Origin of the sequence: Bacteroides faecis MAJ27, from assembly GCF_900106755.1 — a bacterium.
In the GTDB taxonomy this organism is placed as follows: Bacteria; Bacteroidota; Bacteroidia; order Bacteroidales; family Bacteroidaceae; genus Bacteroides; species Bacteroides faecis.
Window position 1 is genome coordinate 57,672 of sequence record NZ_FNNN01000011.1, and the last position, 57,671, is coordinate 115,342.

General features: G+C 41.7%; 48 protein-coding genes and 4 tRNA genes (2 of these 52 cut by a window edge). 41 read left to right on the forward strand and 11 right to left on the reverse strand.

What is annotated here, in order from left to right:
• Positions 1-126, reverse strand: partial view of an HlyD family secretion protein gene (locus BLW31_RS11045; RefSeq protein WP_022300956.1) — the beginning only. The gene continues 864 nt to the left of window position 1, outside the view; only the first 126 of its 990 coding nucleotides appear in the window; it begins with the start codon at positions 124-126; its stop codon lies beyond the left edge, outside the window.
• A 6-nt stretch (positions 127-132) separates the two neighbouring features.
• Positions 133-1,545, reverse strand: a complete 1,413-nt coding sequence (locus tag BLW31_RS11050) for a TolC family protein (protein ID WP_010537975.1) — start codon at positions 1,543-1,545, stop codon at positions 133-135.
• Between the two features lie 751 nt (positions 1,546-2,296).
• Between BLW31_RS11050 and BLW31_RS11060 the strand changes: the two genes are divergently transcribed.
• The 13 genes from BLW31_RS11060 (at position 2,297) to BLW31_RS11115 (ending at position 14,039) form a co-directional block, all read left to right on the forward strand.
• Positions 2,297-2,372: transfer RNA gene (locus tag BLW31_RS11060), tRNA-Gly, on the forward strand.
• 230 nt (positions 2,373-2,602) lie between these two features.
• A complete protein-coding gene (locus BLW31_RS11065) occupies positions 2,603-4,324 on the forward strand; it encodes a helix-turn-helix domain-containing protein (RefSeq protein ID WP_010537976.1) in 1,722 nt (573 codons plus the stop codon).
• A gap of 245 nt (positions 4,325-4,569) precedes the next feature.
• Positions 4,570-4,881: a hypothetical protein gene (locus BLW31_RS11075; RefSeq protein ID WP_010537977.1), complete on the forward strand. Its 312-nt coding sequence runs from the start codon at positions 4,570-4,572 to the stop codon at positions 4,879-4,881.
• Between the two features lie 22 nt (positions 4,882-4,903).
• The gene (locus BLW31_RS11080; RefSeq protein WP_010537978.1) at positions 4,904-5,581 is read left to right on the forward strand and encodes a DUF3575 domain-containing protein; all 678 of its coding nucleotides are present in this window, start codon (positions 4,904-4,906) and stop codon (positions 5,579-5,581) included.
• A gap of 12 nt (positions 5,582-5,593) precedes the next feature.
• Positions 5,594-6,499 (forward strand): FimB/Mfa2 family fimbrial subunit, encoded by a 906-nt coding sequence (locus BLW31_RS11085; protein ID WP_010537979.1) that lies wholly within the window; start codon positions 5,594-5,596, stop codon positions 6,497-6,499.
• A gap of 40 nt (positions 6,500-6,539) precedes the next feature.
• Positions 6,540-7,295 (forward strand): fimbrillin family protein, encoded by a 756-nt coding sequence (locus BLW31_RS11090; protein WP_010537980.1) that lies wholly within the window; start codon positions 6,540-6,542, stop codon positions 7,293-7,295.
• Positions 7,292-7,477: a fimbrillin family protein gene (locus BLW31_RS24765; protein WP_010537981.1), complete on the forward strand. Its 186-nt coding sequence runs from the start codon at positions 7,292-7,294 to the stop codon at positions 7,475-7,477. The genes BLW31_RS11090 and BLW31_RS24765 overlap by 4 nt, the downstream gene beginning before the upstream one ends.
• Positions 7,478-7,516: 39 nt before the next feature.
• Entirely contained in the window at positions 7,517-7,975 is a 459-nt protein-coding gene (locus tag BLW31_RS24770) for a fimbrillin family protein (protein ID WP_010537982.1), read from the forward strand.
• Positions 7,976-8,006: 31 nt separating this feature from the next.
• On the forward strand, positions 8,007-8,408 hold the full coding sequence (locus BLW31_RS24775) for a fimbrillin family protein (RefSeq protein WP_233424547.1): 402 nt from the start codon (positions 8,007-8,009) through the stop codon (positions 8,406-8,408).
• 36 nt (positions 8,409-8,444) lie between these two features.
• Positions 8,445-10,082, forward strand: coding sequence for a fimbrillin family protein (locus BLW31_RS11100; RefSeq protein WP_010537984.1), 1,638 nt, complete (start codon positions 8,445-8,447; stop codon positions 10,080-10,082).
• Between the two features lie 342 nt (positions 10,083-10,424).
• Entirely contained in the window at positions 10,425-11,918 is a 1,494-nt protein-coding gene (proS, locus tag BLW31_RS11105) for a proline--tRNA ligase (protein ID WP_010537985.1), read from the forward strand.
• Positions 11,919-12,059: 141 nt separating this feature from the next.
• Positions 12,060-12,737: a response regulator transcription factor gene (locus tag BLW31_RS11110; RefSeq protein ID WP_010537986.1), complete on the forward strand. Its 678-nt coding sequence runs from the start codon at positions 12,060-12,062 to the stop codon at positions 12,735-12,737.
• A 24-nt stretch (positions 12,738-12,761) separates the two neighbouring features.
• The gene (locus tag BLW31_RS11115; protein ID WP_010537987.1) at positions 12,762-14,039 is read left to right on the forward strand and encodes a sensor histidine kinase; all 1,278 of its coding nucleotides are present in this window, start codon (positions 12,762-12,764) and stop codon (positions 14,037-14,039) included.
• 177 nt (positions 14,040-14,216) lie between these two features.
• Here BLW31_RS11115 and BLW31_RS11120 read toward each other — a convergent pair whose 3' ends face one another.
• From BLW31_RS11120 to BLW31_RS11130, 3 genes are read right to left on the reverse strand one after another with little or no spacing between them, the layout of a single operon-like run.
• Positions 14,217-15,173 carry an ABC transporter permease gene (locus BLW31_RS11120; protein WP_010537988.1) on the reverse strand — a complete coding sequence of 319 codons (957 nt, stop codon included), beginning with the start codon at positions 15,171-15,173 and terminating at the stop codon, positions 14,217-14,219.
• Complete coding sequence (locus BLW31_RS11125; RefSeq protein WP_010537989.1) at positions 15,166-15,909, reverse strand: ABC transporter ATP-binding protein; 744 nt, start codon at positions 15,907-15,909, stop codon at positions 15,166-15,168. Before BLW31_RS11125 ends, BLW31_RS11120 begins: the two co-directional genes overlap by 8 nt.
• Before the next feature lie 3 nt (positions 15,910-15,912).
• A complete protein-coding gene (locus BLW31_RS11130; protein ID WP_010537990.1) occupies positions 15,913-17,064 on the reverse strand; it encodes a COG1470 family protein in 1,152 nt (383 codons plus the stop codon).
• A 230-nt stretch (positions 17,065-17,294) separates the two neighbouring features.
• On the opposite strand from BLW31_RS11130, the gene BLW31_RS11135 reads away from it, so the two are divergent.
• Both BLW31_RS11135 and BLW31_RS11140 read left to right on the forward strand, forming a co-directional pair.
• Entirely contained in the window at positions 17,295-17,732 is a 438-nt protein-coding gene (locus BLW31_RS11135) for a PepSY-like domain-containing protein (RefSeq protein WP_010537991.1), read from the forward strand.
• A 23-nt stretch (positions 17,733-17,755) separates the two neighbouring features.
• Positions 17,756-18,634, forward strand: a complete 879-nt coding sequence (locus BLW31_RS11140; protein ID WP_010537992.1) for a PepSY-like domain-containing protein — start codon at positions 17,756-17,758, stop codon at positions 18,632-18,634.
• 63 nt (positions 18,635-18,697) lie between these two features.
• On the opposite strand, the gene BLW31_RS11145 is transcribed toward BLW31_RS11140, so the two are convergent.
• Positions 18,698-23,152: a translocation/assembly module TamB domain-containing protein gene (locus tag BLW31_RS11145; protein WP_010537993.1), complete on the reverse strand. Its 4,455-nt coding sequence runs from the start codon at positions 23,150-23,152 to the stop codon at positions 18,698-18,700.
• 200 nt (positions 23,153-23,352) lie between these two features.
• On the opposite strand from BLW31_RS11145, the gene tsaD reads away from it, so the two are divergent.
• The 19 genes from tsaD (at position 23,353) to BLW31_RS11240 (ending at position 41,312) form a co-directional block, all read left to right on the forward strand.
• Positions 23,353-24,372 carry a tRNA (adenosine(37)-N6)-threonylcarbamoyltransferase complex transferase subunit TsaD gene (gene tsaD / locus BLW31_RS11150; protein WP_010537994.1) on the forward strand — a complete coding sequence of 340 codons (1,020 nt, stop codon included), beginning with the start codon at positions 23,353-23,355 and terminating at the stop codon, positions 24,370-24,372.
• 426 nt (positions 24,373-24,798) lie between these two features.
• Positions 24,799-26,031, forward strand: a complete 1,233-nt coding sequence (locus BLW31_RS11155; protein WP_010537995.1) for a competence/damage-inducible protein A — start codon at positions 24,799-24,801, stop codon at positions 26,029-26,031.
• Between the two features lie 122 nt (positions 26,032-26,153).
• A complete protein-coding gene (rpmB, locus tag BLW31_RS11160) occupies positions 26,154-26,414 on the forward strand; it encodes a 50S ribosomal protein L28 (RefSeq protein ID WP_008765736.1) in 261 nt (86 codons plus the stop codon).
• A gap of 21 nt (positions 26,415-26,435) precedes the next feature.
• Positions 26,436-26,624, forward strand: a complete 189-nt coding sequence (rpmG, locus tag BLW31_RS11165) for a 50S ribosomal protein L33 (protein ID WP_008761579.1) — start codon at positions 26,436-26,438, stop codon at positions 26,622-26,624.
• A 14-nt stretch (positions 26,625-26,638) separates the two neighbouring features.
• Positions 26,639-26,797 carry a DUF4295 domain-containing protein gene (locus BLW31_RS11170; protein ID WP_010537996.1) on the forward strand — a complete coding sequence of 53 codons (159 nt, stop codon included), beginning with the start codon at positions 26,639-26,641 and terminating at the stop codon, positions 26,795-26,797.
• Positions 26,798-26,937: 140 nt separating this feature from the next.
• A complete protein-coding gene (gene ftsY, locus BLW31_RS11175; RefSeq protein ID WP_010537997.1) occupies positions 26,938-27,897 on the forward strand; it encodes a signal recognition particle-docking protein FtsY in 960 nt (319 codons plus the stop codon).
• On the forward strand, positions 27,894-29,204 hold the full coding sequence (gene rimO / locus BLW31_RS11180; protein ID WP_010537998.1) for a 30S ribosomal protein S12 methylthiotransferase RimO: 1,311 nt from the start codon (positions 27,894-27,896) through the stop codon (positions 29,202-29,204). Before ftsY ends, rimO begins: the two co-directional genes overlap by 4 nt.
• Positions 29,197-29,469, forward strand: a complete 273-nt coding sequence (locus BLW31_RS11185; protein WP_010537999.1) for an HU family DNA-binding protein — start codon at positions 29,197-29,199, stop codon at positions 29,467-29,469. Before rimO ends, BLW31_RS11185 begins: the two co-directional genes overlap by 8 nt.
• 17 nt (positions 29,470-29,486) lie before the next feature.
• On the forward strand, positions 29,487-30,926 hold the full coding sequence (locus BLW31_RS11190; RefSeq protein WP_010538000.1) for an HU family DNA-binding protein: 1,440 nt from the start codon (positions 29,487-29,489) through the stop codon (positions 30,924-30,926).
• 238 nt (positions 30,927-31,164) lie between these two features.
• The gene (locus BLW31_RS11195; RefSeq protein WP_008761573.1) at positions 31,165-32,160 is read left to right on the forward strand and encodes an AAA family ATPase; all 996 of its coding nucleotides are present in this window, start codon (positions 31,165-31,167) and stop codon (positions 32,158-32,160) included.
• Positions 32,161-32,185: 25 nt separating this feature from the next.
• The gene (locus BLW31_RS11200) at positions 32,186-33,055 is read left to right on the forward strand and encodes a DUF58 domain-containing protein (protein WP_008761572.1); all 870 of its coding nucleotides are present in this window, start codon (positions 32,186-32,188) and stop codon (positions 33,053-33,055) included.
• Complete coding sequence (locus BLW31_RS11205) at positions 33,055-34,143, forward strand: BatD family protein (protein ID WP_010538001.1); 1,089 nt, start codon at positions 33,055-33,057, stop codon at positions 34,141-34,143. Before BLW31_RS11200 ends, BLW31_RS11205 begins: the two co-directional genes overlap by 1 nt.
• Before the next feature lie 44 nt (positions 34,144-34,187).
• The gene (locus tag BLW31_RS11210; protein WP_010538002.1) at positions 34,188-35,171 is read left to right on the forward strand and encodes a vWA domain-containing protein; all 984 of its coding nucleotides are present in this window, start codon (positions 34,188-34,190) and stop codon (positions 35,169-35,171) included.
• 46 nt (positions 35,172-35,217) lie between these two features.
• Positions 35,218-36,246 (forward strand): VWA domain-containing protein, encoded by a 1,029-nt coding sequence (locus BLW31_RS11215; RefSeq protein WP_010538003.1) that lies wholly within the window; start codon positions 35,218-35,220, stop codon positions 36,244-36,246.
• A 9-nt stretch (positions 36,247-36,255) separates the two neighbouring features.
• Entirely contained in the window at positions 36,256-36,978 is a 723-nt protein-coding gene (locus BLW31_RS11220) for a tetratricopeptide repeat protein (protein ID WP_029425547.1), read from the forward strand.
• Between the two features lie 33 nt (positions 36,979-37,011).
• Positions 37,012-38,841 (forward strand): BatD family protein, encoded by a 1,830-nt coding sequence (locus BLW31_RS11225; RefSeq protein WP_029425548.1) that lies wholly within the window; start codon positions 37,012-37,014, stop codon positions 38,839-38,841.
• An 18-nt stretch (positions 38,842-38,859) separates the two neighbouring features.
• Positions 38,860-39,693, forward strand: a complete 834-nt coding sequence (locus BLW31_RS11230; protein ID WP_022301484.1) for a tetratricopeptide repeat protein — start codon at positions 38,860-38,862, stop codon at positions 39,691-39,693.
• A gap of 133 nt (positions 39,694-39,826) precedes the next feature.
• The gene (locus BLW31_RS11235) at positions 39,827-40,117 is read left to right on the forward strand and encodes a hypothetical protein (protein ID WP_029425549.1); all 291 of its coding nucleotides are present in this window, start codon (positions 39,827-39,829) and stop codon (positions 40,115-40,117) included.
• Positions 40,118-40,190: 73 nt separating this feature from the next.
• Positions 40,191-41,312 carry a universal stress protein gene (locus BLW31_RS11240; protein ID WP_010538008.1) on the forward strand — a complete coding sequence of 374 codons (1,122 nt, stop codon included), beginning with the start codon at positions 40,191-40,193 and terminating at the stop codon, positions 41,310-41,312.
• A gap of 245 nt (positions 41,313-41,557) precedes the next feature.
• On the opposite strand, the gene BLW31_RS11245 is transcribed toward BLW31_RS11240, so the two are convergent.
• Both BLW31_RS11245 and gyrA read right to left on the reverse strand, forming a co-directional pair.
• Entirely contained in the window at positions 41,558-42,775 is a 1,218-nt protein-coding gene (locus tag BLW31_RS11245; RefSeq protein ID WP_022302163.1) for a tetratricopeptide repeat protein, read from the reverse strand.
• Positions 42,776-42,807: 32 nt separating this feature from the next.
• Positions 42,808-45,387: a DNA gyrase subunit A gene (gyrA, locus tag BLW31_RS11250; RefSeq protein ID WP_010538010.1), complete on the reverse strand. Its 2,580-nt coding sequence runs from the start codon at positions 45,385-45,387 to the stop codon at positions 42,808-42,810.
• Between the two features lie 405 nt (positions 45,388-45,792).
• Here gyrA and BLW31_RS11255 point away from each other — a divergent pair, with 405 nt between their 5' ends.
• From BLW31_RS11255 to BLW31_RS11280, 6 genes are all read left to right on the forward strand, one after another.
• Positions 45,793-48,318: an ATP-dependent Clp protease ATP-binding subunit gene (locus tag BLW31_RS11255; protein WP_010538011.1), complete on the forward strand. Its 2,526-nt coding sequence runs from the start codon at positions 45,793-45,795 to the stop codon at positions 48,316-48,318.
• 139 nt (positions 48,319-48,457) lie between these two features.
• Entirely contained in the window at positions 48,458-50,503 is a 2,046-nt protein-coding gene (gene htpG, locus BLW31_RS11260; RefSeq protein WP_010538012.1) for a molecular chaperone HtpG, read from the forward strand.
• Positions 50,504-50,672: 169 nt separating this feature from the next.
• Entirely contained in the window at positions 50,673-52,973 is a 2,301-nt protein-coding gene (locus BLW31_RS11265) for a patatin-like phospholipase family protein (protein WP_029425550.1), read from the forward strand.
• Positions 52,974-53,051: 78 nt separating this feature from the next.
• A tRNA-Arg gene (locus BLW31_RS11270) sits at positions 53,052-53,125 on the forward strand.
• A 19-nt stretch (positions 53,126-53,144) separates the two neighbouring features.
• A tRNA-Arg gene (locus BLW31_RS11275) sits at positions 53,145-53,218 on the forward strand.
• Between the two features lie 19 nt (positions 53,219-53,237).
• Positions 53,238-53,314, forward strand: a tRNA-Arg gene (locus BLW31_RS11280).
• 302 nt (positions 53,315-53,616) lie between these two features.
• On the opposite strand, the gene dapA is transcribed toward BLW31_RS11280, so the two are convergent.
• Together dapA and ligA are read right to left on the reverse strand one after the other, a co-directional pair.
• Positions 53,617-54,510 (reverse strand): 4-hydroxy-tetrahydrodipicolinate synthase, encoded by an 894-nt coding sequence (gene dapA / locus BLW31_RS11285; RefSeq protein ID WP_010538014.1) that lies wholly within the window; start codon positions 54,508-54,510, stop codon positions 53,617-53,619.
• 59 nt (positions 54,511-54,569) lie between these two features.
• Positions 54,570-56,570, reverse strand: coding sequence for an NAD-dependent DNA ligase LigA (ligA, locus tag BLW31_RS11290; RefSeq protein WP_010538015.1), 2,001 nt, complete (start codon positions 56,568-56,570; stop codon positions 54,570-54,572).
• A gap of 76 nt (positions 56,571-56,646) precedes the next feature.
• Here ligA and trmD point away from each other — a divergent pair, with 76 nt between their 5' ends.
• Positions 56,647-57,324 (forward strand): tRNA (guanosine(37)-N1)-methyltransferase TrmD, encoded by a 678-nt coding sequence (gene trmD, locus BLW31_RS11295; protein ID WP_010538016.1) that lies wholly within the window; start codon positions 56,647-56,649, stop codon positions 57,322-57,324.
• A gap of 218 nt (positions 57,325-57,542) precedes the next feature.
• On the opposite strand, the gene BLW31_RS11300 is transcribed toward trmD, so the two are convergent.
• Positions 57,543-57,671, reverse strand: the 3' end of a protein-coding gene (locus BLW31_RS11300) for a dihydroorotate dehydrogenase (protein ID WP_010538017.1). The gene runs 783 nt beyond the window's last position; 129 of the gene's 912 nt are visible here — the last part of the coding sequence; the start codon falls outside the window, past its right edge; the stop codon is at positions 57,543-57,545.

Here is a 57,671-nt window from a genome sequence, read left to right on the forward strand (position 1 = left end):
TTCTGTCTGCCCTTGCAGGACGAGCGGTTGTTTGTGCATCAATATTACTCCTGCAGCAGTAAAAATACCGACTGCCAGCATAATAATGACAAATGCCCAAGAGAGGGTTCTACTAGTTGGTTTCATTGTTCGTTACGGTTTAGGTTGATAGTTTACAAATTGTTCCGGTGTGCCACAGAGTGAAAGAAGATTCATCAATGCCACATCATATTCATAATAGGCTGCCAGACGAGCTACCTTCACAGTGGCAAGCATCGTTTCAGCATCAATAACTTCAGTGGAGGTCGCCATTCCTTCTGTAAAAGATTTCTTTCGGATACGTACCAGTTCTTCACTCAGTTCGATGGTCGCATTCAGCGCTTTCACATTATCCTGAGCTTTCTCCAATTGTGTATAGAGCTTATCCACTCCGACAGCCAGATCATCACGCGCTTTCATTTTTCCCAAAGTCAGCGTTTGTTGAGTTAGCTTTGATTGCCGGATTTTCTTCTCCCGGTCCAATCCGTCAAAAAGATTCCATGTAAAACCGATTCCTACCATCGTACGCGGTAGCAAATTGCTTTGGATACCATGCGAATAGAGGGTTTGTTTTCCAAAAAGGGCTATATTCGGCAAGTATCCACTTTGGGCAATTCGCACTTCCTGTTTGGCAATATGCTCTTGCAACTGTAACTGATTGAGCATATAGTTTCCACTGTTCACCGACATATCAAAAAGCATTTTTGGTGGCAACGAATCATTCATGAAAAGGGGAGAGGTAGGAACGATGTTCTCATCCGTATCTTTTTTATTTAACAAGGCCTTAAGGGCACTCTGCACCACTGTTTCTTCTTTTCGTGCAGCTTCCAATGACCGTTTTGCTTCATCCATATTTACTTGGGCAAACAACCGTCCTGCCTTGTCTATCATTCCGGCAGCTTCCAGTTTCAGTGCGTTTTCATAATGTTTTTGCAAACCTCTATAGGTTTCCTCACGTACAGCTACTACCTGTTGCGCCAATCGCAGACCATAATAGCTTTCTGCCAACAAGTTTTGCTGATTGGCAGCAGTCTGTGCACGATTCTCCCGTGCCAAGTCTACCATTGTCCGACCAATATTTGTTGCCCGAAATCTTTTTCCTCCGGAAAAGAGTACCCATTCTGCTGACAAATCAACAGTTGTCAAGTTTCTCGGAGTTAATGGAAAAACAAGCGTATTAGCTCCTATTTTATCCAGGATAGCCGAAATCATCTGATCATCCGGAATAATAGAATGAACGAAGTCCTTCGCCGGATCAGTAAACTGAGACAAAGGCTGCTTCACTTCAATCTTCTCGGACATGTGTACAAATGCACCTGTAGATTGCAAAGTGGGATACCAGAAAGCATTAAGTTTGTCACGTTCTGCTTTGGCAATCTCTATGCCTTTATCAGCTATCTTCAAACTCTGATTTCCCTGATTAAGCAGATGCAACGATTCTTCGAAACTTAATGGTGTCTGTGCATTTGTCTGAATGACGGAGAAACACAAAGCCCATAATACAAAAAGTATCTTATTTTTTTTCATGCTGGTTAGGTTAAATCTAAAATTGAGACTTTCTAACAGATGAGAGGATGGGTTTGTTCACTCCGGCAAATAGAGAACATATCTTGGGGCATGTTCTATTTTTAATATTTATTCAAAAACAGATTCGTACATATTTCATCAAACAACAGGAATAATGCATAAAATAATGCAATAATATGCAGAAATTCAATATACTTTTGTATATATACTATCTGGCTATACAGAAAAAGGACGTAATTTAAGCTATTTCGTTTTAAAGGAGCACTTCCTTGGTTTTAAACCAACAAGATGTTGGTCGGTGAGGAACGTCTTATTCCCTTAAAAGAAACTTGAAAACGGGAGGTGAAACAGCCGATTTGTTCTAGATGCCACTAATATCTACAAACTTCCATCCTTTCAATTTGAATTGACCAATTAATATCTAGCCATCTTATTGACAACATAAACAGACAAGAACTATATATATTAACAGAAAATAGTCCCAATATACCTAATTTCGCAATATACCTAACCGGAAATCCTGCTGATTTTATCGAATCATCTTGGTTCCGTCTGTATATTCTAAATTGTATGACAACCGAATATACGATTTCTCATATTCGTTCATTTTTCGCCTCTAACAGAAATTCATGAATGATTTTAATATAGTTTTTCTTCTACTAAAATTTGAGGAATTTTATTTGAGATATAAAAATTATGTTTACCTTTGCATCATCATTCCATAAGGCATTTTGTGAAAGATATATGTAATGCGGTAGTAGCTCAGTTGGTAGAGCATTAGCTTCCCAAGCTAAGGGTCACGAGTTCGAGTCTCGCTTACCGCTCCACTGAAATTCAAGCAGTTACAAATAGTGTAGCTGCTTTTTTTATGTACTTTTTCTTTTTTAAACCCCGTTTTTGAGTATTTTCAGTGGATATTTATCATATTTCCAGTCACAAAATTACATAATCATTTGTATATGCACGAATAATTAGAGGAATATCTGTATAGTCCAATACTATTTTTTTGTACTTTTGAGCACTATAGGCCAAGAATTTACGTAAACACACAACAACAATGAAGTATAAATCTTATCTGATAGCGATTTTATGGGGAATCCAATTCTGTTTTACCCTGCCTGTTTCAGCCCAAAACACCATCCAACAGCAAAAAGACTCTTTGCGCCGGGCTATCGAACAATCCGACGGAACTGACAAACTGAGGTCGTACAACAGACTATACTATTTATATATGTCTGAAATAGCCGATGACCGGAAAATGGATACACTGCTGACCCTGTTCGGGCAGACGGAAGCCGAGGCCATCAGACAGGGAAACGTAAAAATGCAAGGGATGGTGTATGGAAACACCATCATCTCTCATATAAATAGGAATGAATACGACAAGATCATTCAAAAAGCACCCGGTTATCTTGATTTCTATATCCTGCATGAACAATGGAAACTCTATTACCAGATACACATGCAACTTATCACTGCCTATAACTTGAAAGGAGATTATAAAAAAGCGGCGGAAGAAGCAAAACTAATGTTCGACCGTGCCAAAGCACGGAAGGATAAGGCGGGAATGGCAACAGCACTTTATGCCACTGCTATCACCTATAATGTTCAGGATAGATGGAAAGAGGAAGAAGATTGTTTCAGAGAATGCATCCGCTTATTATGGGAAGTTTCGGGATACGACAATATCCTGACACAAGCTTACGCATTCCTGTGTAGCTCACTTCGGGCACAAGGGCAATATGACAAACTATTACAACTCGTGCCCGAATATGAAAAAGCCATCGCCCGGTTTGAGAAAGCAGCCGGAAGAACCCAGCCTGAAGCGTGGGGAAATCTTTATGTGGCATTGATGAATACCTATATAGATACCAAAGACTATGACAAAGCTGGAGAATACCTCGCCAAGTTGGAAGGTATTGTCAATAACAATATCTCAAGATATGAATTGGCACGGGCAAAGGCGCTGATTTTACAGTCACGCGGAGATTACCGCAAGGCACTTGCCGCTATAGACAGCGCAGCGGTCGAAGTGCAGGAATCAGAATTTGACCTCAATGCCGTACGGAAGATAAAGATGGAGATACTTACCCGGATGGGGCGTTTCGACGAGGCATTCACGCTGTTCGATACAATCATTGCCGCCAATGATACTATAAAAGATGTAGAGATAAACGCCCGGTTCGATGAACTGCGCACCCAATATGAAGTGGAGAAACATATCGCCGAGAAAGAACGCAATCTCCATTACTTCCTTTTTACCCTTGGCATTTGCCTGGTACTGGCACTGCTCCTCACGGCTACTTTCTATTACAATCGGATTATTGCTCTCAAAAACCATAAATTATACGAACGAATAAAAGAACAGGACCGGCTGGCGAACGCAGTTGAAACTGCCAAAGCTACGGATACGCTTTCCCCTAGCAGCGAACAAAAGAGTCTGGTTATGCGGTTGCAGGAGTATCTACTTTCGGGTGAAAACTTGTCTAATGCCGATATGAACCGGGACGATATAATATCCGCCCTCGGCACTAACAGAAATACGCTGACCGAAGCGGTCAAAGCCGTCACAGGAAAGTCACCGATGGAATATACGCGCTTCCTGAAAATAGAAGAAGCACGCAGGATGCTCGACAGCCATCCCGAATTTACGATTGAAGCGGTAGCTTTCAGTTGCGGGTTCAATATACCGAGCACTTTCTACCGCTTGTTCCGAAAACAATACGGTATCAGTCCGGCAGAATACCGGAAAATGGCTAATTCATCCCCCAAAAAATAAGAAATAGCATACCGGAACCGGAAAGATTGTCCGATAAGCCCTAAAAAATGAAGTTACCCCCTGCTACAGATGATTGTAACAGGGGGTAACTGGTTAAAAGGAAGTCTGTCAGGCAGTCTTCTTTTCTATGTCCGAAAGCCCGTAAAACAGCAGAAAATGACAAAACGCCACAAAGTAGGGACAAAATGCAATACTTTTTCGACCGCATTTAACCTAATTTGCAACAAGAAAAAAAGCAGAGCCCCATGAATGATTACATCAACTTTATCTCTCTAGGAATTGCCTTTTGCTCGCTGGTAATTGTGACATCCGTCTTCCTGCATTGCCGGAAGATAGAAAAGAAATGCAATTATTATATGGCGAAAAGTATCCGTGAGCAAGATAGTCTGGTAAAGGAACTGGAACGGATACGTGTAGAAAAAGAAATGATGGAAAAGGTGCTCAAAGCGGAATTGTCGGAAGCCGTGAGAGCTACCATCGAGAACAAAGAGACCGGTGAACGCATGACTGACCCCATGACACACACGCTGCGAATTGATATAACTTATTTTATTTAACACACAACTAATATATGAACCTATGAAACATTTACAAAAAATTCTGTTGGCTCTCCTTGTCTGGGGTATTGCCGCAACCGGAAATTCTTTCGCGCAACTCCCCCGGGGAGTGCCGGATGCGATTGTCTCCTCACCGACAAACGCAGTTACCCCTGATGGAATACTGCCTTCAAAACCTTACTACTTCGCTGTGCGGACGAACATGTTGTATGATGCCATACTGCTGCCTACACTCGGTGTGGAGTGGCGGGTGAACCGCGACATGGGTATCAAGTTAGACGGTAGCTTTGGCTGGTGGGGAAGCAACAGCGATAAGATACAGAAGGTCTGGTTCCTGAACCCGGAAGTGCGTTGGTATCTGCTACGTGATAAACGATTTTATGTGGGCGCATCGGGCAGCTACGGGGAATACAATATATATAAGTATCCCGTGGGAAGCCTCTTCTCGAAGGACACCGGCTATCAGGGCAAACTGTGGGGTGGGGGTGCTACAGTCGGTTATCAACTTCACCTTTCCCATCATTTCTCGATCGATTTCAATATTGGTCTGGGATATACACATTCGGAATATGATAGTTATGGAATGATCGACAGAGTGCGTGTTTTTCAAGATAAAAATAAGGCCAAAAACTTTTGGGGACCCACTCAGATCGGAATTAGCTTTTTGTGGACAATAGTAGGAACCAAACAGAACAAATAAAAAACGATCGATATGAGAACAAAAGCAATTATCCCATTCTTTGGGTGCGCGCTACTGCTGGCAGTAAGTTGCGACGTGAAAGACCCGATCTACAACACACCGCATCCCGACCACGGCACGGTAACCCTTACCGCCGACTGGTCGCGGCGGGGCACGGGCATCGACATCCCCGCGTCCTACACGGTGCAGGCGGGCGACTACTCGACCACGCTCGGCAACACGACAAACCGGATAGACCACCTGTTCGAGCCGGGAACATACTGTACCTATATCTATAACACACCGGAACAGGTCTCGATAAGCGGCACAACCGCTACCGTTGCCGCAGCTTTCGGTAATTGGGACGGTGTGGGCGCGTTCGTGGCTGCCTCTCCCGGTTGGCTGTTCACGTGCGCTATGGATGTAGTAATCGAAAAGGACACCGAGTACGAACTGACCGCCACCATGCAGCAGCAAGTACGCCAACTGACGCTCATCATCGAACCTACGGGCAGCACCACGGACAGGATAAAACGCATCGAGGGCTACCTGTCGGGCGTAGCAGGGACGTTGGACTTCTCTGCCGGCATCCACGCCACACCCGCTAACGTGGAATTGCAGTTCGCGAAGATAGCCTCCGGCGCCAATGCCGGGAAATACGCGGCAACCGTGCGCCTGCTTGGCGTGGCGGGTGAGCAGCAGAAGCTGAACGCCATCATCCACTTCACGGGTGGCAACCCTAAGGCAATGAGCCTCGGCAGTGACCTCACCACGGAGCTTGCCGCGTTCAATGCCGACAAGACAAAGCCCCTTACCCTGGGCGGAAAAGTAGTGGAGACGCCTACGGGAGCCGACTTCTCCGCCACCATTACAGACTGGACACCGGGCAACGGCGAAGACGGCGAGGACGGCTCCGCCGGAATGGAAACGAACCATTAAATTAATTATCAATATCAATAACACCAAAAAGAGTAAGATTATGAAACTTAGAAATTTATCAATCATTACCGCAGCAGCCTTTGCGCTGGCAGCCTGCAATAACGACAACGAAGTAGCCACTGACAACTGGAATGGTGAAATCCGCCTCACCAGCGGCATCATCACCTCCCAGACCCGTTCCTACGGCCTCGACACGCAACTCGCCCCAGGCCTGCAAGTATCTGCCTGGGTAGATGATAGCCAAGCCGGCCCCCTCTACCAGAACAACATCCTCACCGCCGACGGCACCGGAGGCTTCGCTTACGCCAGCGAAATGTACTACATCTCGCCCGACCCCGTGAACATCTATGCCATCCATGCCAACCCTGCCCTGACAAAAGAAGCTTTCCCCGCGTCAGTGTCCCACGAAGTGAAGGCCGACCAGACCACGAAAGATGCCTACACCGCCTCCGACCTGCTCTATTCCACCAAGCGGAGCGTAGCCCCCACCGCCTCCAGTGTGCCCCTTACCTTCTACCACCTGCTGGCTAAAGTAGAAGTAGTGCTGAAGCGCGGCAACGGTGCCCCCGACCTCACCGGTGCCACCGTGACCCTGGAGAACACCGCCCTGAAAGCCACCTTCACCCCCAAGAAAGCCGCCGACATGAGTTCACAGTCTGAACGCCAAGCGATGATAGCCCTCGCTACTGATGCCAACCCCGCCGCCCCGATTGCCATCCCCACGGTAGTGACGACAGACTTTGACACCAACACCCAGTACGCCGAAGCCATCGTGGTACCGCCTTTATCCGCGTGAAGCTGGCAGACGGCACGGCCTTCGCCTACAAAATCCCCGCCGGAGACGACTTGAAGCTCGATAGCGGCAAGCGATACATTTATAAGATAACTGTAGATTATAACGGACTGACGCTGGACACCACCATCAAGGACTGGGAAACCGTAGGCACACCCGTATATGGCTCTGCATTCCAGGAGTAACCCGTAAACAGCCTTAATAAGTATAAATACAAAGAATAAATGAAAAAGACTAATATACCTATATATATAATGTACCTATGGGCAGCCTTAGCTTTGGCTGCCTGCACGGGCGATGACGACGCGGCATGGCCCGAAGGCGGCGTGCCGCTGGAGCTCAATGCCGTCGTAGAGGGATATGAGGCAAACGGTACCCGTACACGGGCGGCTACCACCGAAAACAGGTGGGAAGGGGGAGAAAAGGTAACGCTATGTGTTCGAAGTCCAAGCCTCGGAGAGCAACAGGAGGGACTCTCTATGGATTCCGATGGAAAGCTGGTTGCAACTAAAGCGGTGAACTGGATGAGCCCGGATGAGGAAAAGACCATTTATGCGCATTATCCGATGTCAATAAATGCACTTTCATTCCCTGTACAGGATAACCAAACAGATGAAGGATACCAGCAGAGCGACTACATGCTTGCTCCCTACATCCGTATCACCCGTAACATCCCCCGATAAAACCCTAACCTTCCGCCATCTCACAGCCAAGGTGGTGGTACACCTCGAAGCAGGCTACGGAGTGACCAGCGATGAACTTCAAAACGCCACCGTAACCTTTGAAAACCTCAATCGTACGGGATACGGAATTGATTGGAATGAAGGAACTGCATCACAAGTGTCTCCTGCCACCGACCGCATCATCCCCAACGAAGTGACCCCTGCCGCCAACAGATACGTACGCACCGTGCGTGCCCTGTTCATCCCGCAGGATATGTCGGGACGGAAGTTCGTGAAAATAGTCACCACAGCCGGAAAGACCTTCTACTACATCCCCGCTTCGGGCACGGCAAACTTCTTCAGCGGCAAGATGTACGAGTACCGCCTCACCGTAACCTCGGAAGGCATCAAAGATACCGGTGTGGAGGGAGGCACGTGGCTGCCAGCCGAGTAGTAGTAAACAATTAATCAATTTATAAAAAGAAACCGTATGAAACAACATCATTCCATATTCCTCCTATCGGCTGCATCCCTCGCCTGCACCCTCATCCTGATGCTGGCGGCATGTACGCCCGATGCACTGGACGAACTGCCCTCTGCCGGCACGGACTCCGACGCCCACCCCCTCACCATCAGCGTGAGCGACGGCGGCATGTACGCCACCGGACAAACCCGCGCCCAGGAACACGGCTACCAAACCGTCTTCACCGAAGGCGACCGCATCGGCCTCTACGTGGTGAACAACGGGACCCTCGATGTGGAGAACCTCTGCCTCACCCTCCGCTCGGGCAAGTGGACGCTGCCGGACGGCGTTTCACAGCTCTTCTACTCGACCCATAAAAGTTATCATGCCTATTACCCCTATCGGGACGATGGCTATATGTACGACAAGGTATCGCCCGGCAACCAAGACTTCTTTGAGTCTGCAGTCGATGCCTGGAAAGTTAATACAGACCAGAGCACCTATGCCCAATACACCGCCTCCGACCTGATGACGGCCCGTGGCGAGTATTATGGCATCAAGTATACGCTCAGCTTCGAGATGAAGCACCGCATGTCTCTGTTCATCCTTCAGGTGCCTGCTACGAAATATAACTATACCGAAATGATAGACGGCCAAGAGATTTCCAAGAGCTATTACCGTTACACGAAGAGAGGTGACAATAACGCTTTTTGGCAGGAGAACCCCTACACGGCCCGCCTGCTGGTGAACACTAAAACTGACAAGCAATCCATGCCGACGGATTATGAGTATTTTGTCTCCGAAACTAAGAAGACTTACTCCTTTACCTATTCCGACCTGAATCTTCAGCCCGGAAGATACACCGTCATCACGGTAAACGGCGGAGCGGTAACAGAAAAGACGCGAGCCCTTATGGAAGGCGACTTTTACATGAAGGACGGTGGCATACTGCCCCAGGAAGACGTTCCAAACAAGATGTCCGGTGAAGAGAGTAAGAACTGCCTCGGCGTCGTCTTCTGGGTGGGCGAAATCGAGAGGATACACTGGACGCAGACCAGCTACCTATATGGCGACCACCTGCTGATGCGCGACCATCCGGAGTGTGTGCACGGCATGGTCGTTGCGATGCACGATGCCCCCAAGGGGGTGTATGCCACCGGAAAGGGGGCGACTGAAGATGCTTTTAATTGGGCCAAGTCATTCAGCGAATTCACACCCGGAGAGCGGGATGATTGGGAAAAAATAGAGGACTCCGATGCAACTTTCGGTTATAGAAACTCCCGTTTAATGGCACTGTACGGCTCTCGGCACAGCGAAACCACCTTTCCTGCCCGCGATGCGATAGCCACTTATGCTGCCGCACACCCTGCGCCCGCAGGTAGCAGCGGGTGGTTCTTACCGAGCAGATATGAGCTTGCCACACTATGTTTCGGTGCGCCTACTAATTTTGCTGAATCGGAATCCCCCTACTTTTACAAGCATCTGAAGATGCTCAAAGAAATCAATCCCCAGATTGTTATGGCAGCCGGTAATAAGCTTACCGGGGAGTATTGGAGTAGCAGCGAATTGGGTACTTCTGCCTGGCAGGTAGATCTTGACACCCCCAACTATAACGCAAAGCCCAAAAACAATACCTATAAAGTCCGTGCCGTGCTGGCCTTCTGAGGCCGGGCAGGCGGGCGACACACAGCCGGGGTGTGCGGGCTTTATCTGCCCGCGCCTCCCCGGCTCCGCCGCCGGATGCCACCGGGACGCTTTTCTCCCTATAACACGAATTAAAAAGATAAAATTATGAATGATTATGCACTTCTTCTTATCGTTTCAGCGATTGCCTGCTGTTCGCTGATAGCCATACTCCTTATTTGCTTGCATTTTTCAGATGACACTCTTACCAAGAACTGAATACTCCATATAAAATTAATGCAGGAAGAATAAGCACAGTTCGTTCCTTTTTCGTATTTTTGCACCTTGTTTTAACAATCAAGAAAACTTAAATAGAAAAATATAATGGCAAAAGAACTGAAAGACCTTACCAAACGTAGCGAAAACTACTCGCAGTGGTACAATGATTTGGTGGTAAAAGCTGATTTGGCAGAGCAATCTGCCGTACGCGGATGTATGGTGATTAAGCCTTACGGATACGCAATCTGGGAAAAGATGCAACGTCAACTGGACGATATGTTCAAGGGAACAGGACACGTGAATGCTTACTTCCCGTTATTAATTCCGAAATCATTCCTGAGCCGCGAAGCTGAACACGTAGAAGGCTTTGCTAAAGAATGTGCCGTAGTGACACATTACCGTTTGAAAAACGCAGAAGATGGTTCCGGCGTGGTAGTAGACCCTGCTGCAAAACTGGAAGAGGAACTGATCATTCGTCCAACATCAGAAACAATCATCTGGAATACCTATAAAAACTGGATTCAGTCTTATCGTGACCTGCCTATTCTCTGTAATCAGTGGGCGAACGTATTTCGTTGGGAAATGCGTACCCGTCTTTTCCTGCGTACTGCCGAATTCCTTTGGCAGGAAGGGCATACTGCTCATGCCACTCGCGAAGAAGCAGAGGAAGAAGCTATCAGAATGCTGAACGTTTACGGTGAATTTGCTGAAAAATACATGGCCGTTCCGGTAGTGAAAGGTGTGAAATCGGCTAACGAACGTTTTGCCGGCGCACTTGACACTTATACTATCGAAGCTATGATGCAAGATGGAAAAGCATTGCAAAGTGGTACATCCCACTTCCTTGGACAGAATTTTGCCAAGGCATTTGATGTTCAGTTTGTGAATAAGGAGAATAAGATGGAATATGTATGGGCTACTTCATGGGGTGTTTCTACCCGTCTGATGGGTGCTCTGATTATGACTCACTCTGATGACAACGGTTTGGTATTACCTCCACATCTGGCTCCGATTCAGGTAGTAATCGTTCCTATCTACAAGAATGACGATCAACTGAAACAAATCGACACCAAAGTAGAAGGAATTGTTGCCAAACTGAAAGCATTAGGTATTTCCGTGAAGTATGACAATGCGGATAACAAACGTCCGGGCTTCAAATTTGCTGACTATGAACTGAAAGGTGTTCCAGTTCGCCTGGTGATGGGAGGACGTGACCTCGAGAACAATACAATGGAAGTAATGCGCCGCGATACACTGGAAAAAGAAACAGTTACTTGCGATGGAATCGAAACATACGTCCAGAAACTACTCGAAGAGATTCAGGCAAATATCTACAAGAAAGCATTGGATTATCGCAATTCTAAGATTACTACCGTAGATACTTATGAAGAATTCAAGGAGAAAATAGAAGAAGGCGGTTTCATTCTGGCTCATTGGGACGGAACAACCGAAACAGAAGAAAAAATTAAAGAAGATACGAAAGCAACGATTCGTTGTATTCCTTTCGATTCATACGTTGCAGGAGATAAGGAACCGGGAAAATGTATGGTAACGGGTAAACCATCTGCTTGCCGTGTAGTCTTTGCACGTTCTTATTAAAAAAGACGTTTCTGCTTCATTATAAGCAAGAGTCCGGAATCCGATTTTGAATTTCGGACTCTTTTTTTATCCATTTCAGTTTTATTTCAGAAATATCCCTTTTCTTTGTAACAGATAAAAAAGAAGAAAGGAGAAGATTTTATGAAGATATTAATTGTAGAAGACGAACCCTCTTTAAGAGAACTTATCCAGCGCTCACTTGAAAAAGAGCGTTATGTTGTAGAAACAGCAGGAGACTTCAACAGTGCATTATGTAAAATTGAAGATTACGACTATGATTGTGTCTTACTGGATATTATGCTGCCGGATGGGAGTGGCCTTGAACTTCTCGAACGCCTGAAAGCTCTTCATAAGCGGGAAAATGTGATTATAATTTCCGCCAAAGATTCGTTGGAAGATAAAGTCTTAGGACTGGAACTGGGAGCGGACGACTACCTCCCTAAACCTTTTCATCTGGCCGAACTGAATGCCCGGATCAAAAGTGTCATCCGTCGTAACCAGCACGACGGTGAGATCACCATCCGTCAGGGAAATGTACGGATAGAACCCGACAAATATCGGGTCTTTGTCGACGAACAGGAACTGGAGCTAAACAGAAAAGAATATGATATTCTGCTTTATTTTATAAATCGTCCCGGTCGCCTGGTCAATAAAAGCACACTGGCAGAATCAGTATGGGGAGACCATATTGACCAAGTGGACAACTTTGACTTTATTTATGCGCAAATCAAAAATCTCCGCAAAAAGCTGAAAGATGCAGGAGCCAATATCGAAATCAAAGCTGTCTACGGATTCGGCTATAAAATGATTGTAGAATAATAAAAAAACAAGGAGCTATCATCCATGAAACTAATATATTATATCATTCTTCGTATCACACTGGCTCTGACTCTTATCTTAACTGTCTGGGCAGTCTTCTTCTATGTTACGATGATCGATGAAGTCAATGACGAAGTGGATGATTCATTGGAAGACTATTCGGAAACAATCATTATCCGCGCACTGGCAGGAGAGGAGCTGCCTTCCAAAAACAATGGTTCCAACAATCAGTATTATCTGAAGGAAATAACCGAAGAATGCGCAAAGAGTCAGGAAGATATCCAATATAAAGACTCTATGGTATACATCGTAGAAAAAGAAGAAACAGAGCCGGCACGTATCCTGACCACCATCTTCAAGGATAACGAAGGGCGTTATTATGAACTGACTGTATCTACCCCCAGCATCGAGAAAGACGACTTGAAAAGTGCAATTCAGGTCTGGATTATCTTCCTGTATGTAGCCCTGCTACTTTGCATCATCATTATATCCGTATGGGTATTTTATCGCAATATGCGACCTCTGTACGTACTTCTTCATTGGTTGGACGGCTATCAGACCGGAAAGAAAAACAAACCCTTGAAAAATGATACCCGTATTACAGAATTCCGAAAACTGAATGATGCAGCCGCCCGCTATGTGGACCGAACCGAACAAATGTTCGAGCAACAGAAGCAATTTATCGGAAATGCCTCGCATGAAATCCAGACACCGCTTGCTATCTGCCGTAACCGGCTGGAAATGCTGATGGAAGATGATTCTTTGTCCGAGAACCAGCTTGAGGAGTTGATGAAAACTCATCAGACACTAGAGTATATCACCAAACTGAATAAATCATTATTGCTACTTTCTAAAATAGACAACGGCCAGTTTACTGATACCAAAGATGTAGACTTAAACGTACTCCTTAAGCAATATCTGGAGGATTATAAGGAAGTCTACGACTACAAGAACATAGAAGTAAGCATTACAGAACAGGCAGACTTCCATGTTACAATGAACGAGTCTCTGGCTATTGCCTTGCTGACAAACCTGCTAAAAAATGCATTCGTACATAACGTAGACGGAGGACATATCCGGATCATAATAACCAGACATAGCATCACCTTCCGCAATACCGGAGAAAAACAGCCACTGGATGAGAACCAAATCTTCGAACGTTTCTATCAGGGTCATAAGAAAGAAGGATCTACCGGGTTAGGGTTGGCAATAACCGATTCTATCTGCCGCCTGCAACAGTTGAATCTACGGTATTACTTCGAACAGGGAGAACATTGCTTTGAAATCTCCAGCAAGAACTAAAAAAACAAAAAGCTGGTTTTACTATAACAACTTTTATCGGGTCAGTCCGAACGGAAATGAAGAATGATGAATGATGAATTGGCTGCGCTATCACGCTGCAAAGTAATTCATCATTCATCATTCTTCATTTCTCAAAATTACATCATAAACAGTAATTTAAGTCTGAACTCTTCTATATTATCGTGACCGGATCTCCCTTCTCATAAACATAATATATGAAATGGCAAAGCAGATAACCGTTGCCGCAATCAGCCCTGTAAGCTGCGGCCAGACAACAAGCAGACTCTGTCCCAACGGAAGCGGACTCGGAATAGCTCCTTGTACCTGCTCCATCGTTAGTGGTCCGATACTTCTGACGGAAGGCATCAACAGCGTAGTGGTAGCTTCATTAAACAACTCACTGGGTGCCAGCCGCATCAAACCAAGAATGAATTTCTGATAACTGATAATCTGATAAGGAGATGCCATCTGCGACGGACTTAACCCTTTTGCCACCAGATTCACAATCATCGTATAGAAGACACTGAAAAACAGCCATACAGCTACGGATGCCAGTGCAGAAGTGGCTGCCTGACGGAAACGGAGTGAAAACAAGATGGCCAGGTTCAACCAAAAAGCTACATAGAAGACACTCGTTATGAGAAAGAAAACAATTCTCCAGAATTCTTCCGCTGTAGGAGGAATACCAATGGCAATCAATCCGAATCCCATCACCAGAAAGCCCAGCACAAACAGCATAATACCTATTACAATCAGAGCAGCCACAAACTTCGCATTAATGATGCAATCGCGATGAATAGGCTGAGACAGCATACGGCTCAATGTCCCCTTATTCTGCTCCGAATTGACCGCATCAAATCCCAAAGCAATTCCCAGCAAAGGGCCCAGAAAGTTAATAAACAGCACAAAAGAGGGGAGAGTCCCGTCCGAAGCTGTGAATAACTTCAAAAAGAGGAACGAACTATCCGGATCATTCGGTTTGATAGCCGCACCAATATTAGTAAGCGCCGTATATAGCGATCCCATACAAGTAAGCGCTATGATACCGATCAGAATAAGGAAACGCCAACTTCTGACATGGTCGGACACTTCCTTATGAACGATAACCCAAAAAGGATGATTGACTTTACTCATGTCCTTCTCCTCCTTCCTCAAAATAATGGTTATAAATATCAGACAAATCCTGCTTCTTGTCTTTCAGCTCCGCCATGTCGATCAAAGCAAGTATTTTACCGTTACTGAACAATCCCACTCGGTCGCACACTTTCTGTGCCTGATCCAGATGATGAGAAGAAAACAGTACGGTCAATCCTTCTTCCTTACTCAGCCAGTGGATCAGTTCAATAAATTCCTGAACACCCGCAGGGTCAATTCCCGAAGTCGGTTCATCCAGAATGATGATTTCCGGATTTTTAATAAGCACATCGGCTAGTCCCAGACGTTGTCTCATACCACGGGAATACTTTCCGGTTTTCTTTTTGAGCTGGTCTTCAAGCCCTACACGTTTCATCAGTTCCAGCGCTTTTACTTTCGCCTCCTTATCCGGAATGCCATTCAGCCGTGCTGTATACATCAGGTTCTCCGGCCCGGTCATGTCGTCATAGAATCCTACATCCTCGGGCAAATAGCCGATTTTCTTCTTGACTTCAATAGGATGTGTAGTAGAATTAATCCCACATATCTCGACAACTCCCGATGTAGGTTCCGTCAATCCCAGCATCATCAAAATAGTAGTTGACTTTCCGGCACCGTTCGGACCCAGCAAACCGAATATTTCTCCTTTCCGGATACTCAGGCGAATATGATCTACAGCTGTAAAATTACCGTATTGTTTGGTTAATTCGGTAAGTACGATCACTTGTTCGCCCATGATTTACCTCCTTCCATATTTACGGAACAGATAGTAGACAACACCGATAGTGGCCAGAATAATCAAGACGCCTACCCATCCCCATATCATCGGAGTTTTTACTGCAATTCTGAACTGTGCGTCCGCATTCACTTCCGGAGTCTTGGCCATCATAGTAGTCACATAATCACCCGGGAGCGCTTTTTTAGAGGCCTTCAGGATAGCTACGGCGGTAGCAGTTTCTCCGGCTTTCAGCATTTCTATCTTTGACGGTTCGAAAGTAACATCCCAGTCTACCGGCTTATTAGCGGACAGTTGAATGTCTTTTAATAAGGAAGAACCTGTATTTTTAATTTCCAGTTCAATTCTTTTGGTATCACCGGCAGTCACGTCGGCACTCAATAACCCTCTCGGAGTGGTCAGTTCCATCTGATATGAACCGGTAACAACTACTTCCAGTTCCAGTTCTGCCGAAGTATTGCCTGTGGCGGCACGTACGGGAATTTTATAGCTGCCTGCTTCTACATTGGCAGGAGGAGTGATATCGATACTTACATTCTGGCTGCTATTGGCTTCTACTTGTGCAGAAGTTGCCTGCTTATAGTTAGGTTTGAAAATGACGTTCCATCCTCTCGGTGCCTTAGCCATCAGTGCATACAGTTGCTGATCGGCAGTCTGATTCTTCAGTGTGGCATTAAAAGTAAAAGTCGATTTGGAGTTCCCCTGCATATTGGGCTGGTCGGTGGTAAATTCCGTCTGATAAGTACCTTGCTGTGCTACAACGACATTCAAGGGGAGTTGTGCTTCTCCGGCAGACACTACAAAATGGTAACTGCCTCTACTTACTTTTAAGGGGACTTCTACCTTTAAGTTAAAGGTCTTCTTTTCTTTAGGGAGTACTGCCAGCTGACTAAGGTTCCAGCCGCCGGATTTCATTTCATGCTTCCAGCTGCTCGACAGGCCACTGACAGAAAGATTGGCATTCATCAACTTGTCTGTGTTGTTAATCAGATCGATGCTGTAGTCAATAGACGCCCCCGGTGAAACGGAGATTTTTGTGTAAGGTGTGTACAAAATCACGCTTTTAGGAATAGAGTCGTTAGCGTGTGTGTTACTCATGGGAAGTATTCCCAGCAAAATGGTTAATAATAAAAAACAATTTGTTCTCATAGTCATACGAAAGTTCTTATGGTTGATTTAATATGAATATTGCCCAATTTGTGCCTGCAAAAATAAGCGATGTATTTATTAGTTGCTGTTAAAAGAAACAAAAGAATATAATAAGAGCAATTTCCTTTATTTTTTTTAGATTTCTCTCAAAATTCCCAAATCTTTTCAGATTCTCCTCTCATCTTTGCATTATAAATTAAATGAAATCAGTAAAACCAATTAAAAAAACAATGATTATGAAAAAGTTAGTATTCTTATTAGTATGCTTGTTCACTCTACAGACAGTAGCACGTGCAGATGATGATAAACCAATTCAGGTAACTCAAATGCCACAATTGGCGCAACAGTTTATCAAACAGCATTTCTCCGACAGTAAAGTGGCATTGGCGAAAATGGAAAGTGATTTCCTTTACAAAAGCTATGAAGTGATTTTCACGAATGGCAATAAAGTAGAATTTGACAAGAAGGGAAACTGGGAAGAAGTAGACTGTAAACATTCCTCCGTACCTGTGGCCATTATCCCTGCCGCCATCCAGAAATATGTAACGACCCATTATCCGGATGCAAAGGTGCTGAAGATAGAACGTGATAAGAAAGATTACGAAGTAAAACTTTCCAACCGTACAGAACTTAAATTTGACCTGAAGTTTAATCTGATTGATATTGATAATTAATCTTCTTAAAATCAACAATAACCATGAAACTGAGAATTTATACATTATTGATAGCATTTTGTGCAGCTTGGAGCCTGCACAGCTGTGATAACGATGACGATGACTCAATTGCTGTTCCTGCCGCATTGCAAGAAGCATTTTCTTCTAAGTACCCCAACGTCAAAAATGTGAAATGGGAAACGAAAGCAGGATATTACGTAGCAGACTTTTATGATGGATATGAGGCATCTGCATGGTTTACTACGGATGGCAACTGGCACATGACGGAAACGGATATTCCGTATACTGCATTGCCAGATCCGGTAAAGAGCGCATTTGAAACCAGTGAATACAAGACATGGAAGAAGGATGATGTGGATAAGCTCGAACGCCAAGGCATCGAAACAGTCTACGTCATCGAAGTGGAAAACCAGAATCAGGAAATCGATTTATATTATTCTGCCGACGGAGTGCTGATTAAAAGCATCGCAGATACAGATGATGAGAACAGCCATCTTCCGACTACTCAACTGTCTGCTGCCATGAAGACTTTTATTGAAGAGAAATATGCAGGGGCCAGAATCGTGGAAGTCGATGTGGAAAATGATAAAAGCGACCGGGATTATGGATTTACAGAAGTTGATATCATCCATTTCGACAGTGACATCAACCGCAATACTTCTAAAGAGGTTCTGTTTGATAAAAATGGAGAATGGTATTCTACCTCATGGGATGTGCGGAAAAACGAACTGCCTGTGGCAGTGACTACTACCATCAGTAACCAGTATGCAGGATATCAGATTGATGATGCGGAATATTTCGAAATGGCAGCAGGAACAGCTTATTATCTGATTGAGCTGGAAGGAAATAACACTCTGGATATAAATATCAAGATAGCCGCAGACGGTACGATTCTTAAATGAGATAAGACACCCTTTTATACAAATAGTGACACTATCCGGTTGGTATAGTGTCACTATTTGTTTTTATTTCTGCGCCCGCTTTCTCTTTAGTTCCGACTTTGCTTTATCATCGGCAATACTGTCCGTCTGCTGCTGTTGTACCTTTTCTGTTTCTTCACGTTTCCGTTTGTTACGCAGCTTCCATTTATTCCAGAAGAAAAGATCGCTCCATTTATTGAAATCCTTCTTGTACATAATACCGACTCCCTGCGTAGTAAGATTTGTCTTTGTGTAGTAACGGTCATTTGTTTCATTGTAAGCTTTCAGGCGGATATCCCCCGAACGGTTAATCAGCCATTCAGCCTCAAAGTCACCTATAAAGTTCGTATTCGCCATTGGATTATCGCGGTATCCGAAATTACCATTGACCAGAAGACGGTTATTCAGCAACTGACCGGACAAGATACCTTCCACTTCCATATCCGTCCATCCTTTATCACCCGTGCTCAGATTGGTACCGATATTCCAGTTATTAGTTTCGAAAACCTGCGACAGGGCATTGTTCAGCTGACCGGACAGGGTAGAAGAGAGCACCGACGACATCACATTCGAATTCTGATTATTCCGTGCAGCATCTTCCGTATAGAACTTACCGATACCCAGCAGATATAGAATCTGCATATTCATCTGTTCCTCCGTACTAATATAGTTACGTACCAATGTCTGAATTTCATCTCTTTCATTCGGAAGTTCGATACCCAACTTAATGGTTGGCCGCCATAAGATTCCACTTAGATTCATGATACAATTTACCCGTACATTGGTCTGTTGGGCAATGGAAGAAACATCGGGATTCAAATCATTCAATGAAGCGGAATTTACAGTATACGAAGCCTGAATATCCATATTCGCATCCAAAGGAGCACCGTTGAAAGTAATGGTACTTCCATCTTTGATGATAAAATCCTTGCGAATTACTTCCTGCAAACTGAACTTATAGATTCCCTGGTTGATGCGGTAATTGCCGAACATCTTCACATCTCCTTTATTATAAAACTCCGTCCGTATATTTCCCGTCCCCTTTGCACTGATGTAGTCTCCGGCAATAGGGTCCATGATAATTTTCATGGTAGCATCGGGGGTAGCATCTACCAGAATGTTCAGACGGATATCTGTCTGGTGCTCCTCTTCGTCCGCCTGACGCTTCTGCTGCATCTGCTCAAAATAGGAAATGACCGGAATCGAATCCTGAATGCTGCGACGGGGAGTTTTGTCTACAAACTTTATAAACTGGTTGCTGGCAGCCGATGCCACATTTCCATTGACATAAGTGAACACCGTATTCCGGTTGGTCGTCATCGCGAGATTTACGTCCAGCCCCTGTATTGCATTACCCGCGAGCAACGCATTTCCCGTAGCATACACCGTTCCATAAAAAGGCATATCCGTCGATTCCTTCGTATTCATCAGAAGCATATTATTAGCCTGAATCTCAAAACGGTAATTAATATTCTTGAAATGCTTGAAACGCAAATATCCGTTCATTGTTCCCGAATGTCCCTCCAGGTCAGCAATGTGCATATTGTTGAACTCCAGTCCGGTAGGAGCCAGGCGAATCGTATCTCTAACGGCAAAGTGGGTATTCAGAATATCAAACTTCATAGAAGCATCCGTCATGACAGCCCCGTCCAGATTTAATCCCTTGAACTTTCCGTAAAAATGAACCTTTCCCGTTCCTCTTCCTTTTATATCCTGTGCTATTGATTTCATATAAAATTCGAGGAATTTCAGATTCAGTTCGTGGGCATCGATGTTCAGATCAAGTCCGCTTTCCGGTTTCAACGGATAAATCATACCGGTGACCCGTGATGGCGACGGCGCTATATCCTGAATAGATGCATCAAGATAAATACCTCTTTTCTCATTATCCCAGGCACCGTATACGTCCAGATCACCCAAACGCCCTTGATTGAGCGAGAAGTTCCTGACAAACAAACGGGTATTCATCACAGGTTTCTTGAACACGCCGCTGGCGTAGGCCGTTCCCGTAGCATCTCCTTCAAAGTTCACATCATCGGAAATGTTTGCAATATCAAATACATACCCCATATTGATGTCCTTCAGATCCACCTTGACGGTATCCGCAGGATTGTCGGAAAGCCGTCCGTTGATGCGCACATAACGGTCGTGATGACTGAAATAGAAATTATTCACATCTACCTTGCCGGAGTCTACCACCACTTGTGAAGGATGTATCTGCCAAAGCGTATCATTCAATATTACGTCAGTCTGCTTCACATCCACCATCGCTTTCAACAAAGGCTTTTCGCCTGCTGTACGCAGGAATTGTGCGACGGCAGCCAACTTTCCGCTATAAGTCGCTGTGGCGTTATTTCCCCAGTTCAAAGTGGTGCTGACTTTATCTTCTTTGGCCTGTGCATCCAGAGAGAGGTTCACGGCCCCATTCTTTTTCAGACTGGTCAGACGAACCTTCGCACGGATATGGTCCGAAGGATTCTCACACAGAATCATGCCCGACTCGATAAAGTTATTCTTGTATTGCAGACGGGGGAAGTAACCTTCTACGCGCAGTCGCTGCAAAGCATCATTAAAGTATCCTTTCACCGTAGAATGTGTATATACAGTCAGCGGAATATCAAATATCGTAGATAAAATATCCGTATTATATATATTCACATCAAATGCGAAATTATTGTTCGTTTCTATCGGCTTCTTTGGCGGCAGTATCAAAGACGGGATATATCCGCGCATGATATTGAGAATACTTGCCGGCAATGTATGGTAGCGAAATTTCCCGGCTATGCTTGCTGTCAGAAACTCGGAAGTCAGTTTAAGCTGATTCTCATTGTCCTGCCGGGTAGCCCGCACATTCATGTTTTTCATGAAATACTCTTTATCCGGTGCCCTGAACTCCAGACTATCCACATTAATCTCTCCGATCATTTCGTCGATAGACCCGCCGGTGAAGTTGGCCTTTACCTTCAGCGAGAACTCCGCATCCTGATAGTTGGGCGTAAGATTGAGGTCATAGGGGCGAATCTTGTCGACAACGGCAAGGAAGTTGAAAGTAGGAACCTTGGATGCTACATTCACATCTCCATTCAGATAGATGGAACCATTCGGATCATCCAGCGCTATCTTTCCGTTGAATCCGCCCTGCTTATACTCTCCGTCCAGCGTAATATTCTCATATTTATATCTGCTATACTCCACGGAAGCGATCAATCCCTTCAACTCTACGGCAGGAAGCTGTTTTTCAATATGCCGTCCATGTACATCCAGATTAAAAGTGATTTCTCCCAACTTGTCATTATTCAACAGCTTACCCAGCCCAAACTCTTCCGTTTTCACAGCACCGGAATAAGCAAACAATCCCTTAGTTTTGTCGGAACTCAACTTTAAGTCAGTCTTTACATTGCCAAGCCCTGTACGCAACTGCCCGTAGGTAACCAGATCAGTGAAGTATCCGGAAATCTCCCCACGGAAATCAATATCGCCCAAACGTTCCAGAAGTGGAGGTACTCCATTGTAATTACTGCTCAAATTGCGGACCAGGAAACTGACTCCGCGACTATTGGCAGAAAGTTCGGAAAGCTTCCCGTACACATACGCATCCTGCGGATTCGAAAGTTCCTGAAGCGATACATCTCCCGAAAGCCGGAACTGGCGGTCATCAGCCGTAATCTCCAGATGGGAGCAGGTGAGCTGGTCTACCGTTCCTTTTACCTGCATATCCAATGTTATCGGTTCTTTGAAATGCGACAACACCGGCACAAAAGGAGAAATATCTTTCAACGTAATCTGCGAGGGCAGGGTGCGGAAAGAAAAGTGAACCTTCTCCGAGAACTGATCAAAAGCTTTCAGACTGTCATACACCAAATGAATGGTATCCATCTTCAGCGAAGTTTCGGGCAGCTCGATAGCAAAGTTCTCAATATTGGTCTGTTTGTCATTGGCAACCAATTTCAGACTCAGTTTCTTCAGAGAGAATCCGGAAGCCTTTTCGTCAAAACTCAATCGTTTGATACCAAGATTCAAAGAGTCCCTGTTCATAGCCTTCAGAGAGATGTTGGCTATGATATTCTGAAGCTGGACATGCTTGGCATTAAACTTTCCGGGAGTTTTTTCCTCAGATAACACATGATAAGCCATCCTTCCCCGACGAATCAGCACGGAGTTGATACGCAAATCCAGCGAACTTTCCTTTTTCACGGTATCTTTCGAAGCGAAAGCATCCAGCACAAACTTGAAGTTCGGAGGAGAGTCGGGAGCCTGTTTGTTCAAATTGATGGTAAAGCCAAACAACTGGACACTACTGATGGAAATCTTTCCTTTAAAGAAGGGAAGGATGTCAAACTTGGCGGACAAACGGGTCACTTTAAGCATTTCCTTGCCGCTCTGATCATCGAGCAGCACATCATCAATGATAATACGGTTCAATAAACCGATATTGATTTTGCCGATAGTCAGGCGTGTGTTCAGTACTTCGGATAATTCCTTGGCAATAAATACACTCATTGCTTGCTGAACATTTGGAATATTCAGCAAAACAATAGTCCCGATATATACTCCCAGTACAATACCAACTACCCAGCGTACAGTCTTTTTCAGCGTTCTGATAAGCGATAACTTTTATTTAGCGAACAAAAATATAAAATAGTTCGTTATGAATCGTAGTTTTATCATTACTTTTGCACCGTTTAATAGTTTAAAAACTTATGAGTGCAATAATATTAGGAATTGAATCCTCCTGTGATGATACGTCGGCAGCCGTAATCAAGGATGGTTATCTGCTGTCAAATGTGGTATCAAGTCAAGCCGTACACGAAGCATACGGCGGAGTAGTACCCGAACTAGCTTCACGGGCGCATCAACAAAACATTGTTCCAGTAGTACACGAAGCACTGAAACGGGCAGGAGTTACCAAAGAAGAACTGAGTGCGGTAGCTTTCACACGCGGACCGGGATTGATGGGATCTTTGCTTGTAGGCGTTTCTTTCGCCAAGGGGTTCGCTCGTTCTCTAGGCATTCCTTTGATAGATGTTAATCATTTGACAGGACATGTTTTAGCTCATTTTATTAAAGCAGAAGGAGAAGAGAATATACAGCCGAAATTCCCGTTCCTTTGCTTGTTGGTATCCGGAGGCAACTCACAGATTATATTAGTAAAAGCCTATAATGATATGGAGATTCTCGGTCAGACGATTGATGACGCTGCCGGAGAAGCAATTGATAAATGTTCTAAAGTGATGGGACTCGGCTATCCGGGTGGTCCGATTATTGACAAACTGGCACGCCAGGGAAATCCGAAAGCATATACTTTCAGTAAACCTCATATTCCGGGCTTGGATTACAGTTTTAGCGGACTGAAGACTTCATTCCTGTACTCATTGCGCGACTGGCTGAAAGATGATCCTGACTTCATCGAACATCATAAAGTAGACCTGGCAGCTTCTCTGGAAGCAACCGTCGTAGATATCCTGATGGACAAATTACGGAAAGCCGCCAAAGAATATAAGATTAAAGAAGTAGCCGTAGCCGGTGGAGTCTCTGCCAACAATGGCTTGCGCAACTCTTTCCGGGAACATGCCGAAAAGTATGGCTGGAATATCTTTATTCCTAAATTCAGCTATACTACCGACAATGCAGCTATGATTGCCATTACCGGATACTTCAAGTATCTGGATAAGGATTTCTGCTCCATTGATCTTCCGGCTTATTCACGCGTCACTCTATAAAGTTGTTTTTTTGCCGTCACCCGTCACTTTGTATAATAACAATCTGTAATATAACAGATTAAGCGGTGACAATTAAAGTGACGGAAGTAATAATAGTGACGGCAAACGGTGAAAAAGTGACACCAATCAGCTAAGCGGCGACACAAAGAAGCCTTACCAAAAAATAAAATGCACCTATATATAATAGGTAAACAAAGGAAGAAGAAGGATATAAGAAGCCTTCATTAAGAACCTTTGTTTATAGCATTTCTCCGTTTCACGTGCATGAACCGCTCGCTTCACGTACATGATCCATTCGGCTCACATACATGGAACGAAAGGACCACGTACGTGAAACGAAGAAATGAAGTGAACAAAATGACTAAACATAGCATATATACCTTATTAATATAGGTAACATATTCTATTAATTAACGTAGAAAAAAGATGTTTGCTGAGATTATTACCATTGGCGACGAACTGCTGATAGGGCAGGTGGTCGATACAAATTCTGCCTGGATGGGGCAGGAGTTAAATAAGATAGGTATCGAAGTACTACGCATCGTTTCCATCCGTGACCGCGAAGAAGAGATCATGGAGGCAGTAGATAATGCGATGAAAAGGGTGAATATTGTCTTGGTGACCGGAGGACTGGGCCCGACAAAAGATGATATCACCAAGCAGACTCTCTGTAAATACTTTCATACGGAACTGATATTCAGTGAAGAAGTATTTGAAAACGTAAAACGAGTGCTTGCCGGAAAAATACCGATGAATGCGCTGAACAAGAGCCAGGCAATGGTTCCCAAAGATTGCACGGTTATCAACAATCCGGTGGGAAGCGCATCTGTCAGCTGGTTCGAAAAAGAAGGAAAAGTGCTTGTGTCCATGCCGGGAGTTCCGCAGGAAATGACAACCGTTATGACAGAATCCGTACTGCCTAAGCTGCATGAGAAGTTTCGGACGGATGTAATCATGCACCGGACGTTTCAAGTGCAGCATTATCCCGAATCCGTACTTGCCGAAAAGCTGGAACCATGGGAAACAGCCCTGCCGGAAAGCATCAAGCTGGCATATCTGCCCAAACTTGGCATTATCCGCCTGCGGCTGACCGGACGCGGACAAAAGAAATCAGAAGTAGAAAACGCACTGAATCGCGAACAAGCCAAACTGGAAGCGATACTCGGCGATGATATTTTCTGTGAAGAAGATATTCCTTTGGAAGTAATCGTGGGCGAACTTCTGAAAAAGAAGAATTTAACCGTTTCCACCGCAGAAAGTTGTACCGGAGGAAGCATTGCAGCACGCCTGACGTCCATTGCCGGAAGCTCGGAGTATTTTAACGGAGGAATAGTAGCATACTCCAATGAAGTAAAAATGAACTTGCTTCATGTTTCGCCGGAAACACTGGAAACGTATGGTGCTGTAAGTGAGCAGACTGTAACCGAAATGGTAAAAGGAGCGATGAAAGCGATGAAAACTGACTGCGCCGTCGCAACTTCGGGCATAGCAGGCCCCGGAGGAGGAACTCCGGAGAAGCCGGTAGGCACCGTTTGGATAGCCGCTGGTTATAAAAATGAAATTCGTACTTACAGGCAGGAAACAAACCGTGGAAGAGCCATGAATATTGAAAGAGCAGGCAATAATGCCCTATTAATTCTTCGTGATTTGCTCAAATAAGGAAAAATTGGTGTCTACAAGTGAATTATTTTAAGAAATTCTTGTTTTATACGGATAAAAGTGCTTACTTTGCGTCCTGTTTGAAATAAGTATAGATATAAAACTATAAAAATAAGATAGAAATGTCGAAGATTTGTCAAATTACCGGAAAGAAAGCCATGATTGGCAACAATGTTTCACACTCAAAGAGAAGAACTAAAAGAACCTTTGATTTGAACTTGTTTAACAAAAAGTTCTATTATGTAGAACAAGACTGTTGGATCAGCCTTAGCCTTTGCGCTAACGGTCTGCGTATCATCAACAAAAAGGGACTGGACGCTGCACTGAACGATGCAGTAGCTAAAGGTTTCTGTGATTGGAAAAGCATTAAAGTAATCGGCTAAACGTAGAGGAGAAAACTTACAATGGCAAAGAAAGCAAAAGGTAACAGAGTACAGGTGATTCTGGAATGTACAGAACACAAAGAGAGTGGAATGCCGGGAACATCTCGCTATATCACAACTAAGAACAGAAAAAATACAACTGAAAGACTTGAGTTGAAGAAATACAACCCGATTCTGAAGAGAGTAACAGTACATAAGGAAATTAAATAATAATAGTATAACCCATGGCAAAGAAAACAGTAGCAAGTTTGCACGAAGGTTCTAAAGAAGGTCGTGCTTATACCAAGGTTATCAAAATGGTGAAATCTCCGAAAACTGGAGCTTACATTTTTGATGAGCAAATGGTTGCAAACGAAAAAGTACAAGACTTTTTCAAAAAATAATCGGAATAGCTTAAATCGCTATAAATACAAAATCCCCTCATTGGCAAACAGTGAGGGGATTTTTTATTGCTTCTTTTTTTACTTTTCCAATCCTTTGTTATATCTTTGTAGCATAATGTATTATACAAATAACTGTTGATATGGGATTTTTTAGTTTTTTTTCAAAGGAGAAGAAGGAAACTTTAGATAAAGGATTATCTAAAACCAAAGAGAGCGTATTCAGTAAAATCGCTCGCGCTGTGGCCGGTAAGTCGAAAGTGGACGACGAAGTATTGGATAATCTGGAAGAAGTTTTGATCACATCGGACGTGGGGGTAGAGACAACTTTGAATATTATCAAACGTATCGAAAAACGTGCTGCCGCAGACAAATATGTGAATACGCAGGAATTGAACCATATACTGCGCGATGAGATTGCTGCCCTTTTGACCGAGAATAATTCGGATGATGTAGCAGACTTTGATGTACCTATCGAGAAAAAGCCTTATGTAATTATGGTAGTGGGAGTAAATGGGGTAGGTAAAACAACAACAATCGGAAAATTAGCTTATCAATTCAAGAAAGCGGGCAAATCTGTTTATCTGGGTGCAGCCGACACATTCCGCGCAGCTGCTGTAGAGCAGTTGATGATTTGGGGTGAAAGGGTAGGTGTACCTGTTGTCAAACAGAAAATGGGTGCAGACCCTGCATCTGTCGCTTTCGACACACTGAGTTCTGCCGTTGCCAACAATGCGGATGTGGTAATTATCGATACAGCCGGTCGTCTGCACAACAAAGTAGGCTTGATGAATGAGTTGACCAAAATTAAAAACGTCATGAAGAAGGTAGTTCCCAATGCACCGGACGAAGTGCTGCTGGTACTGGATGGTTCTACCGGACAAAATGCGTTCGAGCAGGCCAAGCAGTTCACTTTAGCTACGGAAGTGACCGCAATGGCGATCACCAAACTGGACGGAACTGCTAAAGGCGGAGTGGTCATCGGAATTTCCGACCAGTTCAAGATTCCTGTAAAATATATCGGATTGGGTGAAGGCATGGAAGATTTACAGGTCTTCCGCAAGAATGAATTTGTTGATTCCCTGTTTGGAGAGAATGCATGAAAAGAAAGAGAATAGATATTATTACTTTAGGTTGTTCCAAAAATTTAGTAGACTCGGAGCAGTTGATGCGTCAGCTGGAAGAAGCAGGATATAGCGTAACTCATGATACTGAAAAACCGGAAGGGGAAATTGCGGTGATCAACACCTGCGGGTTCATCGGTGACGCGAAAGAAGAGTCTATCAACATGATTCTGGAATTTGCAGAAAGAAAAGAAGAAGGCGATCTGAAGAAACTTTTTGTAATGGGTTGTCTTTCCGAACGTTATCTGCAAGAACTGGCTATTGAAATTCCACAGGTGGATAAGTTCTACGGTAAATTCAACTGGAAAGAACTTTTGCAGGACTTGGGAAAAACATATCATGAGGAATTATACATTGAGCGTACTTTGACGACTCCCAAGCATTATGCATATCTGAAGATTTCAGAAGGGTGCGACCGCAAATGCTCTTATTGTGCTATTCCCATTATCACCGGACATCATATATCCAAGCCGATAGAAGAAATTCTGGACGAGGTACGGTATCTGGTATCGCAAGGAGTAAAAGAGTTTCAGGTGATTGCTCAGGAATTGACATATTACGGAATTGACCTGTATAAAAAGCAAATGTTGCCCGAATTGATCGAACGTATTTCGGAAATACCGGGCGTAGAATGGATTCGTTTGCATTATGCGTATCCGGCACATTTTCCAACGGATTTATTCCGTGTAATGCGTGAACGTGATAATGTCTGCAAATATATGGATATTGCCTTGCAGCACATCAGCGATAATATGCTGAAATTAATGCGCCGGCAAGTAGGCAAGGAAGATACCTACAAGTTGATTGAGCAATTCCGTAAAGAAGTGCCGGGCATTCATCTGCGCACCACGCTGATGGTAGGACATCCGGGAGAAACGGAGGAGGACTTTGAAGAGCTGAAAGAGTTTGTGCGCAAAGCGCGTTTTGACAGAATGGGAGCTTTCGCCTATTCTGAAGAAGAAGGAACTTATGCCGCCAAACAATATGAAGACTCTATACCACAGGAGGTTAAGCAAGCCCGACTGGATGAACTGATGGATATCCAGCAAGGTATTTCAGCAGAATTGAGCGCAGCGAAAATCGGTCAGCAGATGAAAGTGATCATCGACCGGATCGAGGGAGATTATTATATCGGACGTACAGAGTTTGATTCACCGGAGGTAGATCCGGAGGTGTTGATCAGCCATTCTGGAGAGGAACTTGAAATCGGGAAATTCTATCGGGTAGAAGTAACCGACGCGGACGATTTTGATTTATATGCAAAGATAATGAACAAGTATGAATAATAAGGAATTTACATCGGAACTGGCAGACAGACTGGGATATACTATCAAAGACACTTCTGAACTGATAAGTTCTTTATTGTCTGATATGACACAGGAACTGGAAGATGGAAATGTGATTGCCATACAGGGCTTCGGTTCTTTCGAAGTGAAGAAAAAGGCGGAACGTATTTCGATCAATCCGTCCACCAAGCAGCGCATGCTGGTTCCTCCCAAACTGGTATTGTCATACAGACCCAGTAATACACTGAAAGACAAGTTTAAATAATATATATTTTCCCAATTATGAATGAAAGACTGACAATTCAAGACCTTATCGACTTATTGGCGGCTAAACATAGCATGACCAAGAAGGATGCCGAAGCATTCGTCAAAGAGTTCTTTCTCTTGATAGAACAAGCCCTGGAGAATGAGAAGACTGTGAAAATCAAAGGATTGGGGACTTTCAAACTTGTTGATGTCGATAGCCGGGAAAGCGTTAATGTCAACACTGGGGAGCGTTTTCAGATAAAAGGGCACACCAAAGTATCGTTTACTCCGGACACGACGCTCAGAGATACGATAAATAAGCCTTTTGCGCATTTTGAGACGGTAGTACTAAATGAGGGTACGGTATTGGAAGATACTCCGATGGAGGAATCCGATGAGGAAGAAGCCTCGGTTGCTGACAGTGAAGCCGAAATGGTCGATTCTGAAGTTACAGAGGATAAAAATACTGATGAAGATACTCAGGAAGAAATACAGCCGGAAGAGCCCGCAATAGAAGAACCGGCAACTGAAGCAGTGGCTGCGGTTAAAGGAGAGGAGACCGATACGAATGAAACCGTTCCGACAGAAACAGAACCGGAACCTGCTGTTATAGAGCAACCTATGACCGAAGAATTATTGGAATCAGAAGCCGAATCGGAATCAATACTTGAAGATTCTTCAGAAGAGGAACCTTCAGAAACTCCATTAGAACCTGACTTCAGTCCGGCAGCAACAGAAGAGCCGGTTGAAGAAGCTTCGGAAGAAACAATTATAGAAGAACCAGAAACAGAGAAGAAAAAAACAGAAACTACTGCAGAACAAATTATCGCCCAAGAACTTTATAAAGCGAATATGGAACCTGCAACACCGAAAAAAGAACCGGAAACAGAACAGCCGAAAGCCGCCTATACCGATAAAGACAGTGATAAAAAGGAGAAATCAGCGATTCCTTATCTGATAGCAACGATTATTATAGTCTTGTTATTGTGTGGAGGAGCTATTCTGTTTATTTATTACCCGGATTTATTCTCTTCTTCATCTGATTCTGATAAGGATATAGTCGACATGCCGGAGGCCGTTCAGCCTGTTCAGCCGGAAGCACAACTTTCTGATACAATTGTGCAAAAAGATACAGTAGCGGAGGCAGCTCCTGTTATGCCCGACGAAACTGTGCAGCCAAAACCTGTAGTCAAGAAGGAACCGGCAGCGGAACCTGTCAAAGCAGAAAGTAAACCTGCCCAACAGCAACAGCCTGCAACCTCGGTATATTCGGATTCTGCATCCTATAAGATTACCGGTACCAAAACAAAATACACCATTAAAGAGGGGGAAACTTTAACACGAGTTTCATTACGCTTTTACGGTACAAAAGCGATGTGGCCATACATCGTAAAACACAACCCGAAAGTAATTAAGAACCCCGATAACGTGCCATACGGTACAACAATCGAGATACCGGAACTTACAAAAGAATAAAAACAAAAACGATTCATTCACCCGGCTCATACAGTAATGTATAGCCGGGTGAAATGTTATGTAAGTACAAAAGCGTATGAAAGTACCTTAATCTAAAGATTTCGCATTGTTTTTTAATAAAAATTAGTTGCAATCGTTAATTATATGGCGTACTTTTGGGAGCGAATTTAGAAGCCTTACACACTGGTAAGTCTTACATCTAATTATTGAGAATTAAATAATAAAATATTAAGTATTTATGGCTGAATCAATTGATATCCGCGAACTGAATGAGCGGATTGAAAGACAAAGTGCTTTCGTTACCAATCTTACGACAGGTATGGACCAAATCATTGTTGGTCAGAAACATTTGGTTGAATCACTGCTTATCGGATTGCTTTCCGATGGACATGTTCTTCTGGAAGGTGTTCCCGGTTTGGCAAAAACTTTGGCTATTAAAACACTCGCTTCACTGATTGACGCGAAATATAGCCGTATTCAGTTCACTCCAGACTTATTGCCGGCTGACGTTATCGGTACCATGGTTTACAGCCAGAAAGATGAATCTTTCAAAGTACAAAGAGGACCTATCTTCGCCAACTTCGTATTGGCGGATGAAATAAACCGTGCTCCGGCCAAAGTACAAAGTGCTTTGCTGGAAGCCATGCAGGAACGCCAGGTTACTATCGGCAAAGAAACATTTATGTTGCCGGAACCTTTCTTAGTTCTGGCTACCCAGAACCCGATCGAACAAGAAGGTACTTACCCGCTTCCTGAAGCACAGGTAGACCGTTTCATGCTGAAAGTAGTGATTGACTATCCGAAACTGGAAGAAGAAAAACTGATTATCCGTCAGAATATCAACGGAGAGAAGTTCAATGTGAAACCTATTCTAAAAGCAGAAGAAATAATCGAAGCCCGCAAAGTCGTTCGTCAGGTATATCTGGATGAGAAAATAGAACGCTATATCGTGGATATTGTATTCGCAACCCGTTTCCCCGAAAAGTACGACCTCAAAGAACTGAAAGACATGATCGGATTTGGTGGTTCACCCCGTGCTTCTATCAATCTGGCTCTGGCTGCCCGTACATACGCTTTCATCAAGCGCCGTGGCTACGTTATTCCGGAAGATGTACGTGCTGTTGCACATGATGTTCTCCGTCACCGTATCGGATTGACTTACGAAGCGGAAGCCAACAACATGACTTCGGACGAAATCATCAGCAAGATTCTGAACAAGGTTGAAGTGCCCTAATTTGCGCTACTTAACTATTGCATAAATGGAAACAAGTGAAATATTAAAAAAGGTTCGTCAGATTGAAATCAAGACACGAGGACTGTCTAACAATATCTTTGCAGGCCAATACCATTCGGCCTTCAAGGGTAGGGGTATGTCTTTCTCGGAAGTCCGTGAGTATCAGTTTGGCGACGATATACGCGACATCGACTGGAATGTGACAGCACGATTCAACAAACCTTATGTGAAAGTGTTTGAAGAAGAGCGCGAACTGACAGTGATGTTGATGGTCGATGTTTCCGGAAGTTTGGAATTTGGTACAGTGAAACAACTGAAGAAGGATATGGTAACGGAAATTGCAGCTACTCTTGCATTCTCCGCTATCCAGAACAACGATAAAATTGGTGTGATCTTCTTTTCAGACCGGATAGAGAAATTTATTCCTCCCAAAAAGGGGCGTAAACATATTCTATATATTATCCGCGAACTGATTGACTTTCAGCCGGAAAGCCGCCGTACCAATATTCGTCTGGCATTGGAGTATCTGACTAATGTAATGAAAAGACGTTGTACTGCGTTTATTTTATCCGACTTCATCGATCAGGACAACTTCAAGAACGCTTTGACTATCGCCAACCGGAAGCATGACGTAGTGGCATTGCAGGTGTATGACAGGAGAGTGAGTGATCTTCCTCCGGTAGGACTGATGCGGATAAAGGATGCGGAAACCGGTCATGAACAATGGATCGATACTTCTTCCAAAGCTGTACGCCGGGCACACCGTGACTGGTGGATCAACAAACAGACTGAACTGAACGACACATTTACCAAAAGTAATGTAGACTCCGTATCTGTGAGAACCGACCAGGATTACGTAAAGGCATTGTTGAATTTATTTGCCAAACGAAATTAATGGAATCAAAAATGAATAGAAATATTATTCTGATAGCATTGTTATGTCTGCTGCCTATGGGTAGAACTGTAGCACAGTCTGTTACGGTTGAAGCCAAGATAGATTCGTTGCAGATATTAATTGGCGAACAAGCGAAAGTACAACTACAAGTAGCGATGGACGCCAAGCAACGTGCTGTCTTTCCTGCTTATACCGATACGCTGGTGCGTGGGGTAGAAATTATAGAAACTGTCAAACCGGATACGCAATTTCTGAATGATCGCCAACGGATGCTGATCACTCAGGAATATATTATCACCTCGTTTGATTCAGCTCTCTATTATCTTCCGCCAATGCCCGTCACAGTGGATGGCAAAGAATATAGATCAAAAGCACTGGCACTGAAAGTATATTCGATGCCGGTCGACACTTTACATCCGGACCAGTTCTTCGGACAAAAAACAGTGATGAAAGCACCTTTTGCCTGGGAAGACTGGTATGGACTAATCGGTTGCTCATTCCTTGCATTACCTTTGCTCGGTCTGTTAATCTATCTGATCATTCGTATCCGTGATAATAAACCTATTATCCGCAAGATAAAAGTAGAACCTAAGTTGCCGCCACATCAGGCTGCGATGAAAGAAATCGAACGTATCAAGAGTGAGAAGGTATGGCAGAAGGGAGAGCCGAAGACATACTATACAGAACTGACGGATACTCTTCGTACCTACATCAAGGATCGTTTCGGATTCAACGCACTTGAAATGACTTCTTCTGAAATCATTGATAAGTTATTGGAAATGAACGATAAAGATGCTATATCGGATTTGAAGGAACTCTTCCAGACAGCGGATTTGGTAAAGTTTGCCAAACATGATCCGCAAATGAATGAAAACGATGCGAATTTGATTAACGCAATCGATTTTATCAACGAGACAAAGCAACCGGAAGAGGAGAATCAGAAACCGCAACCAACGGAAATCACAATCATCGAGAAACGTTCTCTGCGTACCAAAATATTATTAATCTGCGGTATTGTATTCTTATCTGCAGCATTAATCGGTACTTTTATATATATAGGTATGCAGCTTTATGATCTCTTTGCATAATGTGGTGTGAATACTAAATAGTAAACTGTTAAATCGAAAATAAAATGGTTTTTGCCAATATTGAATATCTGTTTTTGCTATTATTGCTTATACCTTATATTGTATGGTATATCTTAAAGCGAAAGAAATCTGAGGCTACGCTCCAGATTTCGGATGCACGGGTATATGCGCATACTCCCAAAAGTTATAAGAATTATTTGCTGCATGCTCCATTTATACTACGTGTCATTGCATTAGCATTGATAATTGTAGTACTTGCACGTCCGCAAAGCACTAATAAGTGGCAAAACAGCGAAATAGAGGGAATTGATATTATGCTGGCTATCGACGTGTCCACCAGTATGCTGGCAGAAGACTTGAAGCCGAACAGACTGGAAGCTGCCAAAGATGTAGCTGCTGAATTTATTAACGGACGCCCGAATGATAATATTGGTATCACTCTGTTTGCCGGAGAAACGTTCACTCAATGCCCCCTGACTGTAGATCATGCCGTATTGCTGGATATGATTCATAATATCAAATGTGGGCTTATCGAAGATGGTACGGCAGTAGGTATGGGAGTTGCAAACGCCGTAACCCGCCTGAAAGACAGTAAAGCCAAATCAAAAGTGGTCATCTTATTGACAGATGGTACAAATAATAAAGGAGATATTTCACCATTGACAGCTGCCGAGATTGCCAAAAGTTTTGGTATCCGTGTATATACCATCGGAGTGGGTACGAACGGAATGGCTCCATATCCTTATCCGGTCGGCAATACGGTACAGTACATCAATATGCCGGTAGAAATCGACGAGAAAACATTGACTCAGATTGCCGGTACTACGGATGGTAACTATTTCAGAGCTACGAGCAACTCGAAACTGAAAGAGGTATATGAAGAAATAGACAAGCTGGAGAAAACAAAGCTGAACGTGAAAGAGTATAGCAAGCGGGAGGAAGACTATCGCTGGTTTGCACTGGCTGCCTTCCTTTGTGTATTGCTGGAAGTTTTATTACGTAATTCAATACTCAAGAAAATTCCGTAGGAATGTTGGGTCAATCGTGATTTGTAAATCGTAAAATAGGAAGAAGATGTTTCGATTTGAAGAACCTGCATATTTATATTTATTGCTGCTGTTACCGTTTTTAGCAGCTTTCTACTTGTATTCCAACTACAGGAGACGAAGAAATATCCGACGTTTTGGAGATCCGGAATTGTTAGCGCAATTGATGCCGGATGTATCTAAATATCGTCCGGATGTGAAGTTCTGGCTCATTTTTGCTGCTATCGGCTTATTCTCGGTATTGCTGGCCCGCCCGCAATTTGGTTCTAAGCAGGAAACGGTGAAGCGTAAAGGAGTGGAAGTGATTATCGCTCTGGATATATCCAATTCTATGTTGGCACAAGATGTTCAGCCTAGCCGTTTGGAAAAGGCGAAGAGACTGGTATCCAGATTGGTGGATGAGTTAGATAATGATAAGGTAGGTATGATTGTATTTGCCGGAGATGCTTTTACTCAGTTACCAATTACCAGTGATTATATTTCTGCCAAGATGTTTTTGGAATCTATCAGCCCTTCGCTGATTTCCAAGCAAGGTACAGCAATCGGAGAAGCAATTAATCTGGCAACTCGCAGTTTTACTCCACAAGAAGGAGTAGGACGTGCTATCATTGTCATCACGGATGGTGAGAACCATGAAGGCGGGGCTGTAGAAGCTGCTAAGGCTGCTGCTGAAAAAGGTATTCAGGTGAGTGTGTTGGGGGTAGGTATGCCGGAAGGTGCTCCTATTCCGATAGAAGGAACGAACGATTATCGTCGCGACCGCGAAGGTAATGTTATTGTAACTCGCCTGAATGAAGCTATGTGCCAGGAAATAGCCAAAGACGGAAAGGGTATCTATGTACGGGTGGATAATTCTAACTCTGCTCAAAAAGCTATTAACCAGGAAATTAGTAAGATGGCTAAGTCTGATGTAGAATCGAAAATATATACAGATTTCAATGAACAGTTTCAGGCTATTGCATGGATCATTTTACTGTTGTTACTAGCTGAGATGTTAATTTTGGACCGTAAGAATCCATTATTCAAAAACGTTCATCTGTTCTCTAATAAGAAGTAAGCTATGCGTATGTTAAAAATGAAATATATTCTATTCGCTGCCTTTCTGTTATCAGCTGTCGGTATCTCGGCGCAGAAAGCAGAGCGTGACTATATCCGTAAAGGAAATCGTCTGTTCAATGATAGTGTATTCGTCGATGCAGAGGTCAATTACCGCAAGGCTTTGGAAATCAATCCTAAATCGACTGTATCTATGTACAATTTAGGAAATACGCTTTCACAACAGCAAAAATTTCAAGATGCCATGGAGCAATATGCTTCTGCCAGCAAAATAGAAAAGGATAAAATGAAATTGGCACATATTTATCACAATATGGGAGTACTTTTTCAAGCTGGCAAGGATTATGCAAAGGCAGTAGATGCCTATAAAATGTCACTGCGTAACAATCCTGCAGATCATGAAACACGGTATAACCTGGCTCTTGCACAGAAAATGTTGAAAGATCAGCAGAACCAACAGGATCAAGATCAAAACCAGGATCAAAACAAAGATCAACAGCAGAAGCAAGATCAGAAACAGGACCAAAATAAAGACAAGCAAAACGATCAGAAGAAAGATGATCAAAAAGACCAGCAACAACCGCCGAAACCTGAAAAACAAGATAATCAGATGTCAAAGGAAAATGCTGAACAGTTGCTTAATTCTGTAATGCAGGATGAGAAAGACGTGCAGGACAAAGTGAAGAAACAACAGAAAGTTATTCAGGGTGGTCGTCTGGAAAAAGATTGGTAATAATAAAAGTTGATGATATAAATTTCATAAGCAATGAAAAAACTGATTGTTATATTGATGGCATTGATAGCATACAGCACCCAGGCGCTTGCCGACAAGGTGTCATTTACTGCTTCCGCTCCTGATGTAGTGGTGGTAGGAGATCAATTCAGGCTATCTTATACAGTAACCACACAAAAAGTAAAAGACTTTCAAGCGCCGTCTATCAAAGGATTCGATGTTTTGATGGGGCCGAGCCGTTCTCAACAAAGTAGTACACAGATAATGAATGGTAATGTCACATCTACGAGTAGCATTACATTTACTTATATATTGATGGCAAATACCGCCGGTGAATATACAATCCCCGGTGCTTCTATTGTTGCGGATGGTAATCAGATGGTTTCCAACTCTGTAAAGGTGAAAGTGTTACCACAAGACCAGGCTAGTAATGGAGGACAAAGTGATGGCAGTTCATCTGCACGTTCGTCTTCATCTGGCACAAGCGTATCCAATCAGGACTTGTTTATTACAGCTACAGCCAGTAAAACAAATGTATATGAACAGGAAGCATTCGTCTTGACGTATAAAATATATACCAGAGAGCATGACTTACAACTGAATAATGCCAAACTTCCTGACTTTAAAGGTTTTCACTCACAAGAAATTGAGATGACTACTAACGCAAGATGGACGCAGGAGCATTATAAGGGACGTAACTACAATACGACGATCTATCGTCAATTTGTATTATTTCCCCAACAATCGGGCAAATTATTTATAGAACCGGCACAATTCCAGATGACAGTGGGTAAGGCAATCCAATCCGATGATCCTTTCGATGCATTTTTCAATGGTGGAAGTAATGTTGTCAGAGTTCAGAAATCAATTGTTACTCCTAAAATAGCAATCAATGTTAATCCGCTTCCTGCTGGAAAACCCGCAAGCTTTTCAGGTGGAGTGGGAGAGTTCAACATCTCATCTTCAATCAATAGCAAAGAGCTGAAAACCAATGATGCTATTACCATCAAGTTAGTGATCTCCGGAACAGGAAACTTGAAACTGATTTCTAATCCGGAAATTAAGTTCCCGGATGACTTTGAAGTATATGATCCTAAAGTAGATAACCAAGTCAGACTAACTCAAGAAGGTCTCACTGGAAATAAAGTCATTGAGTATCTGGCTATTCCAAGACATGCTGGCAATTATAAAATTCCGGGAGTTTCTTTTAGCTATTTCGATATCCGTTCAAAATCTTACAAGACATTGAAAACGGAAGATTACGTAATCAATGTTGAAAAAGGTGCAGGAAACGCTGATCAGGTGATTGCTAATTTCACCAACAAAGAAGACTTGAAAGTACTGGGTGAAGACATTCGTTACATCAAGCAAAATGAAGTAACTCTCCAACCTAAAGGTAGTTTCTTCTATGGCTCAGTGACGTATTGGCTGTTCTATATCATTCCCGCTCTTGCTTTCATCATATTCTTTATCGTCTACCACAAACAGGCAGCAGCAAACGCTAATGTTGCTAAGATGAAGACAAAGAAAGCTAATAAGGTAGCAACTAAACGTATGAAACTAGCTGGTAAACTGCTCTCTGAAAACAAGAAAGATGCTTTCTATGATGAAGTTTTGAAAGCATTGTGGGGATATATCAGTGACAAACTAAGTATTCCAGTCTCTCGTTTATCAAAAGACAATATTGAAGAGAAATTGAGAAACCATGGAGTAAGTGAAGAATTAATTAAAGAATTCCTGAATGCATTGAATGATTGTGAGTTTGCTCGTTTCGCTCCGGGGGATGAAAATCAGGCGATGGATAAAGTTTATTCATCTTCAATAGAAGTGATAAGCAGGATGGAAAATTCAATAAAACATTAACCCTGAAGAGATTGTGTCATGAAAAAAATATTGTTTTTTATATTATTATCGATGTCAGTTACTTGTTTCGGACAAGGATCTCAAAACATTGATTCTATACAAACAACTGAAGTTGATTCTATCCATGCGGGTTCACATGCATTTCCCGATACGAAATTGGAAGATGCAACAAAAGCTGAAGGAGATTCCGCATATATAAAAGATGATTATACAACTGCTATCCAGATATATGAGTCCTTATTAAAAAATGGAGAGTCTGCAGATGTGTATTACAATTTAGGAAACAGTTATTATAAAATTGGAGAAATAGCCAAAGCCGTACTCAATTACGAACGCGCTTTGCTCATGAAACCGGGAAACAGTGATATCCGTGCCAATCTGGAAGTAGCGCGCGCTAAAACAATAGATAAAGTAGAACCGGTTCCGGAAGTTTTCTTTGTATCATGGACTAAGGCTCTGATAAACAGCATGAGTGTAGATGCATGGGCTACATGGGGAATTGTCTCATTCATTCTATTTATCATCACTCTTTATTTCTTTATCTTCTCCAAACAGATTATGCTGAAGAAAGTAGGGTTTATCGCAGGCATCGTTTTCCTGATCGTTATGATATGTTCTAATCTGTTTGCCTCAGAACAAAAAGAACGTCTGGTAAATCGAAACGAAGCGATTGTCATGAATCCTAGCGTAACAGTTCGCAGCACTCCAAGTGAAAGTGGAACTAGCTTGTTTATTCTTCATGAAGGACGTAAGGTCAGTATCAAAGACAATTCAATGAAAGAATGGAAGGAAATTCGCTTGGAAGACGGCAAAGTAGGATGGGTACCGGCTTCCGCTATTGAAGTGATATAAAATTCATAAACAGAATAGATGAATTTAGGAAAAAAGATAAGCAAATAATTTGTTTTATCTTTTTTTTTGCTTAAGTTTATAGCGTGATAAAAAATTAAATACAATATAGTATTAACCATTAAATTTATGAGACATGAGAACAATAACATTTAATGAACTTCGCAAGATTAAAGATTCATTGCCTAGCGGTAGCATGCATAGAATAGCAGACGAACTTGGTTTGCACGTCGATACAGTGCGCAACTTCTTCGGAGGGCACAATTTCAAGGAAGGAAAAAGTGTCGGAATACATCTTGAGCCCGGTCCGGATGGCGGGCTTGTAATGCTGGATGATACAACTGTTCTCGACCGGGCTCTAAAAATCTTAGATGAAATAAACTTGAGTATGCAAAAAGAACAAGCTACCGAACCTATGCAAATTTAAAATATAAAACAGAATCCCAATTGCCCAAACAATTGGGATTTCTTATTTGTTTACCTTCAAAAATAGATAAATTATGGAAGATAAATTAGTAACCTTAGCTATTCTGACTTATACAAAAGCTCAGATTCTAAAAAATGTCCTCGAAAATGAAGGAATAGAAACATATATTCATAATGTAAATCAAATACAACCAGTTGTCTCTTCAGGAGTACGCCTGCGAATTAAAGAAAGTGATTTACCGCGTGCATTAAAAATAACTGAAAGTTCTACTTGGTTATCTGAAAGTATAGTGGGAGAGAAGACGCCAAAGTCGGACAGTAAATCAAACAAAATTTTAATACCTGTCGATTTCTCCAGTTATTCGATGAAAGCGTGCGAATTCGGCTTTAATTTGGCAAAAACAGAGAATTCTGAAGTAATTCTATTACATGTTTACTTTACACCTATATACGCTTCATCATTACCATATGGTGACGTTTTTAATTATCAGATTGGAGATGAGGAATCTGTTAAAACAATCATCCAACAGGTGCATTCTGACCTCAACATACTATCTGATAAAATAAAGGAAAAAGTCGCATCTGGAGAATTCCCTGATATTAAATATAGTTGTATATTACGGGAAGGTATCCCTGAAGAAGAAATCTTAAGGTACGCCAAGGAGCAACGTCCTAAGGTTATCATTATGGGTACACGTGGAAAAAGCCAGAAAGATATCGACTTGATTGGTAGTGTCACAGCTGAAATCATTGATAGAAGCCGCACAGCAGTATTAGCCATTCCGGAAAATACTCCGTTCAAAGAATTCAATGAAGTAAAACGCATTGCTTTCCTAACCAATTTTGATCAAAGAGACTTGATTGCTTTTGAAGCTTTTTTCAATACGTGGAAATCCTTTCATTTTTCTGTCTCATTAATACATCTGGCTGAATCAAAGGATACTTGGAACGAAATTAAGCTTGCTGGTATCAAGGATTATTTCCAAAAACAATATCCCGGGCTTGAAATCCATTATGATGTGGTAATGAATGATAATCTATTGAAAGGACTTGATCAGTATATCAAAGATAATCAAATAGATATAATAACATTAACTTCCTATAAAAGAAATATATTTGCTCGCTTATTTAATCCAAGTATCGCTCGTAAGATGATTTTCCATTCCGATACGCCATTGCTTGTTATTAACGGTTGATCGGAAGGAAGCAAAATAAGTTGTTTACGTTTAGGGAATAATACTGATTATGTTTAATAGAAAAAAAGATAATACTAATAACGACTCTCTCTTCTCTCTCTAAAATAAAAGCGGCATCCCAAAAATAAATGTAGATGCCGCTTTTTCATTCTCCCCTCAAAAACATCAAAACTTAAGATAAAAATAAAAAAGACCATCTCATTAATATTGAGATAGTCTTTTTTATAATAACTGATTAATGATAATTATTTCATCATCTTATCAATTTCTTCAAATTCAGGCCCCATGTTCAAATTGTAATAAACACGATAGAGACCCTGCAACCACAAATCTTTCTGATCTGGCTTCAAAGCTCTGGCTTTTTCGTAAAATGGCTTAGCTTCTTCATAGAATTTCTTCACTGTAGCCTGTGCCTCTGCATATTTAGGATCATTGATATCTGTTGTAGCTTTATCAGCATAATCTTGAGCCTTCATCAAATATACCAGTCCTACATTAGAATATGCTTCTGCATATTCAGGATCTGCAGCGATAGCTTTTTTGTAAAATTCAATAGCATTATCATACTCTTTCATATTATGATAAAGATATGCTTTTACATATAAATATAACTTGTTGTTGGCATCAGTAGATAACATTCTATCAGCAAATTCCATTGCTTTAGATGCTTGGTTAGAACTAGTGTAGTAATCAACCAAATTCGCAAAGAAATAGTCATTTCCCGGGAACTTTAAAATACCCTCTTCCAATGATTTAACCCATGCAGCTGTATCACCTTTAGCTTTATAAGCATCTGCCATCAATTGCATTGCAAATTTACCTCCATCCTTATCTTCCAAAGCAGCAGGAGCATACTTAATAATTGCATCTTTGTCTCCTACTCTGTCAGCAGCTAATGTTGCGTAATATGCAATTTGTGCCAGAAGAGTATCTGTTTTAGCTAAATTTTGTTCTGCTAACATAGGATAAGAAGCTGACTCTACGTATGTTGCAAAGAACTGCAAAGCTTCCTTATTCTTATCAAGGTTGAAGTATTGAATACCACCGTTAATCAAATTAGGACGCTCAACTAATATAGTTGAAGCATTTGCTTTTCTGTATTTGTTTTTAATTTTACCTTTTTCATTAGGTACTTGAGCTAAATCATCACATTTAGTATAATACTCAAACATTTTCAAAATGCTATTGTATGCCTTTAATGTGTCAAACGGCTGTTTCAAAACGCCTTTCTTGTCACGTTCTTCTTCGATAAAGCGTTTCTGAATAAATCCAGCAACGTCCCATGTGTCAGGAAGATCTTTAGTCTCAGGATTCTTAATAGCTTCATTAATCAGCTTTTCAGCCTGACCAAAATTCGGTTTTACATCACTGGCAATGCTTTTGGCTTCTTTTACATTCTTCATTTGAGCGAATGATAAGCTAACGGCCATCAATAAAACCATTGAAAATAATACTCTTTTCATGATTGTTGTTTGATTAATTATTAATATTATGTCTATTCCTCAATTTCGTTATTGTTTTCATCAATATCTGTGTCAACATCTGCATTGTCGACCTCCGGAGCGTCATTAGACAGATCGCTTACAATAGTACCTTCTGTTTCTTCTGTAGGAATTTCATCCTCAAGGCTTTCTGTCATGACTTTACATACAGAACCAATCTGGTCATTACGTTTTTCAAGATTAATCAGACGAACACCTTGAGTAGCACGTCCCATAATGCGAACATCAGCCACTTTCAGACGGATAGTAATTCCGGATTTATTGATAATCATTAAATCGTTCTCATCGGTCACTGACTTGATTGTTACCAACTTACCTGTTTTCTCGGTAATGTTCATGGTCTTTACACCCTTACCACCGCGATTAGTCTTACGATAATCTTCGATTTCAGAACGCTTGCCATATCCCTGTTCAGAAACAACCATTACAGATTCTGTTTCTAAATCTTTGATGCAAATCATTCCTATTACTTCGTCCTGGCCATCATTATCTAGTGTAATACCACGCACACCTGTTGCTGTACGCCCCATTACACGGACTGCAGCCTCATGGAAACGAATAGCCCGACCATTGCGATTAGCAATAATAATTTCATTATTACCATTCGTCATTCGAACTTCAATTACACTGTCATCCTCACGAATTGTAATAGCATTTACACCATTCTGACGTGGGCGTGAATATTGTTCAAGTAATGTCTTCTTGATAACACCTTTCTTTGTACAGAATAATACATAATGACTATTGATATATTCAGAATCATCCAGACTCTTAACACGCAAATATGCAGTTACACTATCATCAGAGTCGATATTTAACAAGTTTTGTATAGCACGTCCTTTGGAGTTCTTCGTTCCTTCTGGTATTTCGTATACTTTCAGCCAGTAACATTTCCCCTTCTGTGTGAAGAACATCATAGTATTGTGCATAGTAGCCGGATAAATATGCTCTACAAAGTCCGCATCACGGGTCTCTGTTCCTTTAGAACCTACTCCACCACGATTCTGTGCACGAAATTCAGTTAATGGTGTACGTTTGATATAACCCATGTGAGAAATCGTAATAATCATCTGATCATCGGCATAGAAGTCTTCCGGATTGAATTCTTCGGAAGAATATACGATTTCAGAACGACGTTCGTCACCATATTTCGCTTTAACTTCTAATAATTCATCCTTCATCACCTTACGACATACCTCATCATCAGCCAAAATGCTTTCCAAATAAGCAATCTGTTTCATGATTTCTTCGTATTCAGCATGAAGCTGATCTTGCATCAGACCAGTCAACTGCCGCAAACGCATCTCTACAATTGCACGTGACTGTATTTCTGTCAGATTAAAACGTTCTATCAAACCAGCTATTGCATCATTTGGAGTCTTGGCTGCACGAATGATACGGATAACTTCATCAATATTATCAGAAGCGATAATCAAACCTTCAAGGATATGGGCACGCTCTTTTGCTTTACGCAAATCGAACTGAGTACGACGAATAACCACCTCGTGTCTGTGTTCCACGAAGTATTTAATCATATCCCTCAGATTCAGCGTTTTCGGACGTCCATGAACTAATGCTACATTATTCACACCGAAAGAAGTCTGCAAAGCTGTCATCTTATACAACTTATTCAGTACTACGCTCGCATTGGCATCACGTTTTACATCAATAACGATACGCATTCCGTCACGGTCAGACTCATCATTTGCATTCGAGATACCTTCTATTCTCTTATCATTAACAAGATCAGCTATATATTTAATCAGTTCAGCCTTATTGACATTGTAAGGGATCTCAGTCACTACGATTTTATCATGTGTCTGTCCGGTTTCAATTTCCGCTTTCGCACGCATAACCACTCGGCCACGACCTGTCAGATACCCTTCGCGCACCCCACTTATACCATATATATAACCGCCTGTAGGGAAATCCGGAGCCTTGACATAATTCATCAATTCTTCCACTGTGATTTCCTGATTATCAATATATGCTTCACAAGCATCAATCACTTCCGAAAGGTTATGAGGAGGCATATTAGTCGCCATACCTACAGCAATACCAGAGGCACCGTTAACCAAAAGATTAGGGATACGGGTTGGCATAACTTTCGGTTCCGTCAACGTATTATCAAAGTTAGGTTCGAAGTCTACAGTTTCCTTATACAGGTCATCCATCATCGCTTCACCCAACTTGTTTAGACGAGCCTCCGTATAACGCATAGCAGCGGGGCTATCACCATCTACAGAACCAAAGTTACCTTGGCCATCTACTAAAGGATAACGCATTGCCCATTCCTGAGCCATACGCACCATAGCATAATAAACTGAAGAGTCTCCATGCGGGTGGTACTTACCCAGTACTTCACCCACAATTCTTGCAGATTTTTTATAAGGTTTGTCTGAAGTATTACCCAATTCCATCATTCCGTATAAAATTCTACGGTGAACGGGCTTAAATCCATCTCTAACATCCGGAAGGGCACGTGAAACAATGACCGACATGGAGTAGTCAATGTACGATGACTTCATTTCCTCCTCGATGTTAATCTTTATAATTCTGTCTTGTTCAAGCATTTAAAATGATTATTAATTATACATTGTATGGTCTGTGAAAAACCACGCTAAAGTACTACTTTTCCACGATATACGAAAGTTTTTCCGAAGAAAGTTTTTTTCTGCTTGAAGGACAGTCTATTTGTTCATATTTAGTTATTAAAATTAAAAATTCCAGTGAACGAATTGACTTCCAACCATTAATATTAGAAAAAGAAAAGAGAAAAAGAATAAATGCCATCATAAAAAAACATATTCACGAAAAACAGGGGACAATATTTGTTATACCTTATATATATAACTAAAAACATGGCATTTTATGGCACGCCATTTGTAGAGATAAGAAATAAAGCAAATATGCAATACAAACTTGATTAAATGCGTATATTTGCCAGTAAATAACCCCTTAGAAGAAAAGGAAAAAGTATGAATAATCAATTCTCACAAAGAGTTTCCGACATTATCGTCTATAGCAAGGAAGAAGCTAACCGATTGAGGAGTAGGCATATCGGACCTGAGCATCTACTTCTGGGAATGCTTCGTGACGGTGAAGGAAAAGCTATCGAGATATTGTCAAAACTCAACACCAATTTAGCTGCAGTAAAGCAGCAGATTGAAGCTCGGCTGAAGACAGAAGCTGATGATATGCTATTGCCTGACGCAGAGATACCGTTGTCTAACGACGCGGCCAAAATATTGAAAATGTGTATTTTAGAGGCACGTGGAATGAAAAGTAATATAGCTGATACAGAGCATGTTTTGTTAGCGATCCTAAGAGAAAAAAACAATATGGCAGCTTCCGTGCTCGAAGCTAATGACATTAATTATGTGAAAGTGTTGGAACAAGCTACATTACAGCCAGATGTAAATTCCGGCATGGGATTCACAGAGGACGATGATGACGAAGAAATGTCTTCTCCCCGATCCGGTGGAAGCGGTTCTGAAGAACGCCAGCAACAGGCGCAAACAGCTTCGAAAAAGCCTTCTAATGACACTCCTGTGCTTGACAATTTCGGTACAGATATGACAAAAGCGGCAGAAGAAGGACGTTTGGACCCGGTAGTAGGCAGAGAAAAGGAAATCGAACGTTTGGCTCAAATCCTCAGTCGGCGCAAAAAAAATAATCCAATTTTGATTGGTGAGCCTGGCGTAGGAAAATCGGCAATCGTTGAAGGACTTGCTTTGAGAATCATTCAAAAGAAAGTATCGCGTATCTTGTTTGATAAACGGGTGGTAGCTCTTGACATGACCGCGGTTGTGGCAGGAACAAAATACCGTGGTCAATTCGAAGAGCGTATCCGTTCCATTCTCAACGAGTTACAGAGGAATCCGAATGTGATTTTATTCATTGATGAGATCCATACAATTGTAGGTGCAGGGTCTGCTGCCGGCTCAATGGATGCGGCCAATATGCTGAAACCTGCATTGGCACGGGGCGAAATACAATGTATCGGTGCCACTACTCTTGATGAATATCGCAAGAATATAGAAAAAGACGGGGCCTTGGAACGTCGTTTCCAGAAAGTAATGGTAGAACCTACTACTGCTGATGAAACTCTTCAGATTCTGCGTAATATCAAGGATAAATATGAAGACCATCATAATGTAAACTATACGGATGAAGCCTTAGAAGCTTGTGTCAAGTTGACAGACCGCTATATTACGGACCGTAACTTCCCCGACAAGGCTATTGATGCTTTGGATGAAGCAGGATCACGTGTACATCTAACCAACGTCAACGTGCCTAAAGAAATTGAAGAACAGGAAAAGCTCATTGAAGAAGCCAAAAGCAAGAAAAATGAAGCTGTGAAATCACAGAATTTCGAACTCGCTGCCAGCTTCCGCGATAAGGAGAAGGAACTTACTATTCAGTTGGATGAAATGAAACGGGAATGGGAAAACAGCCTGAAAGAGAACAGACAGACTGTTGATGCAGAAGAAATTGCTAATGTTATTTCTATGATGTCCGGTATTCCAGTACAACGTATGGCACAAGCTGAAGGAATCAAGTTAGCCGGCATGAAGGAGGACCTGCAATCAAAAGTCATCGCACAGGATCCGGCTATAGAAAAACTAGTCAAGGCTATTTTAAGAAGCCGTGTGGGATTGAAAGATCCTAATAAGCCCATTGGGACCTTTATGTTTTTAGGTCCGACTGGTGTAGGTAAAACCCATTTAGCTAAAGAATTGGCTAAATACATGTTTGGTTCTTCCGATGCGCTAATCCGAATAGATATGAGTGAATTCATGGAGAAATTTACGGTCTCACGTCTGGTTGGAGCACCTCCGGGATATGTAGGATATGAAGAAGGCGGACAATTAACAGAGAAAGTGCGTCGCAAACCTTATTCTATTGTCCTACTTGATGAAATTGAAAAAGCACATCCTGATGTGTTCAACCTCCTTCTTCAAGTGATGGATGAGGGTCGTTTGACTGACAGTTATGGCAGAATGGTTGATTTTAAAAATACAGTTGTTATCATGACTTCCAATATTGGTACTCGCCAGTTGAAGGAGTTTGGACGTGGCGTAGGATTTGCAACGCAAAGTCGCCTGGATGACAAAGAATTCTCACGAAGTGTCATACAAAAGGCTTTAAATAAATCATTCGCGCCTGAATTTATTAACCGTATCGATGAAATCATAACGTTCGACCAGCTTTCTCTGGAGGCTATCACAAAAATCATTGACATTGAGCTGAAAGGACTGTATGAGCGTATTGAATCTATTGGATATAAGCTTATTATTGATGACGAAGCAAAACGATTCGTAGCCGAAAAAGGATATGATGTGCAATTCGGAGCCCGCCCATTAAAGCGAGCTATTCAGACTTATTTGGAGGATGGACTATCAGAACTCATCATTACTTCTTCTTTAAAAGAAAAAGATGTAATTCAAATCTCGCTAAACAAAGAAAAAGGCGAATTGGAGATGAAAGCTATTGCTTCCTGAGAGAAGGTTTCCTAGATAAAACAAGTCATAAAATATGCCAGAATGTCAGACCTCAAGGTCTGGCATTTTTTTTGTCTCTATCTGAACAAATATCAATTAAAAACATTCTAATAAATAAACCAAAAAAATATACGTTATTATGCAAAAAGGTAATATTGGGGTTACAACAGAGAACATTTTCCCTATCATCAAAAAGTTCTTGTACAGTGACCATGAAATTTTTCTTCGCGAATTAGTATCTAATGCAGTAGATGCCACTCAAAAATTGAATACCCTTGCCTCTATTGGTGAGTTTAAAGGTGAATTGGGTAATCTGACAATTCACGTTGAATTAGGTAAAGACACTATTACTATCTCTGACCGTGGTATTGGTCTGACTGCAGAAGAAATTGAAAAGTACATCAACCAGATTGCATTTTCAGGAGCCAATGACTTTCTGGAAAAATACAAAGATGATGCAAATGCAATCATTGGACATTTCGGCTTAGGTTTCTATTCTGCTTTTATGGTTGCAAAAAAAGTAGAAATTATCACTAAATCCTACAAAGATGGAGCACAAGCTATAAAATGGACTTGTGATGGCAGTCCGGAATTTACTCTTGAAGAAGTAGATAAGGCAGATCGTGGTTCAGATATCATCCTATATATCGATGAGGACTGCAAAGAATTCCTCGAAGAAGCGCGTATTTCTGAGCTTCTAAAGAAATATTGCAGTTTCCTTCCCGTACCTATCGCATTTGGTAAAAAGAAAGAATGGAAAGATGGTAAACAGATAGAAACTACTGAAGACAATATTATCAACGATACCACTCCCTTGTGGACTCGCAAACCGAGTGAACTGTCAGACGAAGATTACAAATCATTCTATACCAAGCTGTATCCGATGTCAGATGAACCACTGTTTTGGATTCATCTGAATGTAGATTATCCATTCCATTTGACTGGTATTCTTTATTTCCCGAAAGTAAAGAGTAATATTGAACTGAATAAAAATAAGATTCAGTTATATTGCAACCAAGTATATGTAACGGATTCTGTAGAGGGAATTGTACCCGACTTCCTGACTTTATTACATGGAGTTATAGATTCTCCGGATATTCCATTGAATGTATCCCGTTCTTATTTGCAAAGCGACTCGAATGTGAAGAAGATCTCGACCTATATCACGAAGAAAGTTTCCGATCGCCTGCAATCTATCTTTAAGAACGATCGCAAACAGTTTGAAGAGAAGTGGAATGATCTGAAAATATTTATCAATTATGGCATGCTAACTCAAGAAGATTTCTATGAGAAAGCGCAAAAATTCGCCCTTTTCACCGATACAGATAACAAACATTATACATTTGAAGAGTATCAGACTCTTATTAAAGATAATCAGACAGATAAAGATGGAAATCTGATTTATTTGTATGCTAATAATAAGGACGAACAATTCAGCTATATTGAAGCTGCCACAAATAAGGGATACAATGTCTTGCTTATGGATGGTCAATTAGATGTAGCTATGGTAAGCATGTTGGAACAAAAGTTTGAGAAATCGCGCTTCACTCGTGTAGACAGTGATGTTATCGACAACCTTATCATCAAAGAAGATAAAAAAGGCGAAACATTGGAAGGAGAAAAGCAGGAAGCCATCACAACTGCTTTCAAGAGTCAATTGCCTAAGATGGATAAAGTTGAGTTCAATGTAATGACACAAGCATTGGGAGATAATTCAGCACCGGTGATGATTACTCAAAGCGAATATATGCGTCGTATGAAAGAAATGGCAAATATTCAAGCTGGAATGAGCTTCTATGGAGAAATGCCGGATATGTTTAACCTGGTTCTAAACTCCGACCATAAGCTTATTAAGCAAGTGCTTGATGAAGAAGAAGCAGTTTGTCATCCTGAAGTAGCTCCTATACAAACAGAGATGAACAGTGTCAATAAGCGTCGCAATGAACTAAAAGACAGTCAGAAGAATAAGAAAGAAGAAGAAATTCCTACTACCGAGAAAGACGAATTGAATGACTTGGACAAGAAATGGGATGAACTTAAAAATAAAAAAGAGAACATCTTTGCAGGATATGCCAACAACAACAAGGTAATCCGCCAACTCATCGATTTAGCCCTATTGCAGAATAATATGCTAAAAGGTGAAGCATTAAATAACTTTGTGAAGCGTAGTATTGAGCTGATTTAATATCGCCCCTTTATTTATAACATAAATCAATGAAAGAGCATTCAACACTAAAACATGTTGTAATGCTCTTTTTTCATCATAAAACGAACGCTAAAATATCGATAATTTGGAAAGTATTGCATATATTTGAACACTAAATGATAAAAACTTCAATTGTTTGATTCAGGTTATGAGAAAAATACTTTTAGTGTTAATTGCTATATGGTTATTCATACCAACTGTCTGCGCCCAAAAAGTAGGTCTTGTTTTAAGTGGAGGTGGCGCTAAAGGATTGACACACATCGGTATCATCCGTGCCTTAGAAGAAAATAACATTCCCATTGATTATATTACAGGAACCTCTATGGGAGCTATCATTGGCTCTCTCTATGCGATGGGGTATTCTCCTGACGATATGGAAGAATTATTAAAATCGGAAGACTTTAAAAGATGGTATTCAGGACAGATAGAAGAAAAATACGTATATCATTTCAAAAAAAATGTCCCGACACCGGAATTTTTTAATATTCGTTTTTCGTTCAAAGACTCATTAAAAAATTTCAAACCACAATTTTTGCCCACAAGTGTGGTAAATCCCATACAAATGAATTTGGTATTTGTAGATTTGTATGCACGTGCTACAGCCGCATGTAAAGGTGATTTCGATAAGTTATTTGTCCCTTTCCGCTGCATAGCCTCTGATGTATACAATAAAAAGCAACTGGTAATGAAAAATGGAGATTTGGGGGATGCTGTCCGGGCCTCCATGAGTTTTCCCTTTATGTTTAAGCCGATAGAGATTGACAATGTTTTAGCATATGACGGGGGAATCTACAATAACTTCCCTACAGACGTTATGAGAGATGATTTTCACCCGGATATTATAATTGGGAGCGTTGTATCTACCAATCCTACTAAGCCCAAGGAAAATGACCTTATGAGCCAAATAGAAAATATGGTTATGCAAAAAACCGACTATTCTATTCCAGATTCAATGGGTATTTTGATGACATTCAAATATGACAATGTCAGTTTGATGGATTTTCAGCGAATAGATGAATTACACGATATTGGTTATAACCGGACCATAAGTATGATGGATTCTATAAAAAGCCGCATACACAGGCGGGTGAATCTAGATAATATACGTTTGAGAAGAATGGTATATCGAAGCAACTATCCGGAATTACGCTTCAAGAACATCATCATTGACGGAGCAAATCCCCAGCAACAGGCATACATTAAAAAAGAATTTCATAGTTCTGACAATAAGGAATTCACTTATGAAGACTTGAAAGAAGGATATTTCCGGTTACTTTCAGATAATATGATTTCTGAGATCATTCCACACGCTGTATACAATCCGGAGGATGAAACATATGACCTGCATTTAAAAGTTAAACTGGAAAATAATTTTGCCGTACGATTAGGAGGGAATATTTCCACATCCAATTCCAACCAAATTTATCTCGGACTCAGCTATCAGGATCTAAATTATTATGCGAAGGAGTTGCTTTTTGACGGACAACTTGGGAAAGTCTATAATAATGCACAATTTATGGCAAAGATTGACTTTTCTACGGCAATCCCAACCTCTTACCGTTTTATCGCATCCATCACAACTTTTGATTACTTCAAAAAAGACAAGTTATTTTCCAGAAATGACAAACCGGCATTTAATCAGAAAGATGAACGCTTTCTCAAACTTCAGGTAGGATTACCATTTCTTTTGAGTAAACGAGCTGAATTTGGAATAGGAATCGCCAGAATAGAAGACAAATATTTCCAGAGAAACATCATCGACTTTGAGAAGGATAGATTTGACAGAAGTCGTTACGATTTGTTCGGTGGCTCTATTAGCTTCAATGGTAGCACGCTTAATTCACGACAATACCCGACGCAGGGCTACAAAGAAGCCCTTATCGCACAGATATTTATAGGCCGGGAAAGATTCTATCCCGGCGAAGAAACCAAAGGAATTCAAATAAATAAAGAACACCATTCCTGGTTACAATTATCATATATGAAAGAAAAATACCATACGATGAACGAGCACTGGGTCTTAGGGTGGTATTTAAAAGCTCTGTATGCTTCTAAGAATTTCTCAGAGAACTATACGGCAACTATGATGCAAGCTGGTGAATTTTCGCCTACACAACATAGTAAGCTTACCTATAACGAAGCTTTTCGTGCCAATCAATTTGTGGGAGCTGGTATCCGCCCAATCTATCGTCTCAACCAAATGTTCCACCTGCGAGGTGAATTTTATGGTTTTATGCCTATTTATCCGATTGAAAGAAACTCATTAAATAAAGCATATTATGGAAAAGCTTTCTCTAAATTCGAATATTTAGGAGAAATTTCTGTAGTGTGTCAATTACCCTTCGGAGACATCTCTGCTTATGTAAATCATTATAGCTCACCGAGAAGGGAGTGGAATGTCGGGTTAAGTATCGGTTTCCAACTGTTTAATTACCGTTTCATCGAATAATTTTCCGCAAAAAAAGTCGCCAAACGCTTGCTAATTCGGGAAAAGTACGTATCTTTGCACCCGTTAAAACGAAACAATGGTCGCGTAGCTCAACTGAATAGAGTAGCTGACTACGGATCAGCCGGTTACAGGTTTGAATCCTGTCGCGATCACTTTTTCGGAAAACAGAATGGCCGCGTAGCTCAACTGAATAGAGTAGCTGACTACGGATCAGCCGGTTACAGGTTTGAATCCTGTCGCGGTCACTTCTACAATACTTAACAAGGTCGCGTAGCTCAACTGAATAGAGTAGCTGACTACGGATCAGCCGGTTACAGGTTTGAATCCTGTCGCGATCACCAAAATCCTCTGCATTTTTGCAGAGGATTTTGCATTTTCCCCCATTTCATCGAGGAAAATCGACATCAAGAAAGATATTTTAAACCGACCGCTTGATTACATTCAAAATAGGATGTTTTTCTCAAACACTTCAATACTTATTTTCAAACATCAGAAAGTTTATCTTTGAACATTAGGAAGATTAGAATTTCACTCAAAAAAAAAACCTCCACCACACTCGCATTAATTAAGAATTACGAGAGAGGGTGAAGGGGAAATATTTATAATAAGATGCACGGAAGATTAATACCTTTCCCGGATCCTATCAGCATTTAATATTTAACTCGTTTAAAACCTTACGTATTGCCTCAAACGTTGTTATTCTTGTTGGAACAAGTGGCAATCGAAGCTTATTTTCGATCATTCCCATTGCATTCAACATTGATTTTACTCCAGCCGGATTTCCATCCACAAACAAAAGATCAAATAACTCAGTAAACCTGTGATGAATAGTAAGAGCATTAGCAAAATCCCCCTGAAGCGCCAAGCGTGTCATACGGCTAAATTCACGTGGGAAAGCATTACCGATTACAGAGATCACCCCAACAGCTCCCAATGTTATTAGCGGGAAAGTGATGCCGTCATCACCAGAAATAACATTGAAATTATCTGGTTTATTCTTGATAATATCATCCATTTGGGTAATGTTACCGGAAGCTTCCTTAATGGCAATTACATTGCTGAAATTGCGGGCAATGCGCAAAGTTGTTTCAGCCGTCATATTTACCCCTGTGCGCCCCGGGACATTATACAACACAATAGGGAGTTCTGTAGCTTCTGATATAGCTTTATAATGCTGATAAATTCCCTCTTGCGATGGTTTATTATAATATGGCACTACAGACAATATAGCGTCAACTCCTGTAAAATCGTCATTTTTTAATGTTTCTACTATTGCACGTGTATTGTTACCACCTACACCCAATAAAATAGGAATTCTGCCGTTAACACGATCAATCACCATTTTTTTGATAGTCTTCTTCTCATCCTCGGTAAGAGTCGGAGTTTCGGCTGTAGTTCCCAGCACGCACAAGAAATCCGCATTATTCTGCAATAGATAGTCTACCAAACGCATCAACGCATCATAATCAACGCTTTCATCCTCTTTGAAAGGAGTAATCAGTGCTACCCCCATTCCTTTCAATTTAGTCTGTATCATGAGTTTTAATTATAATCTCTAATTTTATTAGGCGCAAAAGTACGAATATTTTTCATATCTTACGATATAAGTTTCAGAAATTCGTCCTCGCTTAGTATGGTTACTCCAAGTTTTTTTGCTTTTTCCAGTTTGGCTGGCCCCATATTGTCTCCGGCAAGGATAAAACTAGTCTTTGCAGAAATACTTCCTACATTCTTACCGCCATTTTTCTCAATAAGATCTTTGTACTCATCTCGCGAATGATGCGTAAACACACCGCTAATCACAATAGACTGACCAGCTAATTTATCCGTATACCCACTCATATCTTCTTCTCTGCGATAAAGTTGAAGTCCGGCTGCTTTTAACCTGCCAACTAACTCGCGATTGGACTCATTTGAAAAGTACAAAAGAATGCTCTTTGCTATTTTTTCCCCGATTTCATCGATACTTATCAGCTTTTCAAGGTCAGCCTGTTGCAGCTCATCAATATTTTCAAAAGACTTGGCAATTTTCTTTGCTACTGTCTCGCCAACAAAGCGAATCCCCAAAGCAAAAATGACACGCTCAAAAGGAACGGTCTTGCTCTGTGCAATTCCCGTAATAATATTCTCGGCAGATTTTTCTCCCATACGGTCCAGTCCTTTAATATCATCAGCTGTCAACTCATACAGGTCTGCCGTATTATGAATTAAGCCTAAACGATAGAACATATCCACCGTTTCAGGTCCCAATCCATCAATATTCATAGCTTTCCGACTTATAAAATGCTCTATTTTGCCTTTTATCTGTGGAGGACAGGCAGTTTCATTTGGACAATAATGAGCGGCTTCACCTTCATATCTTATTAATTTGCTGCCACATTCGGGGCAATTGGTAATGAACCTGACTTTCTCACCAAGCATAAAACTACGGGCATCTTTATCCACTCCTGTAATTTTAGGAATGATTTCACCTCCTTTTTCTACATATACCATATCTCCGATATGCAGATCAAGCCCTTCAATTATGTCCGCATTATGCAATGAAGCACGTTTTACAATCGTTCCAGAGAGCTGAACAGCATCTAAGTTGGCAACAGGAGTAACAGCGCCTGTTCTGCCTACCTGATAAGTAACCATATTCAACCGGGTTAATGCACGCTCTGCCTGAAATTTATAAGCAATTGCCCATCTGGGAGATTTTGCCGTAAAACCGAGATTCTTTTGCTGTCTCAAACTATTTACCTTTAAAACAATGCCATCGGTAGCTACCGGCAGATTCTTCCGTTCTACATCCCAATAATTGATAAAATCAAATACTTCTTCCAGTGTCTGACATTTACGTGTCAAATCAGATATTTTAAATCCCCATTTTGCAGCTTCCTGAAGATTTTCATAATGTCCGTCACATGGAAGCTTATCTCCCAACAGGTAATACAAATATGCATCCAACTTACGAGAAGCCACAACAGAAGAGTTCTGAAGCTTCAGCGTACCGGAAGCCGCATTTCTTGGATTAGCGAATAACGGCTCTTCACGTGCTTCTTTTTCACGATTCAACTCTTCAAATACCTCCCAAGGCATGAGAATTTCGCCACGTATCTCAAAAGAGGAAGGATAATTGTCACCATGAAGTACAAGTGGGATAGAGCGGATCGTCTTCACATTATCCGTCACATCATCACCCTTTTCTCCATCTCCACGAGTGACGGCACGAAGCAATTTTCCATCTTCATAGGTCAGAGAAATAGAAGTACCATCATATTTCATCTCACAGCAAATCTCAAAATCCTCATTCAACGCCTTTCGTACACGCTCATAAAAATCCGTGACTTCGCCTTCAGAGTATGTATTTGCCAAAGACAACATAGGATATTTATGCGCAACCTGGGTAAAATTTTTGTTGATATCACTACCGACGCGCATGGTAGGCGAATTTTCGTCTCTATATTCCGGATATGCCTGCTCCAAATCCTGAAGTTCTCGCATCTTATCATCAAAGTCTTTATCTGAAATTTCAGGGGCATTCAACACGTAATAATTATAGTTATGCCGATGAAGTTCAGCACGCAATTCCTCTATTTTTTCCTTTATATCCATATTTCTTCGATTGTTTAAGGCAAAAATACAGGTTTATCTTTGAATATTTGTACTTTTGCGAAAAATTATAAAGATTATGCGTATTGATATTATAACAGTTTTACCCGAAATGATTGAGGGGTTCTTCAATTGCTCTATAATGAAACGGGCTCAGGATAAAGGACTTGCAGAAATACATATCCACAATCTGCGCGACTATACCGAAGATAAATATCGCCGTGTTGATGACTACCCTTTTGGCGGATTTGCCGGAATGGTCATGAAAATAGAACCTATCGAACGTTGCATTAACGCTTTGAAGGCAGAACGAAACTATGATGAAGTGATTTTTACGACCCCTGATGGAGAACAGTTCAATCAGCCAATGGCTAACAGTCTTTCTTTGGCTCAAAACCTGATTATCCTTTGCGGACATTTTAAAGGTATTGATTATCGTATCCGTGAACATCTGATCACTAAAGAAATCAGTATCGGTGACTATGTATTGACAGGAGGTGAACTAGCAGCAGCAGTCATGGCAGATGCAATTGTCCGTATTATCCCTGGAGTGATTTCAGATGAACAATCTGCACTTTCCGACTCCTTCCAGGACAATCTGCTGGCAGCCCCTGTCTACACTCGTCCTGCCGACTATAAAGGCTGGAAAGTACCCGATATTTTATTATCCGGCCATGAAGCAAAAATAAAAGAATGGGAACTACAGCAATCTTTAGAACGCACCCGGAAACTTCGTCCTGACTTACTAGAAGACTAATGAATATATGTAAATAAAAACGACGGCAAGAAATTCAAGAAGTCTTACCGTCGTTTTTATTTATCTTCTATAAGAAAGACAAATCTGCTATTTTACTCTTCGGCCTAAATATCTTTTTCATCTATCATTCCCGTTAACGATTTTATTAGGCAAACTTTGGATAGCAAAATAACATTTTTCTTTCAGTTTCTATACGAAGGGTTATTGTATGTTTTCAATTATACCTCAAGTGCACCAATTATCTCTTTAACAGACTTACATCCGTGTCTCTCTAAGTAATCATTTATACCATCTTCAACTTTAATGGTAACAGCCGGATCTATGAAATTTGCTGTACCAATCTGGAT

Excerpts from the sequence above, each read along its gene's own strand:
- BLW31_RS11050 (WP_010537975.1), bottom strand. The coding sequence starts at position 1,545 with ATGAAAAAAAATAAGATACTTTTTGTATTATGGGCTTTGTGTTTCTCC.
- BLW31_RS11065 (WP_010537976.1), top strand. The coding sequence starts at position 2,603 with ATGAAGTATAAATCTTATCTGATAGCGATTTTATGGGGAATCCAATTC.
- BLW31_RS11075 (WP_010537977.1), top strand. The coding sequence starts at position 4,570 with ATGAATGATTACATCAACTTTATCTCTCTAGGAATTGCCTTTTGCTCG.
- BLW31_RS11080 (WP_010537978.1), top strand. The coding sequence starts at position 4,904 with ATGAAACATTTACAAAAAATTCTGTTGGCTCTCCTTGTCTGGGGTATT.
- BLW31_RS11085 (WP_010537979.1), top strand. The coding sequence starts at position 5,594 with ATGAGAACAAAAGCAATTATCCCATTCTTTGGGTGCGCGCTACTGCTG.
- BLW31_RS11090 (WP_010537980.1), top strand. The coding sequence starts at position 6,540 with ATGAAACTTAGAAATTTATCAATCATTACCGCAGCAGCCTTTGCGCTG.
- BLW31_RS24770 (WP_010537982.1), top strand. The coding sequence starts at position 7,517 with ATGAAAAAGACTAATATACCTATATATATAATGTACCTATGGGCAGCC.
- BLW31_RS11100 (WP_010537984.1), top strand. The coding sequence starts at position 8,445 with ATGAAACAACATCATTCCATATTCCTCCTATCGGCTGCATCCCTCGCC.
- proS (WP_010537985.1), top strand. The coding sequence starts at position 10,425 with ATGGCAAAAGAACTGAAAGACCTTACCAAACGTAGCGAAAACTACTCG.
- BLW31_RS11110 (WP_010537986.1), top strand. The coding sequence starts at position 12,060 with ATGAAGATATTAATTGTAGAAGACGAACCCTCTTTAAGAGAACTTATC.
- BLW31_RS11115 (WP_010537987.1), top strand. The coding sequence starts at position 12,762 with ATGAAACTAATATATTATATCATTCTTCGTATCACACTGGCTCTGACT.
- BLW31_RS11120 (WP_010537988.1), bottom strand. The coding sequence starts at position 15,173 with ATGAGTAAAGTCAATCATCCTTTTTGGGTTATCGTTCATAAGGAAGTG.
- BLW31_RS11125 (WP_010537989.1), bottom strand. The coding sequence starts at position 15,909 with ATGGGCGAACAAGTGATCGTACTTACCGAATTAACCAAACAATACGGT.
- BLW31_RS11130 (WP_010537990.1), bottom strand. The coding sequence starts at position 17,064 with ATGACTATGAGAACAAATTGTTTTTTATTATTAACCATTTTGCTGGGA.
- BLW31_RS11135 (WP_010537991.1), top strand. The coding sequence starts at position 17,295 with ATGAAAAAGTTAGTATTCTTATTAGTATGCTTGTTCACTCTACAGACA.
- BLW31_RS11140 (WP_010537992.1), top strand. The coding sequence starts at position 17,756 with ATGAAACTGAGAATTTATACATTATTGATAGCATTTTGTGCAGCTTGG.
- BLW31_RS11145 (WP_010537993.1), bottom strand. The coding sequence starts at position 23,152 with ATGAGTGTATTTATTGCCAAGGAATTATCCGAAGTACTGAACACACGC.
- tsaD (WP_010537994.1), top strand. The coding sequence starts at position 23,353 with ATGAGTGCAATAATATTAGGAATTGAATCCTCCTGTGATGATACGTCG.
- BLW31_RS11155 (WP_010537995.1), top strand. The coding sequence starts at position 24,799 with ATGTTTGCTGAGATTATTACCATTGGCGACGAACTGCTGATAGGGCAG.
- rpmB (WP_008765736.1), top strand. The coding sequence starts at position 26,154 with ATGTCGAAGATTTGTCAAATTACCGGAAAGAAAGCCATGATTGGCAAC.
- rpmG (WP_008761579.1), top strand. The coding sequence starts at position 26,436 with ATGGCAAAGAAAGCAAAAGGTAACAGAGTACAGGTGATTCTGGAATGT.
- BLW31_RS11170 (WP_010537996.1), top strand. The coding sequence starts at position 26,639 with ATGGCAAAGAAAACAGTAGCAAGTTTGCACGAAGGTTCTAAAGAAGGT.
- ftsY (WP_010537997.1), top strand. The coding sequence starts at position 26,938 with ATGGGATTTTTTAGTTTTTTTTCAAAGGAGAAGAAGGAAACTTTAGAT.
- rimO (WP_010537998.1), top strand. The coding sequence starts at position 27,894 with ATGAAAAGAAAGAGAATAGATATTATTACTTTAGGTTGTTCCAAAAAT.
- BLW31_RS11185 (WP_010537999.1), top strand. The coding sequence starts at position 29,197 with ATGAATAATAAGGAATTTACATCGGAACTGGCAGACAGACTGGGATAT.
- BLW31_RS11190 (WP_010538000.1), top strand. The coding sequence starts at position 29,487 with ATGAATGAAAGACTGACAATTCAAGACCTTATCGACTTATTGGCGGCT.
- BLW31_RS11195 (WP_008761573.1), top strand. The coding sequence starts at position 31,165 with ATGGCTGAATCAATTGATATCCGCGAACTGAATGAGCGGATTGAAAGA.
- BLW31_RS11200 (WP_008761572.1), top strand. The coding sequence starts at position 32,186 with ATGGAAACAAGTGAAATATTAAAAAAGGTTCGTCAGATTGAAATCAAG.
- BLW31_RS11205 (WP_010538001.1), top strand. The coding sequence starts at position 33,055 with ATGGAATCAAAAATGAATAGAAATATTATTCTGATAGCATTGTTATGT.
- BLW31_RS11210 (WP_010538002.1), top strand. The coding sequence starts at position 34,188 with ATGGTTTTTGCCAATATTGAATATCTGTTTTTGCTATTATTGCTTATA.
- BLW31_RS11215 (WP_010538003.1), top strand. The coding sequence starts at position 35,218 with ATGTTTCGATTTGAAGAACCTGCATATTTATATTTATTGCTGCTGTTA.
- BLW31_RS11220 (WP_029425547.1), top strand. The coding sequence starts at position 36,256 with ATGTTAAAAATGAAATATATTCTATTCGCTGCCTTTCTGTTATCAGCT.
- BLW31_RS11225 (WP_029425548.1), top strand. The coding sequence starts at position 37,012 with ATGAAAAAACTGATTGTTATATTGATGGCATTGATAGCATACAGCACC.
- BLW31_RS11230 (WP_022301484.1), top strand. The coding sequence starts at position 38,860 with ATGAAAAAAATATTGTTTTTTATATTATTATCGATGTCAGTTACTTGT.
- BLW31_RS11235 (WP_029425549.1), top strand. The coding sequence starts at position 39,827 with ATGAGAACAATAACATTTAATGAACTTCGCAAGATTAAAGATTCATTG.
- BLW31_RS11240 (WP_010538008.1), top strand. The coding sequence starts at position 40,191 with ATGGAAGATAAATTAGTAACCTTAGCTATTCTGACTTATACAAAAGCT.
- BLW31_RS11245 (WP_022302163.1), bottom strand. The coding sequence starts at position 42,775 with ATGAAAAGAGTATTATTTTCAATGGTTTTATTGATGGCCGTTAGCTTA.
- gyrA (WP_010538010.1), bottom strand. The coding sequence starts at position 45,387 with ATGCTTGAACAAGACAGAATTATAAAGATTAACATCGAGGAGGAAATG.
- BLW31_RS11255 (WP_010538011.1), top strand. The coding sequence starts at position 45,793 with ATGAATAATCAATTCTCACAAAGAGTTTCCGACATTATCGTCTATAGC.
- htpG (WP_010538012.1), top strand. The coding sequence starts at position 48,458 with ATGCAAAAAGGTAATATTGGGGTTACAACAGAGAACATTTTCCCTATC.
- BLW31_RS11265 (WP_029425550.1), top strand. The coding sequence starts at position 50,673 with ATGAGAAAAATACTTTTAGTGTTAATTGCTATATGGTTATTCATACCA.
- dapA (WP_010538014.1), bottom strand. The coding sequence starts at position 54,510 with ATGATACAGACTAAATTGAAAGGAATGGGGGTAGCACTGATTACTCCT.
- ligA (WP_010538015.1), bottom strand. The coding sequence starts at position 56,570 with ATGGATATAAAGGAAAAAATAGAGGAATTGCGTGCTGAACTTCATCGG.
- trmD (WP_010538016.1), top strand. The coding sequence starts at position 56,647 with ATGCGTATTGATATTATAACAGTTTTACCCGAAATGATTGAGGGGTTC.